We start from the raw sequence: 56,772 nt of genomic DNA on the forward strand, positions 1-56,772 counted from the left end.
CTGAGCCGCCGCGGGTCCCGGAGCGACCCACCGCGCGCAGGGCGAGGATGCCCAGGACGATCGCGGCGATCGCGGCCAGCATCGGCAGGTAGAGCCAGAAGAAGACGAGGCTGACCCCGCCGCAGATCAGCGAAGCCAGTCCGAGCCCCCAGCCGGCCGGGCGTCCACCGACGGAGCCCGGCACCCCATAGGAGGCCCCGTACGGGGCGTAGGCGGCGGGGTATCCGGAGGATGAGGATTCGCCGTAGCCCTGCGGGGCGGAGGTCGCGCCGACGCCGGGACCGGTCTGGGAGGGCTGCCCGTAGCCGTACGGGGCGTAGGAGGACTGGCCGTCGTTCTGTCCGTAGCCGTTCGAGGCGTAGCCGTTCTGCCCATAGCTGTTCTGCCCGTAGCCGCTCTGGCCGTAGGAAGGCTGACCAGAGGAGGGCTGCTGCCCGTAGCCGTACGGGGCGTAGGGCGGCTGGCCGCCGCCGGCTTGTCCGGAGGGGCCCTGTCCGTAGGGAGTCTGGCCGGAGCTCGCCTGCTCCTCGCCGGTGCGCTCGGAGGCGGCCTGGCCGTATCGGGGTGGGGTCGAGGCGCTCTCGCCGGGGGTCCCGGCGGCGTCGTTCTGGGAATCGCGGGGGTTCTCGGTCATGGCTCCTCCTGGAAGGTGGTCGCGGGATGGTGTGGGTACGGGGCGAAAGGGTGCCTTAACGACCGTGAGGCGCGGCATCGATCCCTCACGGGAACGACGCCGCGCCTCACGGCGACGGGGTGGAGATGCGGGGAATCGAACCCCGGTCCGATGCAGGATTGGCAGGGTTTCTCCGGGCGCAGTGTGCGTCACGGTGTTCTCGGCTCCGGCACTCCCGCACACGGGTTGCCGCCGAACCTATCCGCATGAGTGTTCCCCAGCCCCCTGCGGAGAGGGACTGGAGCAGTGGCTTCCTCAGCTGATGCTAGGAACCGGGGCGGAAGCGACCCCGGGCTAGCAGACTGCTCAGGCTACTTACGCAGCGAGAGCGAAGTCAGTGCGCTTTTCAGATTTGGCACTTATTGGTGTGCAGAGGACATTAACGAGATGACTCTGCGTTCTCGGCCCGCTTCACCTGCCGCAGCTGGCATCGTCGAAACCGATCATCCCCGTATGCGATTCTCAATCAGCATCCGCACCGCGACGGGACCGGAGGGCCCGTCGGTGATGCGGTTCCTCCTACTCTACCGCCTCGACGCGCGGAGGGGAAGGGGCTCAGCCGAGGTTCCGGTAGCGCATCGCCCGCTGGGCCTCACGCTTGTCCTGCGCCTCGCGCAGGGCGTGGCGCTTGTCGTACTCCCGCTTGCCCTGGGCCAGGGCGATCTCCACCTTGGCCCGCCCGTCCCGGAAGTACAGCTGCAGCGGGATGATCGTGTAGCCGGTCTCCTTGCCCTTCTGCTCCAGGCGCCGCAGCTCGGTGCGGTGCAGCAGCAGCTTGCGGCGGCGTCGGGCGGCGTGATTGGTCCAGGAGCCGTGCCCGTACTCGGCGATGTGGATGTTCTCCAGCCACAGCTCGCCACCGGTGAACTGGCAGAAGCCGTCCACGATGGAGGCCCCGCCGTCGCGCAGGGACTTCACCTCGGTGCCCAGCAGGACGACGCCGGCCTCGTAGGTGTCGATGAGGTTGTAGTCGTGCCGGGCCCGGCGGTTCGTCGCGATGACCTGGCGCCCGTCGGCCGTCTCGCGCAGGCCCTTCTTCTTCTTGGTCGCTGCCATTCCTCGGTCTCAGTCGTTCTGTTCGTGGCGGGTCCCGGCCCGCCAGCGGATCCCGGCGTCGATGAAGTCCTCGATGTTCCCGTCGAACACGGCCGCCGGGTTGCCCTGCTCGTGATTGGTCCGCAGGTCCTTGACCATCTGGTACGGATTGAGCACGTAGGAGCGCATCTGATCCCCCCAGGAGGCCTTGACGTCCCCGGCCAGCTCCTTCTTCTTGGCGTTCTCCTCCTCCCGCCGCTGCAGCAGCAGGCGGGACTGGAGCACGCGCAGGGCGGCGGCGCGGTTCTGGATCTGGGACTTCTCGTTCTGCATGGACACCACGATGCCGGTGGGGATGTGGGTCATGCGCACCGCGGAGTCCGTGGTGTTCACGGACTGCCCGCCGGGCCCGGAGGAGCGGAACACATCCACCTTGATCTCGTTCTCCGGGATCTCGATGGAGTCGGTCTGCTCGATCAGCGGGATGACCTCCACCGCGGCGAAGGAGGTCTGGCGCCGGCCCTGGTTGTCGAAGGGGCTGATGCGCACCAGCCGGTGCGTGCCGGCCTCCACGGACAGCCGCCCGAAGGAGTAGGGGGCCTTGACCTCGAAGGTCGCGGACTTCAGCCCGGCCTCCTCGGCGTAGGAGGTGTCCAGGACCTTGGTGGGGTACCCGTTCTTCTCCGCCCAGCGCAGGTACATGCGCATGAGCATCTCCGCGAAGTCCGCGGCGTCCACTCCCCCGGCCCCGGCGCGGATGGTCACCACGGCCTCACGGGGGTCGTACTCCCCGGAGAGCAGGGTGACGACCTCCAGGTCCGTCAGCGCCTTGGAGATCGAGGCCAGCTCGGTCTCGGCCTCGGCGAGCATCTCCGGGGCGTCCTCCTCCGCGGCCAGCTCCACCATGGTCTCCAGGTCCTCGATGCGCCCGCCCAGTCGGGTCAGCCGCTCCAGTTCGGACTGCTTGTGCGAGAGCTGGGAGGTGACCGCCTGGGCGGCGTCGGGATCATCCCAGAGATCCGGGGCCGCGGCGGCTTCCGAGAGCCGGGCGATGTCCTCGCGCAGGGCCGGGACGTCGCTGACCTGCTCGATCTGGGAGTACGTGTCCCGCAGCTGCTGGATCTCGGCGGTGAAGTCGGTGGAAGCCATAGGGCCCCATTCTAGCCGATGCCGACTGGGCGGGCCCCGAAGACTCCGGGGTCTCGTGGGCGGCCGAGGCGATCAGCACGCTCGTCGAGTCCCCGGCGGGGATCTTTCCGAAGGCGTCATTCACCACCGCCCGTCACCGTCACTGCGAACCGGGATCTGGCGTCGGCGCGCCGGGACGAGCTCACCCGATCCGCTCAGCTGGCCCCTTGCTCCGGAACGACGACTCAGCGGGTGAGCACCACTCGGGCGCTGCTCTCGGCCCGGATCCGCACCCCGTCGGGCACGACCCACCCGACCAGCGGCGGGTGGGCTCGCGCCGTGAGCTCGACCCTCGCGGTGCTCGCGTCCACGGCCCCGGTGCCCGGGGCGATGGCCACGGCATCCACCCCGTGGCCGACTCCTCCGATCACCTCCTGCGTGGCCGTGGTCACCTGTCCCGGATCCAGCATGACCCCGGATTGAGCTCCGTCCGCATCGAAGCCGGCGACCCGAGTGGTGGCGGCGTCCGCGCACTGGTCCGCCAGCAGCTGCAGCTTGCGCTGCTCGATGTACACGGAGCTGACGGCCATGACGGTGACGCTGAGCAGCAGCAGAATCACGCACAGCCCGAGGGCCAGGACCCCGACGGCTCCGCGCTCCGCCTCCTCGCCCCGGGTGCCGGCCCGCCGCCGACTCACCGTGCCTGGCGCCCGCGGTGCTCCGGCACGGCGGCCTCCGGCGGGCGTCATGCGGTCGGTGATGCTCATTCGTACTTCCCTCCCCAGGAGGCCAGCTCCGAGGTCATGGTCATGACACCGCGATCCGAGACCCAGCCGAGCAGCGGGGCATCCACCCCGACGCTGACCCGGACCCGGATGCTGCGCTGGCCCGAGCAGTCTCCGACGCAGGACAGCTCGGCGCTCACCTGCTGCGGGTCCACGCCGTAGTCGCGGGCCGCGAAGCGGGCGGCCTCCTGCGCCGCGGCACCGGAGACCTCCGAGCGATCCCCGGCCTCGATGACCTGCAGGGACTGCTGGGCCGCGGCGACCGCCGCGTAGGCCCCCGACTGGGCGTGGGAGATGGCCAGCAGGGCGTAGACCGTCGGGATCATCAGCATGACGGCGAGGAAGACGAACTCGATGATCGCGTTGCCCCGCTCGGCCGCGTGCCGGCCCCGCGGCTCAGGGGAGGATCGCATGGCCGCTGACCTCGATCCCCTCCGCCGGTCCCCACGGTCCCAGGACGGGCAGGGGCGTGGCGACCGTGATCTGCAGGACGCGCTGCGCGCCGTCGGAGGTCACCGAGGCCCGCACATCCTGGGCGTATCGCTGCGGCAGGGAGGCGCTCAGGATCTCCCGGGTCCGCTCCGCGCCGTCCTGGGGAGTCCGGTCGCGCAGGGCCCCATAGCGCGCGCCCGTCGAGCTGGCGTCCTGCACTGTGTTGCGCACGTGCAGGGCGAAGCCGATCTGCAGGCAGGCCATGAACAGCAGCATCAGCACGGCGCTGACCATGACGAACTCGGCCACGGCCGAGCCGCGCTGCGGGTCACCCTCCGCATCCGCCCCCGGCCCTCCCACACCGCGGCCTGCACGGGGCCGCTGCCCGACGCCGCGGATCCCGCGGGAGGCGGCGCCGGGGCCGCCGCGGACCATGCTCAGCCCACCTTGCTCATGGCGTTGTTGAACATGCCGGTCAGCGCGGGGATGGCGATGGCCAGCAGGGCGGCGACGAGCAGGGCGCTCATCATCGTGATCATCACCCAGCCCGGCACGTCCCCGCGGTCCCGGGATTCCCCGGGCTGGGGACGCAGCCGCAGGCTCAGCGCGTGCACGGCGGCCAGCAGGGTCAGGGTGAGGGTGCGGAGGGTTCTCATGATGTCGTCCTTTCCGGGACAGTCGGGTAATGGATGGGGAAGCTCTGAAGGGGTCTCACAGGCCGATGTCGATCGCTGCGAGACCGGGGAAGACGGCGAAGACCACGGTCAGCGGGAGGATGAGGAAGACGACGGGGGCCATCATCGCGATCTCCTTCTTGCCGGCGACCTCCATGAGGTCGCGCTTGGCCTGATCGCGGACGTCCTGGGCCTGGGAGCGCAGCACATCGGCCAGGGGCGTGCCGCGTTCGATCGCGACGGTGATCCCGTCGACGAAGCGGGACAGGGAGGGCAGGTCGATGCGCTGGGCGAAGGCCTGCATCGCCTCGACCACACCGACCCCCGCCCGGGCGTCGGCCAGCACGCTGCGGAACTCCTCGCTGAGCTCGCCGTCCGAGCTGCGGCAGATCCGCTCCAGGGCCGCCAGCGCGGACTCCCCCGCCGTGACGGACAGGGCCATCAGCTCCGCGATGACCGGGAACTCCCCGAGCATCCGCTTCTCGCGGGCGGTGATCCGGCGGGAGAGCAAGTAATCGCGGATCATGAACCCGCACACCGCGCACACCCCGACCAGGACGAGACCGGGCAGCGCGCCGATCACGTGGTTCGCCCACCCCAGGGCCACCAGGAGCAGCCCGACCCCCGCTGCGGCCGCGGCGCACATCAGCTGCTCTCCGCGGAACTCGACCGGGGAGATCCGAGCCCCGGCCTTGATCAGCCGCCGCTGCAGCGCTCGGGTCTCGGCCGGTCCTCCGCGCAGCAGCCGGCCCGCCGCCAGCCGCTGCACCAGGGGTCGCAGCACCCGGACGAAGGCGTTTCCCAGATCGGAGGCGTCGGGAGCCTCGCTGAGCAGGGAGGAGCGCAGGCCCGCGGAGCGCAGCTGCGGAGCGACGCGCTCCGCGAAGGTGATCCGGCGCCGCTGCGGCAGCCCGGCCCAGATCAGCCCCAGCCCCAGGGCCAGCATCAGCCCCAGCAGGATCAGCGCGGACAGCGGTGTGCTCGTCATCGCAGCACCCTCCGATCCGGGGGCAGCGCTCCGATGCGGAGCATGAGGCGGTAGGCCAGCACGGAGATCCCAGCCCCGCCGAGCATCACCACGTACCCGGTCAGGGAGTTGTAGGCCTGCAGGGCGGCCGGCTGCGTGGTCATGAGCAGCAGCACGATCCAGGGGGCGGCGATGGCCAGTCGGGCGGCGTTGACCGTCCACGATTGGCGGGCCTCCAGCTCGGCCCGGGTGCGGCTGTTCTCCCGCAGGAAACCCGCCAGCGTGCCCAGGAGTCTGCCCAGATCGGTGCCGCCGACCTCGCGGGTGACGCGCAGGGCCTCGACGATGTTATCCGCGATGGGATCCGACATCCGCTCCTTGAAGCGGTTGATGCACCCGTTGAAGTCCCCCGTCGCCCGGTAATCCGTGGCGAAGGCCGCGAACGCCGGCTTCAGCTGCTCCGGACCGCGGTACTGCAGCTGGATCATCGCCTCCGGCAGCGACAGCCCGGCCCGGATCGCGGAGCGCAGATGATCCACCACATCCGGCCAGAGCCGGCGCACCCGGGCATCGCGCTGCCGCGCCTGCCAGGCCACCAGCCCCCACGGGGCCCATGCCCCCAGCACCGCCGCGCAGGCACCCAGGGCATAGATCTGGGTCAGCGCCAGCGCGCCCAGCCCACACACCAGACAGCTTGCGGCGCACAGCCCCAGGAAGCCGCGCACCGAGACCCGATCCACCCCCGCGTGGCGCAGGGCCACGAGGATCCGGGAGGTGCGCACCGGGCGGATCCGCGTCGTCGTCGGGCGCGTCCAGCAGGCGCTCCACACCAGCAGCAGCCCGATGCCCAGCAGCAGGCCGACGGCGGCGCTCATCGGGCCGCCTCCTCGGACAGATCCGCCGCGGGTAGCAGACCCTCCGTGCCGATCCCGCGGGTCTCGAACTTCAGGGAGCTGGGCACCTCGGCGGCGGTGCACACCAGCTCCGCGGCCATCCCGCCGATCCTGCGGAACATCGGCGAGGTCTCGATGACGCCGTTCTCCACCCGCTGCCCGATCGCCAGGATCTCCTGGACCCGTCGGGTCCCACCCGGTTCCCGCCCGCAGTGCACGACGAGATCGAAGCAGGAGGCGACGGTGGGCACCACGAACTGGCTACTGATGTTCTCCCCGGCCAGCAGGGGCAGGGTGCAGATCTTGGTCACCGCGTCCCGGGCGGAGTTCGCGTGGATCGTGCACAGCCCCGGCAGCCCCGAGTTCAAGGCGATGAGCATGTCCAGGGCCTCCGCCTCGCGCACCTCCCCCACGATCAGCCGGTCCGGGCGCATCCGCAGCGCCTCCTTGACCAGACGCCGCAGGGGGATCTCCCCGTGGCCCTCCAGATTGGGCTGGCGACACTGCATGTTCACGACGTCGCGCAGCGGGACCTTCAGCTCGAAGATCTCCTCCACCGTGACCACCCGCTCCCGGGCGCCGATGCTGGCCGTGAGGCAGTTGAGCATGGTCGTCTTCCCGGCCTGAGTCGCCCCGGAGACCAGGATGTTCAGCCCCGCCCGCACCGCCGCGTCCAGGAAGCGGGCGGCCTCCGGAGACAGGGAGCCCAGGCCCACCAGATCCTGCAGCCGGCGGGCGCGGGCCACGAACTTGCGGATGTTCACGGACCAGTGCGTGCGGGTGATGTCCGGGATGGCCACGTGCAGCCGGGAGCCGTCCGGCAGGGAGGCGTCCACGAAGGGGCTGGACAGGTCCAGGCGCCGTCCCGAGCTGTTGAGCATCCGCTCCACCAGGTGCCGGATGCCCTCCGGGCTCAGCTGCATCCCGGTCAGCTGCGAATCCCCACCCCGGGAGACGAAGACCGAATCCGGCGCGTTGATCCAGATCTCCTCGACCGTCGGGTCATCCAGGTAGGGCTGCAGCGGCCCGAACCCCGTGATCGCGTCGTTGAGCCGGCGCTGGGCCTCCTCCGCCTCGCCCAGCGGCGGCAAGGTGCTCATCGCCGCCTTCTCCTCGTACTCGCGCACGGCCGTGCGGATCAGCTCCCGCACCCGCTCGGCGTCGCCGAGGGGATCCAGCCCCTGACGGCGCACCATCTCCCGGACATCGGCCTCGACGAGGCCCAGGGCCTCACCCGAGCCCCGGCTCTGAGCTCTGACGGCGGCAGCGACCATGACCTCCCCCTTGTGTCGCCTGGATCACTTGTAGAGAGAAGATACAGGAGATCCGCCGACATTCAAGGGGCCGGTCTCATACCTGTGGACAGTGATCCGGGCTCGACCTCCCCCGTGAGACGGCATCGGGCCCGGCCCCTCCAGCGGGAAGGGGCCGGGCCCGAGAGGCCGTGGCGGCAGCGAAAGGCGCGGGAGGATCAGCCGCGCAGGTGCTTCACCGCCTCCTCGATGGCGCCGTCCTTGACCACGTGGCCTTTCTCCAGGACCACGCCGCGCTCGCACAGCCGGGAGACCATGTCCAGGTCGTGGGAGACCACCACCAGCGTCTTCCCCCGCTCGGAGAGCTCCTTGATCTTGCGGATGCACTTCTTCTGGAAGGGCTCATCGCCCACCGCGAGGATCTCATCCACCAGGAAGATCTCCGGATCCGTGTGCACCGCGACCGCGAAGGCCAGACGCAGGTACATGCCGGAGGAGTAGAACTTCACCTCGGTGTCGATGAAGTCCGCGATCTCGGAGAACTCCACGATCGAGTCGAAGTTCGCGTCGATCTCCTCCTTGGTCATCCCGAGGATCGCCCCGTTCAGGTACACGTTGTCCCGCCCGGTCAGGTCCGGATGGAATCCGGCGCCTACCTCGATCAGCCCCGCGATGCGCCCGCGGGTGCGGATGTCCCCCTCATCGGGATGCATGACCCCGGAGATCAGCTTCAGCAGGGTGGATTTCCCGGAGCCGTTCAGGCCCAGCAGCGCGACCCGCTCCCCCTGGTGGATCTCCAGGGAGACCCCGTCCAGGGCGCGGAACTTCTCCGAGAGGTCCCCCTTGCGGCCCTTGATCAGCCACACGAAGGCCTCCTTCATCGACCGGGTGTGGCGCAGCACGAACTTCTTGACCACGTGCTCGATGCGGATGACCACCGGCTCGGTGGAGGGGGAATAGGGCTCCCGGGGCGCGGACAGCTCCGGGTCGTCGTCGATCCAAGACACAGCGAATCAGAGCTCCTGGGCGAAGTTGCCCTCGAAGGCCCGGAAGAGCAGGTCCCCCAGGAACACGAAGGCGAAGGCGATCACGAAGGCCACCGGCGTCCAGACGCTGAGCAGGTGCGGATACACGTACCACGACGCCGGGTCCGGCCCGTGCAGGGTCGCGCTCCAGAAGGCGTAGTGGAACAGCTCCACCGAGATCGTGATCGGATTGATCATGTACAGGTGCAGCAGCCAGGCGCTGGCCTTCTCCTGGACCATCGTCCAGGAGTACATGATCGGCGAGAGCCAGGTCAGCATCATCACCAGCAGATCCACGATGTTCTCCGAATCCCGGAAGAACACGTTGGCCACCCCGAAGATCAGCCCCAGCCCGTAGGAGAACACCGAGATCAGCACGATGCCGGCCAGCGCCGCGCCGATCTGCTTGGGGCCCGGGTGCCAGCCCACCGCGAAGCAGGCGATGAGCAGGACCAGCAGCTGCGGGACGAAGTGGATCAGCCCCACCCAGATGGTGGAGACCGAGAACAGCTCCCGCGGCAGGTAGATCTTCTTGATCAGCGCCCCGTTGCCCACGAAGCAGCGCGCCCCGTTGCCGAAGGCCTCGCCGAAGAAGTTGATGAGGATGATCCCGGAGAACAGGTAGACGGCGTAGTTCTCCAGTCCCTTGTTCAGGCCCAGGAACACCCCCAGCGCCAGGTAGAACACCAGGAACTGGACCCCGGGCTTGATGTAGGACCACACGATCCCCAGCACCGAGCCTCGGTAGCGGACCTGGATCTCCTTATCCACCAGGAGCTTGAGCAGGAATCTGTTCTTGAACACGTCCATGAGCCCCCGGCCGCGGCCGGGGGTCTGGAACTCGCGTGCGCTGATGTCGGTCATCGGGTGATCTCGGAGTCCGTATGCTCGTCGAAGGTCTTCTTCCACGCCTCGAAGGAGGTGATCCGGGGCGCGGCCTCGCGGTACTGCTCGCGCAGCCGGGGCCACTGGCGCAGGATCTGGGCGTGCAGGCGGGTGGCCTCGGTCAGCTTGGTGCGCAGCTGCTCCGGCCGACGCCGATACCAGGACACGGCGGTGCCCTCCGCGTTGGAGACCAGCGCGGAGTCGTACTGGGACATCCGCCACCAGCGGTTGTCCTGGTGGGCCACGTGCGCCTGCGGGTGCTCCCGGGTCTCCGGGTCCACCGGCTTGATCAGCTGCTTGGCCACGGTCTTGAGTGCCCACGGCACCAGCGTCTTGTAGGACGGCGCGGAGAAGCCGCGGCCGTTGCGCGGGGGCTTGGCCATGCGCGGCTCGGGGAAGGAATCGATGTCCTCGCTGAACTGCGCGTCCGAATACTCCTTCATCACCGCGCGGATCTGCGGCAGCCGCTGCGGCTGGATCTCGTGCAGCCGATCCGGTCCGGCCAGCACGTCGCGCAGGGCCATGATGCGGCCCTCCTCCGTGAAGTACTGCATGGAGATCAGGTGCTTGACGTCCTGATAGGAAGACTCGCGCAGCAGGCGTCCGCCCCGCTCGTAGGGCGAGTGCAGCAGCGCCGCGATGATGCGGTTGCGGATGTGGAAGTACGCCTGCCAGCCGACGAGGTCGTCCTTGTCGATCCAGGACACGTGCCACACCGCGGCACCCGGCAGGGAGACCGTGTGGTAGCCGGCCTCCTTGGCGCGCACGCCGTATTCGGCGTCGTCCCACTTGATGAACACCGGCAGGGACAACCCGATCTCCCGGATCACCTGGGTGGGGATCAGGTCCATCCACCAGCCGTTGTAGTCCACGTCCACCCGCCGGTGCAGCCACGGCGTCGAGCGCAGGTTCGCGTGCAGGAAGTCATGGCCCAGGACCTGCTCGGCCACCGGCTGATCCGGCTGGAACCGGTACTTGTTCACGATCTCGCCGAAGGTGTGCAGCACCGTGCGGTTGTACAGGTCGAACATGTGCCCACCCACGATGGTGGGCTTGCGGCACAGGTCGGCGAAGGTCAGCATCCGGATGATCGACTCGGGCTCCACCACGACGTCGTCATCCAGCAGCAGCGCGTAGTCCGAGCCGTTCTCCACGGCTTCGTACATGCCGCGGGCGAACCCGCCGGAGCCGCCCAGGTTGGCCTGGTTGATGATGCGCAGCTTCCCCTGCAGGGCGGCCGCGACCTCTTCGAACTCCGCCTGGTCCTGCACCTTGCGGGTGCCCTGATCCACGATGAGGATCTCCTGCAGGTGCTCCAGGATCTGGGGGTTGCTCCCCAGCGAGCGCAGGTTGTTCAGGCAGTAGTCGGGTTTGTTCAGGGTCGTGATCTCCAGGGTGATCCGCCCCGGTGCGCGCCCGATGCTCTGCGCCGTCTGCCATTCCGCCCCGCGCAGGGTCAGCGGCTGCGCCCCGGCCGCGAGGTCGAACCAGTACCAGCCGCCGTCGCCGAAGGGCTTCAGCGGCAGGTCGAAGGTGGACGACGCCGTGCCGGAGACCCGCCGTGAGGCGACCCGCTGCAGCGAGCCGCGGGCGTTGGACTTGTACACGATGATGGTGCCCTGGCCCTCCGTCTCCACGGCCAGGCGCACGTCGGTGACCGTGGTCCACCGCTTCCAGTAGGAGGCGGGGAAGGCGTTGAAGTACGTGGCGAAGGACAGCCGGGTACCCGGTCGCACCAGGGTGGAGCGGCGGTCGATGAAGTCCTCGGCGTGGGCATCCGAGCCCGACCCGGCGGCGGGTGCCGACCCGGAGGACGCCGGAGCCTGCTTGCCGGCGGACTCCGTGCTGCCGAGAGAACCGTTCATCGTGGACAGCTGCACGCCGGCGGTCTGCCCGGAATCCACGTACAGGGCGACGGTGTCCATCTGCTCCGGAGCGGGGAAGATGACCCGCTGCAGAGTCGTCATCGGCTGTGCTGCGCGGCGCTTGTGAGCCGCGCCGGACGTGGTTGACTCGCTCATGCCTCGATCCCTCCGCTGACCAGCTTCTGCCCGCCCGAGAAGTGCGGGCGGATCTTGTTGTCGAACATGGACAGGGCCGAGCCGATGGCCATGTGCATGTCCAGGTACTTGTAGGTGCCCAGCCGCCCACCGAACAGCACGTCGGACTCGCCGGCGGCCAGATCCCGGTACTTCAGGAGCTTCTGCCGGTCCACCGAGGTGTTGATCGGGTAGTACGGCTCATCGCCCTTCTCGGCGAAGCGGGAGAACTCCCGCATGATCACCGTGGCGTCCTTGGTGTAATCCCGCTCCGGGTGGAAGTGGCGGAACTCGTGGATGCGGGTGAAGGGCACGTCCGGGTCCGGGTAGTTCATGACGGCGCAGCCCTGGAAGTCCTGCATCTCCAGGACCTCCTCCTCCAGGTCGATGGTCCGCCAGGACAGGTCGCCTTCGGCGTAGTCGAAGTACCGGTCCACCGGGCCGGTGTAGACCACGGGCACCTGGCCGAGCACCTTGGTCCGGGAGAACTCGTGGTCCTCATCGAAGAAGTCGGTGTCCAGGCGCACCTCGATGTTCGGGTGGCTGGCCATGCGCTCCAGCCACGCGGTGTACCCGTCCACGGGCAGGCCCTCGTGGGTGTCGTTGAAGTAGCGGTTGTCGTAGGTGTAGCGCACCGGCAGCCGCGAGATGATCGAGGCCGGCAGATCCTTGGGGTCGGTCTGCCACTGCTTGCCGGTGTAGTGCTTGATGAAGGCCTCGTACAGGGGGCGCCCGATCAGCTGGATGCCCTTGTCGTTGAGGTTCTGCGGGTCCGTGCCCGCCAGCTCCCCGGCCTGCTCCTGGATCAGGGCGCGTGCCTCGGCGGGCCCGTAGGCCGCGCGGAAGAACTGGTTGATGGTGCCCAGGTTGATGGGCATCGGGAAGACCTCATCGTTGTGGCGGGTGTAGACCCGGTGCACGTAGTCGGTGAACTTGGTGAAGCGGTTGACGTACTCCCAGACCCGCTCGTTGGAGGTGTGGAACAGGTGCGCGCCGTAGCGGTGCACCTCGATGCCGGTGCGCTCCTCCTTCTCGCTGTAGGCGTTGCCCCCGATGTGGGAGCGGCGGTCGAGGATGACCACCTTCAGCCCCAGTTCGGAGGCGGCCTGCTCGGCGATGGTCAGGCCGAACAGGCCGGACCCCACGACCACTAGATCTGCGTTCACGCGAAACTCCTGTCGCTCTGGCTGCTCCGGGCACGTCCCCCGCCCGCGAAGAGGTGGGAACCCGCCGGAGGCCGGTGTCTTCCGTCCCTGTCCCGTCCGACCGCGCACCGGGGCGTGGAGCAGGACAGCACTCCTACACGACTCTAATGGACCGGGCCGCGTGGGTCTTCCCGGGCGCCTGCGCCCCGCAGTTATCTCCCATCCCGGATGCCGGGCGTCATCGCAGCCGGTGGAGGAGGACACCTGTCAGCACGGGTCATCCACACCGGGCCCGGGCGCCCACCGACAGCCTGCCTCTCGGGGCCGCGCGGTGTGCTCCCCTGGTCCCATGCAGCTGCATCTGACGACCTTCGATCCCGTCTCCGCCCGCTCGGTGCGCCTGCGGGTGCAGGCCCCGCCCGCCTGCTCGGGCGCCGCGCTGGCCGAGGCCCTCGACGCCCATTTCGGCACGACCGGGGACTGGTCGGCCGACGGACGGATGCTGCGGCACCTGCAGGTGGGGACGGAGCCGCTGGTGGACGGGGCCGTGGTGACCCGCGGCCCGGCCGAGACCCTCCCGGGGGACGGACTGCTGGCGGTGGTCACGGAGGGCCCGGCCACGGGGGCCCACGCGACGCTGAGCCGCGGCGTCCTGGAGATCGGCAAGGACGCCGCCCGGCTGTGCCTCGAGGACCCCTCGCTGCGTCCCGTGGAGGGCAGGCTGCGGGTGGATCCGGACGGTGTGGCCTGGGAGGACGCCGACGGCCGACGCCGCGTCCTGACCCCGAAGGACTCCTGCCCGATCGGCCGCTCCCGCCTCACGCTGACGGATCCCCGCGCGCCCGCTCCCCAGCGCACCCGCCGGGGCCCGATGCCGGTGCGCCCGGTCGAGCTACACCCGCCCGGCTCCGGGTGGCGCACCCTCGCCGTGACGATGGCCCTCCCCCTGCTGATCGGGGGTCTCATGGCGTGGCTGCTGGACCTGTGGATGATCCTGATCTTCTGCGCCATGAGCTCGGCGATGGCGGCGGCGCACTGGCTCAGCCGCGGCAACTCGACGGCGAAGAACCGGCGCCTGCTGGAGCGGGCGTGCGCGCGGGACCTCGCCGACTGCGCCGCGGCCGCCCCGCCCTGGGGCGCCCGCCTGCTGCCCGGCGTCCCGGCACAGCCGCCCGAGGAAGGGCCTCCCTGGGTGCGCTGGGGTCGCGGGCGCCGCGCCGCCCACCTGCGTCCCGAGGGGCAGCGCCATCAGCAGGTACCGCTGATGGATGCCGTGCCCATCCTCTCCCGCCTGGACCGACCTCACGTGCTGCTGGGCCCGCCGGCGGTGCAGGACGCCCTGATCGCGCAGATCCTGCTGGCCGGCTGGGAGATCCAGATCCGCACGCGCCACCCGATGCCCTCCTCCCACCCGCTGCTGCGGTGGAGCGCGCACCCCGGCGTCGCGGTGGTCCACGCCGAGGCCCCCGAGCCGTCGAGCCCCCGGACGGTCCTGGTCCTCCTGGAGGCGGCCCCGGCCCCGAGCACGGCGCTGCCGCGCGTGCGCATCGCCGACCCGGCCCGCGGGGTCAGGCTGCCTCCGGAGCCCGAGGCCATCACCGTGCGCCAGGAGGAGGCCGGGCTGCGACTGAGCGGACCCGAGGCCGCGGCGGAGAGCCTGCCCGGGCTGCTCGGGGAGCACCCCGTCCTGTGTACCCGCCCCGATGGCCTGGCCCGCAGCGCCCGAGCCGAGCTGATCCGGCGAGCCCGCGGGCGAGGACTGGCGGGATCCGAAGGCTCGGCGCTGCTGTCCGCGCGGGAGGACCTGTGCCTGGAGGCCACCGCCGACCGGTGGCAGAGGAACCTGGACAGCTGGGCACTGGTGGCCGAGCTGGGCCGACGCACCGATGCGGCGCCCGGGGATGATCCTGCCCTGCGGGTGGATCTGAACGAGCACGGCCCGCACTGCGTGATCGCCGGCACCACCGGCTCCGGGAAATCCGAGTTCTTCCGGGCCCTGCTGGCCGGTCTCGCCCTGCGCTACAGCCCCGAGCGGCTGAGCATGGTCCTCATCGACTTCAAGGGCGGGGCCAGCTTCGGGGAGCTGGCCCGCCTGCCCCACGTGCACGGCCTGCTGACCGATCTGGAGGAGGCCACCGTGACCCGGGACCTGACCTACCTGCGCGCGGAGCTGCGCCGCCGCGAGCAGCTGTTCCGGGAACTCGGGGTCGGGTCCTGGATGGAGTTCGTGCGCGGTCCCGCGCACCGGGATCTGAGCGAGCCGCTGCCGGAGCTGCTGATCTGCGTGGACGAGTTCCGCATGCTCGTGGAATCCCTGCCGGAGGCGATGCAGCAGCTGCTGCGCATCGCGACCGTGGGTCGCTCCCTGGGGGTGCATCTGGTCATGTCCACCCAGCGCCCGCAGGGGGCGATCTCCGCGGACATCCGGGCCAACGTCGGCATCGACGTGTGCCTGCGCGTGGCCTCGGAGGCGGATTCGATGAACGTCATCGGCTCCGGGGAGGCCGCGCGCATCCCGAGCACCCGGCCGGGTGCCGGATTCCTGCGCGCCGACGGCGCGCTCTCCGCCTTCACCAGCCTGTTCGTCGATGCCTTCCCGCGGCGCCGTCTGGACACCGGCCTGCGGATCCTGCCCGAGCAGATCCTCGAGCCGGCGCAGCCGGAGTCCCCGGGCCGCGGAGAGCCGGGGACGGGTCTGCGCGAGGACATCCGGCGGCTGCGCCGGCTGCATCCCGGCACACCCCCGGTGGTGCCTCCCGCGCTGGGCGAGATCCAGCTACCCCCGGATCCCGACGGCGGGCTGGCCCTGGGCCCGGCCGAGGTGCCCTCCCTCGGGTGGCAGGGCCATCTGTCCTGGCGGCCCGAGCGCCACGGACCGATCGACGTGCGCGCCGGCCTGCCGGAGCAGCGTCGGTGGATCCAGCACCTCGTGGATGAGGCGCGGGCCAGCGGCCTCCCGGTCTACGCGCTGGTCGCGGATCGCTCGGCGCTCGAGGATCTCGTGCGGGCTCAAGCGCAGGGCCTGGATCTGCGCGGGCTGGCCGGTGCCCCGCATCGGGAGTTCAGCGCCGAGCTGATCACCGGGCTGCTGGCCGTGCTGCGTCGGAACCAGCAGGAGGCCGGGCCCCTGCCCCCGGCCCTGCTGATCGTGCAGGGCACGGAGAAGATCGTCGAGGACCTGGCCCGCTCGGGGGCGGCCCCGGAGGCGGCGGTGGAGGAGCTGCTGGCCCTGGCGGGTCGGTCCTGGCACCTCTGCCTGCTCGGCGCCAAGGCTCCTCCGCGCACCCTGCAGGGGCTGTGCCCCAATCGGGTACACCTGGGCGACGGTCCCCGCGCCGAGTTCCTGCTGTCCCATCCCCGTCAGGCCAGAGACCTGGTCGGCGGACTGGCGATCGTGGAGGGCCCGCTGGCCCCGGGCAGCGAACCCGCCGGACTGCTGCCCCCGGGAGTCGGCCCCGATCGATCGACGTCGGACCTTCCGCGACCGGGCTCGGCTCTGCCCTCCCCAGGAGCCGCACGGCGCCGGCGCCCGGTCGACGGCCTGCCGCGATTCGTCGATCTGCCGTCACGGCTGCAGTGGCCGGTCGGCGAGGCCGCGGATGGGCATCAGCGCCAGATCCGGCCCTCGCGCCACGTGCTGACCCGGCGCGACCGCTGGTTCGCGGTGCTGGGCGTGCAGGCCCCCTCGGGGGCCGAGGCTGGACTCGAGATGCGCCCGGGCGACGTCGTGGGGATCTCCTCGCGCTCCGCGGCCGAGTCCGAGGCGGCGCTGGCCGCCCTGCTCTCCTTCAACCCCCACCTGGGCTTCCGTGTGCACCGGCCCCCGGGCCCGGGTGATCCGACGGCAGCGCCCCGCGGCCCACGCTCCCGCCCATCGGCCTCCCCCGACCCGCACAGGCCGGAGATCGCCGTCGTGTGCGATGCCCACCTGTGGCCGAGCTCGCTGTGGCCGGCGCTGGAGGAGACGGTGGACGCGGCCGACGCCGCGGTGCTGCTGTTCGATCCGGGGCGCTTCTCGGCCTCGCGCACCCCGTGGGCTGCCCGGCTGCGGGCGGCGCCCTGCGGCGTCGTGCTCGGCCCGCGCAGCGGCTTGGAGGCGGACTTCCGCGCCGAGGTCTGTCCGCCGCACCCTGGCACACCCCCGGCGCTGACGGGGCTGCTGCTGCGACCCGACGGGGTCGTGCGCCTGCGCCTGGCCCAGCCGGTGCCCGCGGAGCGGGAGCCCGCGGGGGCAGGATCAGTCGCGCTCGGCCTCGGCGTCGCCGCCGATGCCGGCCAGCAGGTGGCGCTGGACCGGTGAGGAGAACAGCAGCATGAGGATCACCGCCCCCAGCACCCCGAGGAGCACCGCCAGGAGGCGGGAGGACGGGAAGATCAGCTGGATGGACACGAGGATCAGGAAGACCTGGGTGAGCAGGATCAGCGCGCGGGACCACAGCCTGCCGGCCCGCAGGCCGCGCGCGGCCGCCATCAGCCACACCCCGTAGCCCAGGTAGAGCAGCCCCATCAGCACGATGGCCCCGGCGGGCATCACGTGCGGGGAGAGGAAGGCCTGCACCGCCTGGATCAGGCCGACGACGATCAGCGCCGCCGCCTCCAGGGCCACCAGCGCGCACAGCAGCAGCACGGTCCGCGGCGGTCGGACTCGGGGGGCGTCGGCGGCTGAGGGGGTCGGGGGCGAGGTGTTCATGGATCCAGCCTAATCAGCCCGCCCCGACCGCCGACGACCCCCCGCTCCGACGAGCCTCGGCGCCGCTTTGCTTGTGCTGTCAAGGAAAAACCGATGTGAGATAAAACATCCGAGCGCATCGCCCGACCCTGGGCACACCCCTTGTTCACGCACTGTTTACGTGCGAACCTGTAACGAGTCACCGCACGAGGCCCCCGACCTGGCTTGGGGGCACTTCTGTCTGCCCTCCCGCCGCGCATCGCCTCCGTCGGGACGGCGTCTTCACACAAGGAGCGTTCATATGGATTGGCGCAGTCGCGCAGCCTGCCTCGACAAGGATCCCGAGCTGTTCTTCCCGGTGGGCAACACCGGACCCGCCCTCCTGCAGATCGAAGAGGCCAAGACCGTCTGCCGCAGCTGCACCGTCATGGACACCTGCCTGCAGTGGGCTCTGGAGACCGGCCAGGACTCCGGGGTGTGGGGTGGGATGAGCGAAGACGAGCGCCGCGCCCTCAAGCGCCGCGCAGCCCGCGCCCGCCGCGCCTCCTGAGATCCGCCCACCTGCATCGGGCAGTCTGAGGGCCGCCGACGGTCACCGCAACCGTCGGCGGCCCTTCGCGTCCGTCCGGGCCCTGCCCGGGCGGCTCAGGTCCCAGCCTCCCCCGGCACCTGCGCCGTGATGGTCACCGTCGTGCCGCCCCCGGGACGCGGCTGCCAGCGGATCGACCCGCGCAGCTCGCTGGCCACCAGGGTGCGCACGATCTGCATCCCCAGCCCCTCCCCGCGCTGCGGCGGGCGGTAGGCCGAGACCCCGGATTCCTCGATGGGCGCCTCGCCCATTCCCACGCCGTCGTCGCTGACGGTCACCACCAGCTCGGCCTCCTCCCCGGGGAGCTCCCGACGTCGGCCGTTCAGGGTGACGGTGCCGGACTCCCCGTCCAGACCGTGCTCCACCGCATTGGCCACGATCTCGTTGATGATCAGCGCCAACGGCGTCGCCAGCTCGCTGGGCAGCTGGCCGAAGCGGCCCTCCTTGCGCGTCGTCACGCTCTGCCCCGGGGAGGCCACCTCCGCGGCCAGGCGGAACTGTCGGGCGATCAGTTCGTCGAAGTCCACATCCTGGCTCAGCCCCTGGGAGAGCACCTCGTGCACCATGGCGATCGTGGCGACCCGCCGCATGGCCTGCTCGAGGCCCTCCCGGGCTTCCGTGGAGGTCATCCGCCGCGCCTGCAGGCGCAGCAGCGCGGAGACCGTCTGCAGATTGTTCTTGACCCGGTGGTGGATCTCGCGGATCGTCGCGTCCTTGGTCATCAGCTCCAGCTCGCGACGCCGGATCTCCGTGACGTCCCGGCACAGCAGCAGCGCTCCGAAGCGCTCCTCCCCGCGGCGGGTCTGCCTTTTCAGCGGGATCGAGCGGAAGGTGATGCTGACCTTGGCCGTGGCCAGCTCGCTGCGCCACGGCATCCGCCCGGTCAGCACCAGAGGCATGACCTCATCGGCTTTGTCGGTCTCCGGCAGCAGCCCCCGGGTCATCTCCGCCAGCGCGGCCCCGATCAGCGGGCCGGAGTATCCCAAGCGGCGGTACACGGACACGGCGTTGGGGCTGGCGAAGGTCACCCGCCCCTCGGCGTCCAGGCGGATGACGCCGTCGGAGACCCGCGGGTTGCCGTGCGTGGCGCCCACGGGCGCTGCGAATTCTGGCCAGGCTCCGCGCGAGACCATGCTCAGCAGCTCCCGCGCGGTCTCCCGGAACACCGAATCCAGCCGTCCGTACATGCGGGAGGCGAAATCTCCGCTGTGCAGGGTCAGCACGGCGATCGTGCGCCCGTGGCGCACCAGCGGATACACCACGACCTTCTGCAGGAACTCCCCGCCCCATTGGATCTCCTCCAGGGACTGCACGGTCTGGTCGAACCAGCACCGCAGCGCCGCCTCGCCGATCTGCGGGTCCATGGGTCGGCCCACCATGTCCCGGTCGAAGACGGTCTGGGCGCTGGAGGGCCGCACGTGGGCCAAGCCCTGGAATCCGCTCAACGGAGCCGGCCCGCCCTGGGCATGACCCGACAGGTCCACCGAGACGAAGTCCTCCGGGAACCACAGCACCAGGTCCCCGCGTGCCAGATCGGCCACCAGCTGCCAGTCCCCGACCAGCAGATGCAGCCACTCGGAGTCCCCGGGGCCGAATTCGCCGGTCTTCAGAAGCGGTTCTGCAAGCGTCATGGGAGCCTCGCTGACGGTGGTCTCGTGGCGATGGGGTGGGCCCTCCCATCGTAGGCACGGCCGGTGCGCTCAGCGCCGATGCCGCCGCGGCCTGCGTTGCCCGGCGCCGCGACGACCCCCGGAAGCCCTCGACTGCTCGGCGGCCTCGGATGGGGTCTGGCCACCGGTACCCTCCGGCAGCGGGCGGACCAGGGCCGCCAGATCGCGCAGGTCCGCCGTCAGCGGCGAGCGCGGGGCCTCCTCCGTGAGGGTCCTGCCGCGCATCAGGGCCCGGTCACAGGCCGGAGGGTCCCACCGCAGGAACGCAGCGATCGGCTCCCCCGGTCCGAAGCGCGCCCAGGCCCGGCCGATCTCCTCCGCGGCGCGCTCCTCCGCGGCACCGGCGGCCTCGGCGCGCAGCTTGTTGACCACGACGGTCGGGGACGGCATGCTCGGCTCGAGCTCACGCAGCCGCTGCAGGTCCTCGACGCCGCGCACCAGCCGGGGCAGGCCGATCGGATCCGCCTGCCCGACGGCCAGGATGCGATCCGCATCGGCCAAAGCAGTCAGCGTCGCGGTGCTGCGCTGCGGCGCCCCGGGGTCCAGGACCCAGGACTCCTCCTGCTCCAGGCTGTAGCCGACGTCGACGATCACCGCGTCGTACTCCTGCCGGGCCAGGCGCAGCACCTTCAGCAGGGGTGCCCGGCGCACCTCGATCCAGCGTTCGGGCCGGGTGATCCCGGTGAGCACCTCCAGCCGACGTCGGCCGATCCGCACGACGTCGACGCATTCGGTCAGGCTCCCCGCGTCCAGCACGTCGCGTTCGGCGGCCCGGCAGGCCCGGGAGAGTCCGGAGCTCTCCTCGAGCAGGCCGAGGAAGGCCGCGATGCCGGCGCCGAAGGTGTCCGCGTCCACGAGCAGGGTGCGGTGCCCGGCCGCGGCCAGCTCGGCCGCGATCCCGACGGCCGCCGTCGTCGTGCCCGGGGCCCCGAGCGGCCCCCACACCACGGTGCTCTCGCCCCGGGCAGGGCTCTCCCGCTCCGCCGCGGGCATCTCGGTCGAGGAGCTCGCCGCGGCCGGCTCGGACGGGAGCAGATCCTCGGAGCCGAGGTCCTCGGGCACCGCGGGCTCGGCCGTGGCCGAGGCGATCTCCGGCACCGGGGTCTCCAGGGCTTGGCGGATCACTTCGGCGGAGGCGGAGGCGGGGATCGTGACCAGCCCCCAGTCCCCTTCCCCGGCGTCGGCTCCCATGAGCACGACGGCGGCCCCGGCAGAGCGCAGGGTCTGGACCAGGGAGAGGGTCAGATCCGGGGTGGGGCCCACGATCAGCACGGCATCGGCCAGGCCGCCGGAGACCGTGGCCAGGACCTCCGAGAGCTCGAAGCAGCTGCGCACCACGGTCAGCCCGGAGCGGCTGTCCTCGATGCGCGCGAGCACCTCGCCCTCGTCGTCACCGAGCAGGACCACCGACCATCGGGCGCTCACGGCAGGCTCCGGTACGTGGGCACGAGGGTCACCCGGGCATCCGAGGCGGAGGCCCGGATCAGCGAGGGCAGGTCCTCCTCCTCGACCAGGACCTGCACGGTGACCTGGTCGGATCCGCCGATCGCGGTGTCATCTCGGGTGATGCGCGCGATCTCCGATCCGGTGACCGCCCGGGCGGGATCGGGGGTGTCCTGGCCGGCCTGCGCCTGATCGGTCACCCACACATCCACGCTCTGCCCGACCTCCAGACCGCCGGTCTGGTCCCGGGGCAGCGTCAGGGACATGGGTTTGCGGTGCAGGGCGTCGGCGGCACCGATGCTGCTGCGCGGGATGAGCTGGCCGGTGAAGATCGGCTGCGTGGCCACCGCCCCCTCGGCCAGCTGGGCATCCCGGGGCAGATAGCCCTCGCCGGCGTCGGCGAGGCTGACGTCCACGGTGCGCAGATCCTCCGGTTTGACGGTCTCACCGACCCGGATGTCGTGCGCGGCGGCCAGATAGGCTTCGGTCCGATCCCCGGCCCGCACGATGCCGACGACCGCGATGACGGAGACGAGCACGAGCAGGATGCCCACGAGGAGGCGGGGATCCCGCCAGGTGGGTCGCTGCAGGCGCGGGGAGAGGGCGGCGGTGGGAGTCGGGTGATCGGGCACGGGATGGTCCTTCGCTCGGTCGGTGCCGGACAGGGGCGCCCGGACTCACCCGGGCGGCGCGGGGTGTGTCCCCTTGCCCGGCATCCTAGCGGGTATGTGAGACCGGACACCGTTTTCGTCCACAGGCTGGGTCGGTCCGCTCCTGGCGCCTCCGGTCCTTCCGGTCCGGCCCAGTCCAGCGCCCGGGCTGTGGATGGACGGCGACTAGACTGGGGAGCCGTGCGATGATGGGGCCCAACCCGGGCCCGACCGGAGACCGGTGAGAAAGGACTGCCAGCCGTGAGCGCTCCTCGCTTCCTGACGCTGACCGACGTCGCGGAGACCCTGAACATCTCGATGTCCCAGGCCCGCGCGATGGTGCGCTCCGGAGAGCTGCCCGCGATCCAGGTGGGCGGGCGCGGTCAGTGGCGGGTGGAGAAGTCCGTGCTGGAGGATTACATCGAGCAGGCCTACCGTCGCACCGCGGCGAGCATCCGCGAACACCAGGACACGCAGGGCTGACGCGGCAGACGACGCCGCCGGCTCGGCATCTCCTCTGCCGGGCTCAGCGCCCATCGGCCTCGGTGCCGCGAGCGGGCACCGCGAGCGCAGCGATCGCGCGGAAGGGATAGACCCGCCGACCCCGATCTGACCGGGTCGCGCCAGCGTGCTCGGCGCTGAGCCTGAGGATCAGGTGATCGGCGCCGACCCGCTCGATCACGCCCTCGCATTCGACCTCCTCGGCCCCGCGCAGGCTCAGCAGCCGCACCGGCTCCCGGTGCGCGGCCAGCGCCCGCAACGCCGTCGTGAAGCGCAGCGTGCCACCCGAGGCGCCGCGCCGGGGCGGTGAGGCGGGCTCCCACCAGGTGATCGCGCGGATCGGGACCAGATGCTCCTCCCCGCGCTGCAGGACCAGCACCCAGTCCGCCCCGACGCTCTCCAGCGCCCCCGCGACCGTGCGGCCGGAGGCAGTCATGAGCCGCAGCGCCGCACCCTGATGGGCGCCCAGCAGCTCCGTCATGGTGCTGCGCGCGGCGATGAGCCGGGATTCCTCCGCCGCATCCTCCTCGATGCCGCGCTGGCGCTGCGCGGCCCATCGGCTCTCGAAGTCCTCGAACAGGCGCTGCCATCTCATGCACCGATCCTAGGGCCCTCCGCCCCGTCCGGGCCGCCTCGAGACCCGACGACGGAATCGGGACAGCCGACCCCTTGACAGCCTCTCGACCCCGGGAGAGACTTCCAAACATCACCAAACGTCATCAAATGGAAGCATCGGTGATCATCATGGAACGACTTCAGGGTTCTGGGCCCCGTGGGTTCTGGCGCGTCGGGACGCTGCTGTGCCTGTTCGGGGCCATAGCAGTCGCGTCCTCGGCCGGGCTGGTGAGCCTGCTGGGAAGCCTCTCCTGGGCCGAGCTGACCTCCCCCGCCGCGGATCCGGAGCGCCTTCTGGTGCGATTCCTGCTCCTGGCGGCGCTGGGCCTGGTGCTGTGGTGGTCCTGCGGCGCTGCGGTCCTGGCGGTGCGCAGCCTGCTCGCCCGGGATCCGGGAAGCCCGCGGCTGCGCCCGGCCCACCACCGCCTCCCGCGCCCCGTCGCCCTGCCGGGGCCGGTGTACCGGGTCGTGCTGCTAGCCCTGGGGATCAACGCCGCGCTGCTGCCGGCGGCCCACGCCCAGCAGAACGAGGCGAGCCCCTCACCGACCCCGCAGCCCTCCGGGGCCGCGGAGACCTCCGCGTCGGCGGACCCGGTCGAGACCCCCGACGGCGAGACCTCCGCTCCGAGCACCTCCGCCGATGCCGCCGCGCAGACCGCCGCGGATGCGCCCGCCTCGACCCCGTCCGAGGGCCCGGAGACGCAGCTGAGCCCGCTGTTCCCGGCCACCGCCGCGATCCTGCCGGCGGCTCAGGCCGAACGGCTCGCGGCCCCGAGCACGGCCTCCCCCGTCGCCGTACGCGAGGCCGCCGAGCTCACGCCCCTATTCGGCGCCGCCCGCGCCGATACACAGTCCAGCAGCACCGACGTCGAATCCCCTGCGGACCAGGCGCCCCCGAGCTCACCGGACCGGACGGCGGCCGAAGCCGCCGACGAGGCTCTTACAGTCTCCGACTCCTCGGTCTCCGGTGACGCGTCCACGTGGGTGGTGCTGCGCGGACACACGCTCTGGCAGATCGCCGCGACCTGCACCGGAGACCAGGACGATGCCCGCACGGCCCGCGCCGTGCAGCGGATCTACGCCGCCAACGAGCACATCCTCCGGGACGGACCCGACTTCCTGCTGCCCGGCCTGGTCCTCACGATTCCACCGGAGGTCGCCGGCTGAACCGCCGAACGCCCCCGCCTCCCCGCTCCCGACCGAATGCTCAGCGGAGCCGACCGCCGCCGTGACGGATCCGGTCGGGCTCCCCACCCCGACGACGACCACCCATCGAAAGGACTCCCGCCATGTCCGCCACCCAGCTGCCCGCCCCGACCATCAGCCCGCGCACCACCGCCCCGATGCCGGGGGTGCCGCGCACCGGCACGGTCCTGTCCATCCGCTCCGTGCCCGGGACTCCCGGGGCACATCCTGCCGGGCCGCCCCCGTACTACCAGTGGCGGCGTCGGACCGTGGATCCCGAGGAGGAGCTGCGTCGCGTGCACGCGATCGCCGGCGCGGTCGGGGCCGCCATCGCGGAGGTCGTCGCCGGGCGGCGCCAGCTGCACCAGCTCTCCCGCTGGGTGCATCCCATGATCATGCATCGGATCAGGGAACGGCGCGACCTGGAGGCTGGGACCCCGGTGGCCCCCAGCCCCACGATCGTGGCGCTGGAGCAGGCCCCGCGCGGGTCCCGCTTCGCCTCCCCCGCCCGTCCCCAGCGGGTCCGGGCGGTGTGCGCGGCCCCCGACGAGTACGAGGCCGCCGTGGTCGTGCGGGTGGAGGATCGCTGCCGGGCCCTGGCCCTGCGCATCCACCGAGTCCGCGGTCAGTGGCAGATCGTGGCCGCGGAGATCGGCTGAGGCGCGGGGCCTCCGGCACTCACCGGCGTCGTGTGGAGCGTGCCGAACCGCGGCGGGCCCGGCGGGCCGCGCGGTTGCCGGTCGGCTGGCCCTCGCTGGCCTCCCCGTCGGCGGATCCGGCAGACCCGGAGGCATCCGCCCCGGCACCGGCGCCCTCCGACGCGGCGCGGTCGGCACCCGCAGCCTTGCCCGCCTGCTCCTCGGCAGAGCTCTCGCCGGTCGCCTCGACGCGGCTGAGCTGCTCCCCGGACTCCCCCGGGGCGGTGAAGCGCAGGAACTTCGGCTGCTGCGGCACCTCCAAGGCCTGGGAGGACATGCGCGTGCGCTGCTTGGACAGGTCCAGCTTGAACAGGTAGACGACGGTCTCCTCGCGGATCGCGCCCATCATCTCCTGGAACATCGCGTAGCCCTCGCGCTGGTACTCCACCAGGGGGTCGCGCTGGGCCATCGCCCGCAGCCCGATGCCCTCCTTGAGGTAGTCCATCTCGTACAGGTGCTCGGGCCAGTGCCGCCCGATCACCGAGAGCACGACGCGCCGCTCGATGGTGCGCATCGCCTCCGAGCCGACCTGCTCCTCGCGCTGCTCGTAGATCACGCGGGCATCGGAGAGCACCTCGTCGATGATCATCTGCTGGGTGATCTTCCCGCGCCCACCGGCGGCCTCCTCGAGGTCCGCGACGGTGATGCTGATCGGGTAGATCCCGGCCAGCAGCTCCCACAGCTGCTCCAGATCCCAGTCCTCGGCGTGGCCATGGGAGGTCTTGTCCTCGATCGCGGAGGTCAGCACCTCGGTGACGAACTTCTGGATGTTCTCCGCGATGTCGTCGTCCTCGAGGATCCGGGCCCGATCGGCGTACATGGCCTCGCGCTGGCGGTTCAGGACGTCGTCGTACTTGAGGATGTTCTTGCGCTGTTCGGCGTTGCGCGCCTCCACCTGGTTCTGCGCCGATGCGATCACCCGGGAGACGATCCGGTGCTCCAGGGCGGTGTCGTCCGGGGCACCCGCCATCAGTCGGGCCGCCGCCGCGCCGTTGAACAGGCGCATCAGGTCATCCGAGAGGGACAGGTAGAACCGGGATTCCCCCGGGTCCCCCTGGCGCCCGGAGCGTCCGCGCAGCTGGTTGTCGATGCGCCGGGACTCGTGCCGCTCCGTGCCCAGCACGTACAGCCCCCCGAGCTCCTTGACCTCCTCGTGCTCCTTCTTCGTGGCCTCCTCGCAGGCGGCCAGGACCTCGGGCCACTTCGCCTCGTACTCCTCGGGCTTCTCGGCCGGATCCAGACCGAGCTCGGCCATCTTCTCCACGGCGTCGAACTCGGCGTTGCCGCCGAGCATGATGTCGGTGCCGCGCCCGGCCATGTTGGTCGCCACGGTCACCGCGCCCTTGCGCCCGGCCTGGGCGACGATGGCGGCCTCCCGGGCGTGGTTCTTGGCGTTGAGCACCTCGTGGCGCACGCCCTGCTTGGCCAGCAGCTTGGAGAGGTACTCGGACTTCTCCACGGAGGTGGTGCCCACCAGCACGGGCTGGCCCTTCTCGTGGCGCTTCGCGATGTCCTTGACCACTGCGGCGAACTTGGCGACCTCGTTCTTGTAGACCAGGTCCGGCTGGTCGATCCGCTGCAGCGGCTTGTTCGGGTCGATCACGGCGATGCCGAGGTCGTAGGTGTTCACGAACTCGGCCGCCTCGGTCTCGGCGGTGCCGGTCATCCCGGAGAGCTTGTCGTAGAGGCGGAAGTAGTTCTGCAGGGTCACGGTGGCCATGGTCTGGTTCTCCGCCTTGACCTCCACCTTCTCCTTGGCCTCGATGGACTGATGCACGCCCTCGTTGTAGCGGCGCCCGGGCAGGATGCGCCCGGTGTGCTCGTCGACGATGAGCACCTCGCCCTTGAGCACCACGTAGTCCTTGTTGTTCGCGAACAGCTCCTTGGCCTTGATCGCGTTGTTGAGGAACCCGATCAGGGGGGTGTTCTCCGACTCGTAGAGGTTGTCGATGCCGAGGTGGTCCTCGACCTTCTCGATGCCGGGCTCCAGCACGCCCACGGTCTTCTTCTTCTCATCGACCTCGTAGTCGCGGTCGCGCACCAGGTCGCGGGCGACCCGGGCGAACTCCCCGTACCAGCGGTTGGCCTCCCCCGCGGCAGGACCGGAGATGATCAGCGGGGTCCGGGCCTCATCGATGAGGATCGAGTCGACCTCGTCGACGATGGCGAAGTGGTGTCCGCGCTGCACCCGCTCGTCCACGGACCAGGCCATGTTGTCGCGCAGGTAGTCGAAGCCGAACTCGTTGTTGGTGCCGTAGGTGATGTCCGCGGCGTACTGCTTGCGTCGCTGCTCGGGGGTCTGCTGGGAGAGGATGACCCCCGGCTCCATGCCCAGGAAGCGGTACACCCGCCCCATCAGGTTGGCCTGGTATTCGGCGAGGTAGTCGTTGACGGTGACCACGTGCACGCCCTTGCCGGTCAGGGCGTTGAGATAGGCCGGCAACGTGGCCACCAGGGTCTTGCCCTCGCCGGTCTTCATCTCGGCGATGTTGCCCAGGTGCAGGGCGGCCCCGCCCATCAGCTGCACGTCGTAGTGGCGCTGGCCGAGGGTGCGGGCGGAGGCCTCGCGCACCGCGGCGAAGGCCTCGGGCAGCAGTCGATCCAGCTGCTCGCCGTCCTCCAGACGGGCCTTGAACGCGTCGGTCTCGGCACGCAGCTCGGCGTCCGTGTAGGCCTTGAAATCCTCTTCGAGGGAGTTGATCGCCTCGGCGTAGACCCGCAGCTTCTTGAGCAGCCGCTTGTCTCCGGTGCGAAGGATCTTTTCCAGGAAGGATGCCACGAGCGATGAACTCCTAGTCACGACGGCGGATGAGGGCGCCGGGAGGCACCCGTGCGGCGGGCGCTCGCCCGCGGTCCAGGGTCCGTGCGCGGCGTCGGCCGCCGCGGGGCGGGTGTGCCGGGCGGACCCATCAGCGCAGTCTACGCGATGCGCCGCACCGCGTCCGGTTCTCGCGCATGGGAATCCGCTGGGAGCGCGCGAACGGGGCCCGGGGAGGCGCCAGCCGCACCCCGGGCCCCGCGAACACGGTGACGGGTCCTCAGGAGGCCTGGTAGACCCGAGTCTCGGTGGTGCCCTCCTCGGGCGCGTCCTCCCCGAGGGTGATGACCCCGTAGGTCCAGCCCTTGCGACGGTAGACGGCGGCCGGGCGGCCCAGCTCCTCGTCGATGAACAGGTAGAAGTCGTGGCCGACCAGCTCCATCCGGTCCACGGCCTGGTCCACGCTCAGCTGCTCCGCCGGGAAGGTCTTGCGCCGGATCTGCACCGGGGAGATCTCCGCGGTCAGCGGGTAGTCCTGGTCGAAGGCCGCCTCCTCCACGGGGACCTCCTCGGCGGAAGCCTCCTCCGCGGGCAACTCGATGCGGGCCTGCTGCTGCCCCGCCTCGATCACGGGCAGGGCGCCGGTGGCCTCGGAGACCGACTGGGGGCGGGCATGCCCACGGCGGATCTTGCGCCGGTCACGGGCGCGGCGCAGGCGCTCCAGCAGCTTGCCGTAGGCGTCGTCGAACACGGCGAACTTGTCCGCGCCGGTGGCCTCGGCCCGCAGCACCGGGCCGGGCCCGTGCACGGTGATCTCGACGGTGATGGACTGGGGCCCGCTGCCGACCTTCGCGACCTTCACGTCGATGGATTCCACCCGGTCGTTGAGCTTCTCGAACTTCTCGACCTTCTCCTCGACGTATTCGCGCATGCGCTCGGGGACCTTGACGTTGCGGCCGTAGACGGTGAGTTCCACGATGACCTCCCTGAGGGAAGAGGCGGGGTGCGGTCGGCCTGCCAGGGGCCGTCACGCCGGACCCGACAAGGGCCGCCGCACGAGGAGCGGATCTGACCGACTCCCTGTCCCCACCCTACCCGGGCGACGTCGGGCAGGTCACACCATGACGCCGCGCGATCCACCGCCCCGAGCCGCAGGAGGCGCCTCAATCGGGCAGACGGACCGCCGCGACCACGGCCGCCCCGAGCACCACGCCCCCGGCCTCGAGGATCGCCCGGCGGGCTTCCTCCAGGCTGGCCCCGGTGGTCAGCACGTCGTCGACCAGCACGCAGCGGGCACCGTCCAGCCGCACCGAGAAGCCGCACCAGGACCACGGCGGGCTGACGGCGGCGACCATGGAGTGATGGACCCGGGCCCGACGCTGCCCGGCCCCCAGACCCTTCTGCCCGCCGCGGGCGGCACCCCATGCGAGCTTCCCCGGGGGCCGCCCCCGACGGCGCAGGCACGGGACCAGTCGCAGGCGCACCCCGTCGGGACCGCCGCCGCGCCGCAGCTCGGCCAGCGCACCCCGCGCGAGGGCCTGTGCCGGGACGAAGCCGCGGCGGCGGAACGCCGCGGCGGAGGAGGGCACGGGCACGATCAGGACCTCGCGCGTTCCCGGCGCATCCGCCAGGGCCTCGGCCAGGGTCGCGGCCAGCGCGCGGGCCAGGGCCCGGGCGAGCACCGGCTGGGCGTCCGTGCGCCCGCCGTTCTTCCACGCCAGCAGCAGCCGTGCGGCCTCGTGGCGGTAGGCCCCGGCGGCCGCACAGGGCAGCGCATCCGGCCACCGCGGGGCCCAGGCCGCGGCATCGCACGGACGGGCCGTGAACCGGTGGAACAGCGCCGAGCACACCGGACACAGTCCCCGGATCCCCACGCCGCAGCAGGCGCAGGAGCGGGGCAGCAGCGCCTCCAGCGTCTGCTCGACCCAGTCCCCCGCCCGCAGGGCCCAGGCATCCAGGCGGCGCGAGACCGCAGCGTCATCGTCCATGCGCCGAGACTGTGCCGCATCGACGCACCCCGGACAAGCCCTGCCGGCTCGCCTGTGGATAACCCCGCGGATCCCACCGGGGGGCGGGCTCAGCCGGGGTAGGCCAGGTCTCGCACCGCCGTCTCGACGCGGGACCACGAGGCGCCGGAGAGACGATAGACGTCGGAGGAGGTCTGGGCGTAGACGCTCTGCACCCCGTCCCCGCCGCTGATCGCCTCGATCCCGGACAGCCCGTCCAGCTGATCCGAGCGGCCGGTCAGGTGCATGACCTCCACCCCGTCTCCGGCTGTGTCGGCGATGACCGCGGCCGAATCCGAGATCCACCGGGCTTGGGCGGGGTGCACCGTCGTGGAGACCCGCAGCGGATCGAGCAGGCGGGTGGGCGCCCCATTCTCCTCCCGCACCACACCTGCCACCCACAGCCGGGCGGCAGAACCCTCCCCTGTGACCACCAGGGCCCGGGTGCCGTCCCGGGAGATCCGCAGGGAGGAGACGCTCTGACCCCGCAGCCAGTCGGCGGTGACGGTGCGCGGCTGCTGCCCATCCCGATCCCCCAGCACCGCGTGCACGGTGCCGTCGGCGGAGGCGGTCCAGACCCACCGTCGGAAGTCGATGCTGGGGCGGGTCAGCCGCCCCGGCAGGTCCAGGTCCAGGGCAGTGCCGTTCTTGGCGCGCACCCCGAGGTGGCCGCGGTCCTCATCCAGGTAGGCGTAGACCGAGCGGCTCGGATCCGTCCCCGGCTGGCGCGGTGCGCTCAGCGGCGCCTGCAGGTCGGAGATGGCGCGGACCTGGTCCGGCGCGTAGGAGACCAGCTCGTCCTCGCGCACCCCCACCTGCTGCTCGCCGACCTGGGGATCCTTCTGGGGCTCGCGGTAGTCGGAGACCTGGCCGACGTCGATCTTCTTGTCGTCGATGCTGATCGCCGCGTCCGAGATCGCCGTGATCCCGGAGAGGGTCTGGCGCAGCTGGGAGTGCATCCGCTCCAGGGTCAGCTGCCCGGCCTTCGAGATCTCACCTCCGGTCAGCCCCACCTGGGCCACACCCCCATCGACCGGCACCGAGGCTCGCTGCAGGGAGGTCCCCGCCGGGATCGGGGAGACCACGGCCCCGGTCAGGTAGGGGGCGGGACCCTGCAGCAGAACCCGCACCAGGGAGGTCGCCACGGTGGGCCGGCTGACGAACCAGCGGATGTCGGGCACCGCGTAGGTGTAGGTGGGGTCGTAGAAGTAGAGGGAGAAGGAGCGGAACAGCCGCTCGAACTGCGTGCGCGTCAGGGCCGTGCCGTTCGGGATGCTGCTGATCCGCCACTGCCCGTCCACCCGGGTGAAGCCCACGTGCAGGGTGCGGGTGTCCGGCTCGTCATAGGAGGTCGCGATGCCGCGGTCGTCCACGTGGGTGGCCACCGGGATCTCGGCGCGGAGCCGGTCCTGGCCGCCGTCGCCCTCCGCGGTGATCCCGTCCCGGTACACCCAGGTCTCATCCTCCGGGGACCAGCTGGCCGCCAGGTCCCGGGTCAGGAAGGAGCGTGCTACGGCGTAGTCGTCCTCCACGCCGGTGCCTGCTTCGAAGAAGCCGCGCAGGATCTGCTCCGGATCGTCTCCCTCTCGGGGCCCGGCGGGACTGTAGGCCGGGGTCGGGGTGGCGCTGGAGGTCTCGCCTTCCGCGTAGTGGTAGACCTGCCCGTCCGTGGGGATGCGGCCGCAGGCGGTCAGTCCCAGGATCAGGGCCAGCAGGGCCAGCAGGATTCTCCGGACACGCGGACGGCGTCCTGTCGGGATCGGGCGGGCGGTGATCATGCTCGGTCCTCCGTTCCGGGGTCGACGGGGCTGGAGTCGACGGGGCTGGGATCGTGAGCGGCCCCGCTCGCGGCGTCGGCCTGCGCATCTGCTGGGTCCGCCGTAGCCGACGGCGCAGGGTCCGGGATCCCATCCGGGGGCAGGCCCAGCGGGGAGTCGCCGGCCGTCTCGCCCTGGTGCAGCGGCAGGGTGAGGCGGAAGCAGGCGCCCTGACCCGGCTCTCCCCAGGCTTCCAGTCGGCCGCCGTGCAGGCGCACGTCCTCGGCCGCGATGGACAGCCCCAGTCCGGTGCCGCCCAGCGTGCGCTTGCGCGAGGGGTCGGCCCGCCAGAAGCGGTCGAAGACCCGCTGGGACTGCTCCGCGGTCATTCCGATGCCGTGGTCGCGCACCGCCACGGCGGCGTCGTGGGTCCCGGCGGCCAGCCAGATGTCCAGGGGCCGGCCCTCGGAGTGCTCGATCGCGTTGACCAGGAGGTTGCGCAGCACCCGCTCGATCCGCCGGGGATCCATCTGCACCGCGCAGCGCAGCTGCTCCCCGTGCAGGCGCACCGTCAGACCGGCGCGGTCCAGGTGCGGGCGCACGGACTCGATGGTGTCCTCCACGAGATCGGCCAGGTCCACCGTGGACACGTCCAGGGTCGCGGAGCCGGCGTCGAAGCGGGAGATCTCCAGCAGATCCGCCAGGAGGGATTCGAAGCGGTCCACCTGGTGGTACATCAGCTCGGTAGAGCGCTGGAAGGACGGCTCCATCCGCTCGCGCCCGTCGTAGAGCAGCTCCGCGGCCATCTTCACGGTCGTCAGCGGGGTGCGCAGCTCGTGGGAGACGTCGGAGACGAAGCGCTGCTGCATCTTGGACAGGGTCTCCAGCTGCTCGATCTGGTGCTGGATGGAGTCGGCCATCTCGTTGAACGACGCGCCGAGCACGGCCGCCTCGTTCTCCCCGCGGATGACGACGCGATCGTCCAGGTCCCCGTCGGCCAGACGCTCGGCGGCCGCCGCGGTCTGGGAGATGGGGCGGATCACGGAGCGGGTCACCCACCAGACGATCGTGGCGACGAAGACCAGCAGGATCGCGAAGCCCACGGTGATGACGAACTGGATGTAGTCCAGGGTCTGCTGGGAGGAGGAGAGGTCGTAGACCAGGTACAGCGCATACCGATCCCCCTGGTTCAGGTGCACCGTGGACCCGACGATCAGCACCGGCACCGGGGTGCCGTGCTCATCCACCGGCAGCGAGGCGGACTTCCAGAACACCCCGTCGCCTCCGGTGACCTCCTCCTGCAGGTCCTGCGGCACGCTGGAGGGGCTCATCCACCGGTTCTGCGCCTGGGCGCCCACACCGGCCTGATCCGAGCCTGCGCCGACGGGGATGAGGATCCACTGGCGCTTGGCGTCGGCCCCGTGGGTCTCGAGGATGGTCAGGGAGCTCTGGATGAGCTTCTGGATCTCGGCCTGGCTGGAAGCGTCCGAGCTGTTGAGGATGCCCTGCACATCGGAGAAGCCCTTGGAGGACTCCTCCAGCGCCTGGCTCTGGGACTCCCGGAACAGGCTGCTGGCGATCTGCGTGGACAGGAAGGAGCCGGCGAACAGGAAGGCGAGCAGGGACAGGGAGGTGGCCACCACGACCGCGGAGAACTGCAGGGAGGTGCGCCAGCGCTGGCGCAGGGCGCGCCAGAGCGCGGGCACGACGCCGAGGACGCGGCGCAGCGGGCGGCTGAGGTGACGGGCCATGGGCGGGTGAGGGCTAGCGGCGGACCTGGTGGGCGTTGGCCTTGTAGCCCACCCCGCGCACGGTCTGGATCAGCTCCGGATTCTCCGGGTCCTTCTCGATCTTGGCGCGCAGACGCTGGATGTGGACATTGACCAGGCGGCGGTCGGCATCGGAGTCCATGCCCCAGATCCGATCCAGGAGCGTGTCCCGGGAGAGCACCTGCCCGGGCTCCTGGGCGAGGTTGACCAGCAGGTCGAACTCCAGGGGGGTCAGGCGCACGGTCTGCCCGTCCCGGGTCACGGCGCGCCCGGCCAGGTCCACGTGCAGGTCCCCGATCTCCAGGCGGTCCGCGGAGCGGGTCTCCCCGATGCGCAGGCGGGTGCGGATGCGGGCCAGCAGCTCGGCCGGCTTGAAGGGCTTGGCGATGTAGTCATCGGCGCCTGCCTCCAGCCCCCGCACCACGTCCTCGGTGTCGGACTTGGCGGTGAGCATGATGATCGGCACATCCGAGGTCTCCCGGATCTTCTCGCACACCTGGATCCCGGTCATCCCGGGCAGCATGAGATCCAGCAGGATCAGGTCCGGGTCGTAGCTTTCGAAGGCGGAGACGGCGCGGTCCCCGGTCTCGCAGAAGGTCGGCTCGAAGCCCTCGTTGGACAGCACGATCCCGACCATCTCGGCCAGAGCCTCGTCGTCGTCGACCACCAGAATCCGCGCTTTCACTCGCGCCCCTTTCCCGCTCGATGCCGCTGTCGCCTCCCGGCCGCGGCCTGGCCCGGTTCCGCGGCGCACGGGAGCACTCCAACCCTACGTGATCCGCAGGGCTGACTCGGTACGATGCCGTGCCGAGGCCGCGGCGGCGACGGCGCTCAGATGACGGCATGCGATAGCGACGCGAGAACCGCTGGCTGCGGAGGGCCTACTCCGCGTCCTCGGCGGCCAGCTCCGCCAGGATCTGCGCGGTGCGCGCCCCCACGCCCAGCAGCGACGCGACCCGTTCCGGGGCCACGGGATCCAGATCCGCCCGCTCCTCCAGCGCGATCCCCCGCAGGTGCTCCTGCCCCAGGCCCAGGCTGCGCCAGGTGCGCCACAGGGCTGCGGCCTCGCGCCCCGGGTCCGGCAGCCGTCCCCGGGTGTCCGGACCGGTGAGCACCCCCAGGCGCAGACCGAGACCGGTATCGTGCGCGGCGGCCGCGGCTTCCCAGTCCCGCGGGTCGGTGCTCGCCGGACGCACGGCCACCGCATCGAATTCCGCCCGCAGGTCCGGATCGGGTACGGGCCCGCCCTGATCGAGGATCGTGCCCAGGCCCAGCGACCGGGCCGCCAGGGCCAGCTCGCTCAGGGCCGCGCGGGCCTCCCCGCGGGGCACGGCGCGCAGGGTGCGCAGACCGGAGGCGGTGGGCACCCGGCCCGCCAGCACCTCCTCGGCCCGGGGTTCGCGCACCCGCAGGAAAAGCTCCTCCCCGTCCAGCGCGGTGCGCAGGGCGCGCACCAGGTCGGCCAGGCCGGCCCGCTGGGCCTCGCGCAGATCCCGGCGGGCCCCGTGATCGGCCACCACGGCGCGGCCCTCCCCGAGGTGCAGCTCGGCAGCCAGGCTCAGCGGGCCGATCAGGTCCACCACGGTGGTGCCGCGGTGCCCGGAGGATTCCGCGCCGATCGCGTCGGCCAGTGCCTGCACATCCGAGCTCAGCCGCGCAGCGGCGGTGCGGGCCTCCCGGCCCGGGCTCTCCCGCAGCCGCCACCCGGCAGCCTGCAGGTCAGCGGACAGGCCGCCCAGGGTGGCCACCGTGCGCGCCAGGCGGGTTCCGGCCCAGCCGGTCTCCGGCAGCACGGGCAGCGCCCCCTGGTGCGGGTCACCCAGCTCCCCGCGCAGCATCCGCAGGGACTCGGGCATGTCGGTGCCCGGCAGGGATCCCCGGGTGCCCGCGCTCAGCCGCGCCGCGCCCAGCCGAGGCAGCGGGTCGGTCTCGGTCGGACCGGGTTCAGTCATTCCGGGCGCGCTCCTTCTCGTGCTGCTCCGCGATGCGCTCGTGGTGGCGGATCACCTCGCTGACGATGAAGCTCAGGAACTTCTCGGCGAAGGCCGGGTCCAGGTGGGAGTCCTCGGCCAGGGCCCGCAGGCGCCGGATCTGGGCGGCCTCCCGGTCCGGGTCCCCCGGGGGCAGGCGATGCTCGGCCTTCAGATGCCCCACCCGCTGGGTCGCGCGGAAGCGCTCGGCGAGCAGGTGGATCAGGGCGGCGTCGATGTTGTCGATCGTGCCGCGCATGGCCAGCAGCTCCTCGAAGACCTCGGGATCGATGTCGCTCAGGGAGCTGGCCCGCTCGTCGAAGGCGGGGGCGGCGGGGGTCTCGTCCTCGGTGTGGTGGGCGTTCATGCAGGGCAGTCTACGGGGCCGGAACCACGTCGGGCCGGTCCAGGGAGTAGGCGCGGTGGATCGTCGCCTGACCCAGCACCCGGGTGCCCTGGTAGATCACCAGGGTCTGCCCGGGGGCCACCCCGCGCAGCGGGCCGCGCAGGCGCACCACCAGCTGCACGGCCGTGCGCCCGTCCACCTCGGCCTCGCGCAGCCGGGCCGTGGCCGGCACCGGATCCGCGTGGGCGCGCACCTGCGCCATGACCTCGAAGGCCTCGGAGGCCTCCGGGGCCTCCCCGCGCGCACGGGCCTGCAGGAAGGCCTGCGCCTCGGGCACCGGGCGCCCGGCCCAGCTCTGCCGGATCCCGAGGATCTCCTCCACGGCCAGCATCTCCTTCGGCCCGACGACGACCTCGTTGGTCTTCGGGTGGATCTCCAGGACGAAGCGGGGCTTCCCATCCGGGGCGGGCCGCCCGATCGCCAGGCCCTTGCGCTGGCCCACGGTGAAGGCCCGCGCCCCGCGGTGAGTGCCCAGCACCTGCCCGGAGGTGTCCTTGATCGGCCCCTCCTGCAGGTCGATGCGCTCCTCGAGCCAGCCGCGGGTGTCCCCGTCGGGGATGAAGCAGATGTCGTGGGAATCGGCCTTCTTCGCGATCGCGAAGCCGCGCTCGGCGGCCTCGGCGCGCACCTCGGCCTTGGTGGGGGTCTCGGCCAGGGGGAACATCGCGTGCTCCAGCTGGGCCTCGGTGAGCACGCCGAGCACGTAGGACTGGTCCTTGGCCCAGTCCGCGGCCCGGTGCAGCTCGGGGCTCCCGTCGGGATCGCGCGCGATCCTGGCGTAGTGCCCGGTGCACACGGCGTCGAATCCCAGGGCGAGAGCCTTCTCCAGCAGGGCCGCGAACTTGATCTTCTCGTTGCAGCGCATGCAGGGGTTGGGGGTGCGTCCGGCGGCGTACTCGCCGATGAAGTCATCCACCACGTCCTGCTTGAACCGCTCGGAGAAGTCCCAGACATAGAAGGGGATGCCGAGCTTGTCGCAGATGCGCCGGGCGTCCATCGAGTCCTCGATGGTGCAGCACCCGCGCGAGCCGGTGCGCAAGGTCCCGGGCATCCGGGACAGGGCCAGGTGCACCCCGACGACGTCGTGCCCGGCATCCACCGCGCGCGCGGCCGCCACCGCGGAGTCCACTCCCCCGCTCATCGCCGCCAGGACCCTCATGCTGTGCTCCTCCTCGTGTTCGTCCGTCCGTTCCTCTGCCCGCCGACCCGGCCGCGCCGTCGGCCGGACGCCGTCCGGGTACGGCCCGCGCTCACCAGGCGCCACCCGGGACATGATCGGCCATGCCGGCGGCCGCGGCCTGCCGATAGGCCTGGGGCAGGGCCTCCAGGAGGGCCCGCACGTCCTGCTCGGTGCTGGTGCGGCCCAGGGTGAACCGCTGGGCCCCGCGCGCCTCGGCCTCCGTCAGGCCCATGGCCAGCAGGACCTCGGAGGGGCGGGGGACCCCCGCGTTGCACGCGGAGCCCGTGGAGGTGCGCACCCCGGCCATGTCCAGCAGGAACAGCAGGGAGTCTCCCTCGCAGCCGGGGAAGGTGAACAGGGCGTTGCCGGGCAGGCGGGAGGCCGCCCCGAGGTCCGCGGGTCCGCGCAGCACGGCCTGCGGGACGCGCTCGCGCACCCCGGCCACCAGGCGATCGCGCAGGCCGCGGATCCTCGCGGCCTCGGTCTGCAGATCCGCCAGCCCGGCCGCGGCGGCCCCGAAGCCGGCGGCACCGGGGGCGTCCACGGTCCCCGAGCGCACCCCGCGCTCCTGCCCGCCGCCGTGGATCAGTGCCTGCAGGGGGGCGGTGCGCACGGCCACCAGGGCGCCGACGCCGAAGGGCGCGCCGATCTTGTGCCCGGACACCGCCATGGTGGTCGCGCCCACGGCGCGGAAGTCCACGGGCAGGCTGCCGTAGGCCTGCACGGCGTCGGTGTGGAAGGGCACCTGCGCCGCGGCGGCGATCTGCGCGAGCTCGGCGACCGGCTGGATGGTGCCGACCTCGCTGTTGGCCCACATCACCGCGACCAGCGCGTGCTGTCCCGGGTGGGCGGCCAGGGCCTCGCGCAGGGTCTGCGGGTGGACCCGACCCTCGGCGTCGACCTCCAGCCAGTCCAGTGCGGCACCCTGGTGCTCGGCCAGCCATTCCACGGTCTCGCGCACCGCCTGGTGCTCCACCGCGGAGACCGCGATGCGGGTGCGGCGGGGGTCCTGCTCGCGCCGGGCCCAGTACATGCCCTTGACGGCGAGGTTGTCGGCCTCCGTGCCGCCGCCGGTGAGGATGACCTCGGCCGGATCCGCCCCGAGGCTGGCGGCGATCTGCTCCCGCGCGGTTTCCACGGCGGAGCGGGCCGATCGCCCGGCCCCGTGCAGGGCGGAGGCGTTGCCGCCGGCGCGCAGCTGGGCGAGCATGGCCTCCAGGGCGCGCGGATCCACGGGCGTGGTGGCGGCGTGGTCGAGGTAGGCCTCCCGGACCATGGCGGGCTCCTTCCCGGCGGATGCGGCGTGTGCGGCGGGTGCCGTGGATGCGGCTGGTGCGGTGGATGCGACGGATGCTTCGGCGACGCCGGGGGCGCCGCGGCGGACACCCCATGCTACGCGCGCCGTGCGCGTCCCGGGCAAGAGCCCTGCGTCACCGGGCGGGGGCCTAGACTGTGGGACCGTGTTCGACATCCTCTTCCACACCCCGGAGATCCCCGGCAACACCGGCAACGCGATCCGCCTGGCCGCGGTGACCGGGGCGCACCTGCACCTGGTGGAGCCGCTGGGCTTCGACCTCTCGGATGCGCACCTGCGCCGCGCCGGCCTGGACTACCACGACCTCGCGGTGATGACGGTGCACCCGGACCTGGATTCCGCGTGGGCGGTGCTGGCCGGGCGCCGGATCTTCGCCTTCTCCACCACGGCCCGGGTCAGCTACGCGGACATCGCCTATGAGGAGGGGGATGTGCTGATGTTCGGTCGGGAGTCCGTGGGCCTGCCGCGGCAGGTGCAGGAGGATCCGCACGTCACCGAGCGGGTGCGCATCCCCATGCTGCCGGGGCGCCGCTCCCTGAACCTGGCCAACTCCGCGTCCATCGCGGTGTACGAGGCCTGGCGCCAGCACGACTTCGGCGGGGTGCTCTAGCGCACAGTCCCGCGGGCCCGCATCCCTCGGGGTGGCCCCGCAGGGTTCGGCCGCGCACGCGAGACGACGCCGCGCCGGCCCCGGAAGGATCGGGGCCGGCGCGGCGTCGTCGGGTGAGGTCAGCCGCCGGCTCAGCGGCTGGAGGAGGAGCTGTCCGAAGCGCTGCCCAGGGTGACCTCCGCGGTCTTCTCGCTGCCGTTGCGCTGGTACTTCACGGTGACCTTCTGCCCGGCCGCGGCCTCGCGCACGCTGGCGGTCAGGGATTCGGCGTCGGTGATCTGGCGCCCGTCCAGCTCGGTGATGACGTCGCCGGTGGACAGCCCCGCCTGCTGGGCCGGGCCGTCGGAGCTCAGCCGCTTGATGACGGCACCGTCGCTGAAGGTCTGGGACTTGTCCCCATCCGCGGGGCTGGAGGCCACCGAGGCCCCCAGCAGCCCGTGGGTCGCGTGCCCGTCGTCGATGATCTCCTGGGCCACCCGCTTGGCGTAGTCCACGGGGATGGAGAAGCCGACGCCGATGTTGCCGGTGGAGCCGCTGGATTCGGAGCCGCTGCTGGACCCGGCCGAGGCGATCGCGACGTTGATGCCGATGACCTCGCCGTCCTTGTTGACCAGGGCCCCGCCGGAGTTGCCGGGGTTGATCGCGGCGTCGGTCTGCAGCACCGCCAGAGAGATCGTGGAGTTGGACTGGGTCGTCTGGGTGCGCCCGTTCTTATCCGGGAACTGGAACTGGAAGGGCGAGCTCTGGGAGGAGTCCTCGGTGTCCCCGCCCTCAGGGGCCGCGGAGGAGGCCACGGAGATCGTGCGGTTGAGGTTGGAGACGATGCCGTCCGTGACGGTGCCGCTCAGGCCCAGCGGGGAGCCGATGGCCACGGCCGTGTCCCCGACGTTGAGCTTGCTGGAGTCGCCCAGGGTGGCCGGGGTGAGGTCCAGGCCGTTCGCGTCGATCTTCAGCACGGCCAGATCCGAGGTGGGATCCGTGCCCACCACCTGCGCGGAGCGCACGGAGCCGTCGGACAGCTGCACCTCGGCGGTCGCGTTCGCGGTGGCCCCGTCCAGGGTGGCCACGTGGGTGTTGGTGAGGATGTGGCCCTGTTTGTCCAGGATCACCCCGGAGCCGGTGCCGGACTCCCCGCTGCCGGTGACGGCGATGGTCACCACGGAGGGCGAGGCCTTCTGCGCCGCGGCGGTGACCTCGTTGACCGAGCTGTGGTCGTTGACGATGGTCGTGCCGCCGCTGCCGGAGGAGGAGCTCGTGGAGGCGGAGTTCGCCTCGATCAGCCCCGTGGTCCCTGCGGCAGCACCCCCGCCGATCAGCGCGGCCACCGCCATCCCGGCGATCAGGGTGCCGGCGCCGAACCGGCGGCGATCCCGCCGCGGTGAGGCGGGCTGGTAGGTGGGCTGGCCCGCGGTGCCCCAGCCGCCGTCGCCGCCGCCGTATCCGCCCTCGCCGTAGCCGTATCCGTAGGCCGCGGGCTGGGCCGCGGTCTGGGTGGCCTGGGTGGGCTGCTCGGCGGTGGCGGCCGCCTGCTCCTGGGTCCTCGCCCCGGAGGCCTGCCCGGCCCAGGTGGGGTAGGCCGCGGTGCTCTCCTGCGCAGTGCCCTCCTGCCCGGAGCCTGCCGGGCGGGTGCCTTCCTGTGCGGTGCCTGCGGGGCGGGTGCCCTGGATGCGCTGGGCGCCGGCGTCGGCGCCGATCGGGCGGGTGGACGGCTCCTGTTCGGCCCACGGGTGGGGCCGGGTCCGGTCCTCGTGACCGTCGGGCTGGTGGGGGTCCTGGGGCGGGGTGGTCATCCTCGAGCCTTTCATGCCGGGTCCTGCTGATGGGGGGGGCGGTGCGACCGCGCCGGTGCGCACGGCGCCCCGATGCTCGCTTCCACTGTGCTCCGCTCGGCTGTGCCCCCTGTGTGCGGATTCTGGACGTTTCCTGATCGTCACCTTGCCGCGTCGGCCTCGTCTGCGCCGACGGTGGATAACCCGTGATCCCCGCGCCGCCGTGGCCTAGTCTGGTGCCATGGAGCATCCAACCCGCCCCACCGCCGAGAGCCGAGGACGCCACCGGTCCGCCCTGCTGGTGCTGGCCGCCGTCGGCGCGAGCACCGCGCTCGGCGCCGCGCCCGCTCTGGCGCAGGCCCCGATGGATGTCTCCCCCGGACAGCGCGTGGTCGACGAAGCCGGGGTCCTGGGCTCGACCCAGACGCTGGATTCATCGATCGACCGGCTGGCCGAGGACCAGCACCTGACCCTCTACGTCATCACGGTGGATGAGTTCACCGACCCCTCCGGTGCCGATGCCTGGGTGAGCCGCTTCTCCGAGCTGAACGACCTCGGCGCCACCGACGCCGTGCTGGTCATCGCCACCCAGGCCCGCCAGGCCAAGTTCGAGGCCAGCTCCTCGGGCCCGATCACCCAGGAGCAGCAGCAGCGGATCTACCAGGATCGGATCTTCCCGAAGCTGCGCGACACCGACTGGACGGGTGCCGCCGAAGCCGCGGTGGACGGGATGCGCGAAGCCGCGCAGTCCTCGCGCGCCTCCAGCGGCGGGGGCGGCGGCAGCCAGGGACTGATCAGCGGCGGCTGGCTGCTGGCCGCCGGCGGCGCGGGGGCCGTGGGTGTGTGGGCGTGGCGGCGGCGTCGTCGGCGCGCCAACGGAACGAGCGCCGGCACCCCCGGCACGCCGTCTCAGGCCGCGGGTGCCCCCGGTGCCGCCCGGGTCCCGGGCGCTGCCCCCGCGGATCCGCTGGACGCGATGGACCTCGCGCAGCTGCGCGCCGAGGCCGGACCCCTGCTGGTGGCCGCGGACGACGCCGTCGCCCGCAGCGCCGAGGAGCTGGAGTTCGCCCGCGCCCAGTACGGCGACGAGGCTGTGCGACCCTTCGAGACCGCCCTCGCCCAGGCCCGGGAGAGCCTGACCCGCAGCTTCCAGCTGCAGCAGCAGCTGGACGACGACATCCCCGACACAGAGCAGCAGCAGCGCTCCTGGCTCACCGAGATCATCCGCGGGTGCCGCGCCGCCCAGGCGAGCCTGACGGCCAAGCAGGAGGAGTTCGCCCGGCTGCGCCGACTGGAGGACTCCCCCGCCGAGGCGATCTCCGCGGCCGGGAGCGGCGTCGAGCAGGAGCGCGCCCGGCTGGAGCGCACCCGCCCGAGGATCCGCGAGCTGACCGGACGGTTCGCCGTCGGCGCGGTGGAGCCGATCCTGGACTCCCTGGACGAGGCCGAGCGGCGGCTGGAGCTGGCCGCGGAGTCCGTGGGTCAGGCCCGCACCCACCTGGAGGCCGGGGAGGTCTCCGCCGCCGCGCTCGCGGTGCGCGGCGCGGAGGAGGCCACCGGGCAGGTCCGCTCCGTGATCGCCGCGGCCGAGCGCTCGGCCGGCGAGCTGGAGCAGGCCCGGGCCTCCCTGGAGGAGGCGCTGGAGCAGGCCGAGGCCGACGTCGCCGAGGCGCAGGCCCTGCTGGGCCGGGGCGGCTACGCGGATCTGAGCGGGGCGGCGGCCCGCGTGCGCCAGGCGGTCTCCGCGATCCGCGCTGAGCTGGCCGCAGGCCCCGTGGATCCGCAGGCCCAGGCCCGGCGCCTGCGCGAGGCCCGCGTGCAGCTGGATGAGGGCCTGGCCAGCGTGCGCGATGCCCACGCCCGGGATCGCTCGGCCCGCCAGACCCTCGCCCACACCCTGATCTCCGCGCAGACGGCCGTCGCTGCGGCCACCGACTACGTGGCGGCCCGCCGCGGCGGCGTCGGCCAGCAGGCCCGCACCGCCCTGCACGAGGCGCAGCGGCACCTGGCCGAAGCGCAGCGGCTGCGCGACGCCGAACCCACCGCGGCCCTCATCGAGGCCAACCAGGCGCTGCTGCGGGCCCAGCAGGCCCAGTCCGGGGCTGATGCGGACGTGCGCAGCTTCCGCACCGGCCCCGGGGCCGGCGGATCGAACCGGAACTCCGCCCTGCTGGGCGGGCTGCTGCTGGGCACCCTGCTCGGCGGCGGGAACCACGGCGGCTTCGGCGGCGGTGGCTCGGGGGGCTTCGGCGGCGGCAGCTTCGGCGGCGGCGGGGGCGGCTTCGGCTCCGGCGGGGCCGGAGGAAACTTCTGACACCAGCTCCTGAGCCGAGCTCCGGACCCGAAGGGACTCTCGACCGAGGACCCGCCGCGGAAAGCACCGGGGTTCCGCCCCACAGACCAGCACACAGAACACAGCCACCCACCACGACCAGGAGGAACATCCCATGGTGAAGCAGTCCATCTTCGGCCGGATCGCGCAGCTGGCGAAGGCCAACGTGAACGCGATGATCGACGCGGCCGAGGACCCGCAGAAGATGCTGGACCAGATGGTCCGGGACTACCGGAACAACATCGCCGAGGCGGAGCAGGCGGTGGCCCAGACCATCGGCAACCTGCGCCTGCTGGAGGAGGACCACGCCGAGGACCTGAAGGAGGCCCAGGAGTGGGGCCGCAAGGCCCTGGCCGCCTCCCAGACGGCGGACCGGCACCGGGAGCAGGGCGATGCCGCGAGCGCGGACAAGTTCGACGGCCTGGCGAAGATCGCGCTGCAGCGCCAGCTGGCCGCGGAGCAGGAGGCTCAGGCCGCCGAGCCGCAGATCGCCGCGCAGACGGAGGCGGTGGACAAGCTCAAGGACGGGCTGAACCGGATGCGCTCCAAGCTGGATGAGCTGACCCGCAAGAGGGATGAGCTCTCGGCCCGGCAGAAGTCCGCGGCCGCGCAGAACCAGGTCAACGACGCCCTCAAGGCCTTCGACGTCATGGACCCGACCAGCGAGGTCAGCCGCTTCGAGGAGAAGGTGCGCCGGGAGGAGGCCCGGGTGCGCGGGGCGCAGGAGCTGTCCGCTTCCTCCCTGGACGCGCAGTTCGAGTCCCTGGAGGATCTGTCCCGGGAGTCCGAGGTGGAGGCGCGCCTGGCCGCGCTGAAGAAGTCCCAGGGCTGAGCGGCGGGGCCGGCGTCGCGGCCGACGGCCTCCGGCGCGTGCCTCCGGGCGGGTGACGCCGGGATCATGGTCGGCTATGATGTGGATCATGCCTGCCCCCGCCCCTGCCGCCGTCGCCTCCGGTCTGACCAAGGCCTTCGGGCGGTTCACGGCGGTGGACGGCATCGACTTCCGGATCGAGGCCGGGGAGGCCTTCGGGCTGCTGGGCCCCAACGGGGCGGGCAAGTCCACGACCATGAAGATGCTCGGGGCCACCTCCCGGCGCACGGGCGGGCACCTGGAGGTGCTCGGCGCGGACCCGGACGTTCAGGGGCCCAGCATCCGGGCGCGCATCGGCGTCGTCCCGCAGGAGGACCGGCTGGACCTGGACCTGACGGTGGCCAAGAACATGGCCGTGTACGGCCGGTACTTCGGTCTGCCCCGGTGGTACCTGCGGGAGAAGATCCCCGAGCTGCTGGACTTCGCGCAGCTGACCGACAAGCGCGACGTGCGCGCGGATGACCTCTCCGGCGGGATGAAGCGGCGCCTGACCATCGCCCGGGCGCTGGTCAACGAGCCCCGGCTGCTGATGCTGGATGAGCCGACCACGGGCCTGGATCCGCAGGCCCGGCACCTGCTGTGGGAGAAGCTGTTCCGACTGCGCGAGAGCGGGACCACCCTGCTGCTGACCACGCACTACATGGACGAGGCCGAGCAGCTGTGCGATCGGATCGTGGTGATCGACCACGGCCGGATCATGGCCGAAGGCTCCCCCGCCGCCCTGATCCGGGAGCACGTGAGCCGGGAGGTGCTGGAGCTGCGCCTGGATCGAATGGTCCTGGACGAGCAGGCCGCGCTGCTGCGCGAGCGCGGCGGGTTCCGGCGGGTCGAGCGGCTGCCGGACCGGCTGCTGATCCACGCCGAGGACGCCGATGCGGCCCTGACCCGCAGCCACGACCTCGGGGTCCCCGTGCGCTCCAGCCTGGTCCGGCGCGCCTCCCTGGAGGATGTGTTCCTGACCCTGACCGGACGGAGCCTGATCGAATGAAGGACGCCGTCGCGGATCCGCAGCCCACCGCGCAGTCGTACTCCCCGGCGGCCCGACGAGCCGGCCTGGACGATCCGCAGGTCGCGGCCCGACGCCGCCGCACCGCCTTCTGGGGGGTGACCGAGCACATGCTGTGGGTGTACTGGCGCTACCGGCTGACCCTGCTGACCTCCGCGCTGGGTGAGCCGGTCCTGTACCTGCTGGGCATGGGGCTGGGACTGGGCGCCCTGATCAGCCACGGCACGGGGGCGGACACCTACGGGGTGTCCTACGTGGTGTTCGTCGCCCCGGCCTTGCTGGTCTCGGCGGCCGTGATGGTGGGCGTGGAGGAATCCACCTACCAGGTGCTCGGCGGCACGCAGTGGGACGCCAAGACCTACTACACGATCTACCAGGCCGCCGTCTCCCCCGGGCAGCTGACCCTCGGGGTGCTGCTGGCGATCCAGGTGAGGGTCGCCGCGGTGGCGGGGCTGTACTGGATCGCGATGCTCGTCTTCGGGGTGCTCCCGCAGCCGGGCACGGGGCTGGCGATCCCGCTGGTCGCGATGCTCGGGGCCCTGGCCTTCGGGGCGCCGGTGGCCGGGTACTTCGCCGGTCTGGACCGGGAGGGCGGCAGATCCACCATGGTGCGCCGCTTCGTGCTGATGCCGCTGGTGCTGTTCTCCGGGGTGTACTACCCGCTGAGCGTGCTGCCGTGGGGCATCCAGTGGATCGGATGGATCTCCCCCGTGTGGCACGCCGCCGAGCTCTCCCGCGGACTGGCCTTCGGCCATGCCGAGCCGGCGTGGCTGGTGGCCGCGCACCTGCTGGTGCTCCTCGGACTGTCGGTCCTGGGGATCCTGTGGCTGCGCCGGTCCCTGACCCGGAAGCTGGAGGACCGATGAGCCGCCCGCCCGCCCACATCCCCGGCATACGCTCCCGCGCCGGTTCCCGCTCCCACGGTGCGACGTCGGCCCCCGCCCGGCCCGCAGCGGGAGCTCAGACGCTGCTGGCCCACCGGCGCCCGGCGCCCTTCGCCCAGACCGTCTACTCCGGCAACGCCCGCTCGGTCTTCGAGCACGGGCTGGCCACCTCCTACGGGTCCAACTGGCTGATCATGGTCTCCGGCGTGCTCGAGCCGATGCTGTACCTGCTGTCCATGGGCATCGGCGTCGGCGCCCTGGTGGGGGCGGTGCAGTACCAGGGGCAGGACCTGCCGTACCCGGCGTACATCGCCCCGGCCCTGCTGGCCACCTCCGCGATGAACGGGGCGATCTACGACTCCACGTGGAACGTGTTCTTCAAGCTGCGCTTCTCCAAGGTGTACCAGTCCATGCTGGCCACGCCGCTGGGGCCGCTGGACGTGGCCCTGGGCGAGATCTCCTCGGCCCTGTTCCGCGGGATGCTCTACTCCTGCGCCTTCATGGCGCTGATGAGCGTGCTGGGCTACAGCCTGGCCTGGACGGCGGTGCTGGTGATCCCGGCGTGCCTGCTGATCGCCTTCGGCTTCGCGGCCCTGGGCATGGCCGTGACCTCGTACTGTCGCACCTTCGTGCACATGGACTGGATCATGGTGGTGCTGCTGCCGATGTTCCTGCTTTCCGCGACCTTCTTCCCGATCACGGTGTACCCGCCGGCCCTGCAGTGGGTCATCATGGCGTTCCCGCTGTGGCATGCGGTGGAGATGGTGCGGATGCTCAGCACCGGGCTGCTCACCCCGGTCTTCGCGGTGCACGTCGGCTACTTCGCGGTGCTGGCCGGCGTCGGCATCGTGCTGGTGACCCGGCGGCTGAGTGCCCTGTTCCTGCGCTGACCCGGCCCGTCCCTCGGCCGCGGCCAGCCGCGGCACGGCCGGCTTTGGGAGGGGTTTCGGTGTGTGGGTGTGTCTTCGGGGCTCCCAAACGCCGAAACCCCTCCCAAACCGGCCGGGGGCGGGGCGAGGCCGCACATGCGACGAGGCCCGGTTCCTGGTGATCCAGGAACCGGGCCTCGTGCTTCTCGTTGCGGGGGCAAGATTTGAACTTGCGACCTCCGGGTTATGAGCCCGGCGAGCTACCGAACTGCTCCACCCCGCGGCGACCTGTTCAACTATACGGACCCGCCCCACCCTGCGCAACTCCGATCGGGCATCTGTGGCGCAGAACATAGAATGACGCCGCGGCCGCCCCTCCGCGAGGGAGGGTGCGTCCGCGGCGTCGGCCAATCACGCGGCCAGGACGATCAGCGCCCTGGCCGGCTCACCGGTCCGCCGAGGCGCTGGCGGACGGCGACGGGCTGGCCGAAGCCGTCGCGCCCTCGGCTTCCATGGCCTCGTCCAGGGCCTTCTGCAGGCGGTCCTGGGCCTCGCCGTACTTGGCCCAGTCGCCGTCCTTGCGGGCCTGGTCCGCGTCCTTCATGGCCTGGCTGGCCTTCTCCAGCGCGGAGCCCAGATCCCCGGAGGCGCTGCTCCCGGAGCCCTGCTGGCCGCTCTCGCCGTCCTGGGCGTCGGCCTCCTGGGCGTCCACCCCGGCGTCCTGGGTGGTCTGCGCTCCGGAATCGCCGCCGAACACCTGGTTCAGCGCCTCGTCGAGGGTCGGGGCGTAGCCGACCTTCTCGCCGAAGCCCACGAGCACGCGGCGCAGGGTCGGGTAGGCGGAATCCCCGCTGGACTGCACGTAGACGGGCTGGACGTAGAGGATGCCGTCACCGACGGGCAGGGTCAGCAGGTTGCCCTTGACCACCCGGGAGCCGCCCTGGCTGAGCAGGTTCAGCTCGGAGGAGACCTCGGTGTCCGAGTTGAAGTTGTTCTGCGCCTGACCGGGACCGGGCACCACGGAGGAGCGCGGCAGCTCCAGCAGCCGCAGCTTCCCGTAGTCCGGAGAGCGCTCCCCGTCCTTGCCGGTGCCGGCATCCCCGTTGGCCGCCAGATACCCGTACATCACGTTGCGGGTCGAGCTGTCCGACTGCTGCGGGATGAAGGAGCTGGTCAGGGAGAAGGAGGCCTTGTCCTCCCCCGGCATCTGCAGGGAGAGGTAGTACGGGGGCAGCTCCGTGTCCGAATCCGTCGTGGGGTCGTTCGGGACCTTCCAGACGTCGTCCCCGGCGTAGAAGCTGTTGGCATCCGTCACGTGGTAGCGGTTCAGCAGCTCCCGCTGCACCTTGAACAGGTCCTCCGGGTAGCGCACGTGCGCCATCAGGGCCGCGGACATGTCCTTGTAGGACTCCACGGTGTTCGGGAAGACCTTCTGCCAGGACTTCAGCACCGGGTCGTCCTCGTCCCACGCGTACAGCTGCACCGAGCCGTCGTAGGCGTTCACGGTGGCCTTGACCGAGTTGCGGATGTAGTTGACCTTCTCATCCGGCAGGGCCTGGGCCTGCCCGTTCTGGGTGCGCGAGTCCTGCGTGGCGCTGCCCAGGGAGGTGGGCGCGGAGTACGGGTAGGAGGACGACGTCGTGTACGCGTCCACGATCCACTGCACCTTGCCGTCGATGATCGCCGGGTACGGGTTGCCGTCCACCGTCAGGTACGGGGCGACCTTGCGCACCCGCTCGGCCGGGTCCCGGTCGTAGAGGATCTGGGACTCCGGGCGCACCCCGTCGGAGAGCAGCAGGTCGGAGGACTGGTACTTGATGGAGTAGGCCAGGCGGTTGAACCAGTTGCCGACGTTGGGCCCGCCGTTCCCGCTGAAGGTGGTCTTGGCGTCGTTGGAGTCGGAGTCGTCCGTGGTCTGCGGGCGGTCCAGCTCCAGGTGCTCGTCGCCTTCCGAGCCGCCGACGATCGAGTACTCGGGGGAGGACTGGCCGAAGTAGATCCGCGGCTCGTAGTTCTCCGAGATCTCGCCGGTGGCGTTGATGCCGGACTGCATGAACTTGGGCTTGCCGTCGGCCTCCACCTGGTTGCCGTAGGCGGCGACGACGCCGTAGCCGTGGGTGTAGACCACGTGCTGGTTGTACCAGCCCTGGTCCTGGTTCTGCCCCGGGTTCAGCTCGCGCGCGGAGATCACGGTGTCCTGGGTGGTGCCGTCGATGTCGTAGCGGTCCACGGACAGGGTCTTGCCGAACTGGTAGTAGGGACGGAACTGCTGCAGCTGGGCGAAGGCGGAGGAGACCACGTTCGGGTCTAGCAGGCGGATGTTGGAGATGGACTGCGAGTCGTTGCGCAGCGCGCCCTTCGCGGAGTCCACCGTGGCGTCGTAGTTGGTGGATTCCAGGTCCGAGAGCCCGTAGGCGTCCCGGGTCATGTCGATGTTGCGCTGGATGTACGGGTTCTCCATGGACTGCTCGGTGGGCTGGACCTGGAACCGCTGCACGATCCACGGGTACAGCCCGCCGGCCACGAGGGAGACCACCAGCAGCATCGCGGTGCCGATCATCGGCAGGCGCCACCGGCCCACCACCGCGCCTACGATGCACATCACCGCGACCAGCACGGCCGCGATGGCCAGGATCGCCTTGGTGGGGATCACGGCGTTGACGTCGGTGTACATCGCTCCGGTCCAGTCCCCGGAGTCGTTCTGCAGCGTCGCGTAGCGGCCCAGCCAGAAGTTCGCGCCCACGACCAGGAGGATCGCGGCGGCTGTGATGCCCATCTGCACGGTGAAGGCGCGCGAGACCCGCAGGCCCCGCTCCCCCACCGAGATCCCGCCGTACAGGTAGTGCACGACCAGCGCGGCCAGGCCCGCGAAGATCAGGGTGGTCAGCACGAAGCCGGTGACCAGGCGCAGGAACGGCAGGGTGAACATGAAGAAGGACAGATCCAGGCCGAACTGCGGATCGGTGCGCCCGGCGGGCTCCTGGGCGAAGAACAGCACGACGGTGTCCCAGCGGGTGAGGAACGTGGCCGCGCCGAACAGCCCGATGACCAGGGGCACCGCGATCAGCAGCACCCGGCGCATCGGCTCCAGGGCCTGCTGGTAGCGGGCCATGTTCTGTTCGAAGGCCGCGCGCAGATCCGCCATCGGATCCTGTCCGGCCCCCTCCCGGCGGGCCTGCTCCCGGGCGGCGTCGCGCCCGGCCCGCGAGCGCCCGGCGGCCGGACGCGCGGGACGGTGGCGCCAGGCCAGGCGCATGCTCAGCCACACGACGAAGGCCATGAGCACCGCGGCGGCGAGGAAGACCCCGACCTTGATGCCGTTCTCCCGCAGGAACACGGTGAGGTAGCCGACCTGGTCGTACCAGAGCACCTCGGTGTACACCTGGGTCGCGGCCACGAAGGCGATGATCAGGGCGATGACGATGATCGCGGTGATGATCAGGGGACGACGCCGCGAGGAGGCGGGGCCGCGCGCGGCACGGTCGGGGCGGGAGGATCCTCCCGCATCGGGCTGGTGGGGTCCTTGGCTCACGGATGTCCTCGAGGTCGCAGGCGGTGGATGCGGGCCCCGCGCCGCCCCGGGGTCGCTCGCCCGCGCTGCCGAGGCGGCTGCGCGGGTGCTCCCGGTGCGGGTCAGGGGCCGTGGACGCCGCGCGAGCAAGCCCGGCCCGGCGTCGTGCCTCCCATTGTGCCCGGAAAGGGGTGCCGCGGACCATTCCGGTCAGGGATGCGAAGCGCCTGAGGCCCCCGGACCCGGAGACCTCAGGAGCCGCACTGCGGGTAGGAGGCGGGGTCCTTGCCCTCGCCGACACCGCGCACGGCCTCCACGGCCTCGTCCAGCGTGGAGACCTTGACCACCGACAGCCCGTCGGGGATGTGCCCGGTGACCTCGTCGCAGTTGTCCGCCGGGGCCAGGAAGAGGGTGGCCCCGGCCTGCCGGGCCCCGATCATCTTCTGCCGGATCCCGCCGATGGCCCCGACCTTCCCCTGGGCGTCGATCGTGCCGGTGCCGGCCACGTGCCTGCCGCCGGTTAGGGAGCCGGGGGTCAGCTCGTCGATGATCCCCAGGGCGAACATCGTGCCCGCGCTCGGCCCGCCGACGTCCTGCAGCCCGTAGTCCACGGTGAACGGGAAGTGGTAGTCCGGCTTCAGGTACAGCCCCAGCACCCACCGACCCGAGGCGTCGTCGCGCCGCGGGGTCAGCCGCACGGTGCGCTGCTCCTCCTTGCCCCCGGGGCGGTAGACGACGTCGACGGCCTTGCCCTCGGTGCGCTGCAGGGCGTCGGTGAGGTCCTGGTAGGTCTTCAGCCGGGTGCCGCCCACGGCCACCAGCACGTCGCCCTCCGCCAGGGGACCGGCCGCGCTCTGCGGGGCCCGCCCGGCGACCCGCAGGGTCACGGAGTAGTCGATGCCCAGGTGCTCGGCGGCTGCGGCCTGGGCGGCGGACTGGGAGTCGGTCATGTCCGCGCTGTTGCGCGCGGCGACCTGCGCCGAGCTGGTGCCGGGGGCGTAGAGGGCGTCCGCGGGCAGCGCCGTGCGCCCGGGGTCCAGGAACGCGCCGAGCACGGCCAGCGGGTTGGTCTGGGAGTTGGGTCCGCCTGCGACGGAGACGGTGGTCATGTCCAGGCTGCCGCTGACGGGATAGGTCTTCGCGCCGTCGATGCGGATCAGCTGGTGCCCGTTCCACTCGCCGATCGTGTTGAAGGTGGGGCCGGGCGCCTCGGTGACGAACGGCGGGGCCAGCAGCGCCCCGGCGGCCAGGATCCCGACGGTGGCCGCACCGCACAGGCCGGTCAGGCGGGCCCGACGCCGCTGGGCGCGGCGAGGCCGCAGCGTGAGGGTGCGCGGGGCGGACCCGGTCTGCCCCGCGGAGTCGGGGTCGTGCTGCTGCGGGGTCTCGGGCATCCTGGGGCTTCCTGCTCGGGCGTGGCCCGCGCGGGGCTGCTGGCGACGCGCGGGGGCGGGGGCAGCCGGGCCGGGACGGCTCACGGGCGTGGCCCATCCTAGCCCACAGCGGCCTGGGCGGATCCGGCGCTGATCCGGCGTCGGTCCGGCGTCGGCCCGGCGGGTGGGACTGTGCCAGGAGCGGACACGGGCTGACGGGCGGGCCTGGGCTGGCCTTTAATGGGGGCTGAGCCCGCGCGGCGGATCGCACCGTCGCCTCCGACCGACCCTTCGAGGTGCCATGAACTCCCAGAACCCCGACGACCGCGAGTCCCACGGCGAGGGGGACGGCAACCCCTTCGAGGAGCTGTTCCGCCGCCTGTCCTCCGGGCAGGGGCTGAACCCCGAGGACCTGCGGGGGATGTCCGTGCCCATGGACCCGGCGATGATGTCCGGGCTGTTCTCCCAGATCCAGGCCATGATGTCCGGGATGAGCCGGGACGGCTCCGTGAACTGGGAGGCGGCCCGGGATCACGCCCGCCAGCTGGCCGCCGCCGAATCCGACCCCTCCCTGACCGGCAGCCGCAAGGCCGCCGTGCGCGATGCGATGCAGCTGGCCGGGCTGTGGCTGGACGCGCAGACCCAGTTCTCCCGTCCGGCCGTGCCGGAGGATGCCTGGGTGCGCGTGGAGTGGGTGGACCACTGCTTCGACACGTTCCGCCAGATCGCCGAGCCCGTGGCGGCGTCGGTCTCGGAGGCCATGGGCCAGGCGATGACCCAGCAGATCCCGCAGGAGCTGCAGGCCATCCTGGGGCAGGGCGCGTCCATGCTCAGCGGGATCAGCGGGATGATGTTCGCGATGCAGCTGGGTCAGGCCGTCGGGCAGCTGTCCCGCGAGGCCGTCTCCTCCACGGACATCGGCATCCCCCTGGCCCCGGAGCGCTGCGCCCTGGTACCCACCAACATCGCCGCCTTCGGTGAGGGCCTGGACCTGCCGGAGCAGGAGATCATGCTGTTCCTGGCCCTGCGCGAGGCCGCCCACCAGCGGCTGTTCCACGCCACCCCGTGGCTGCGTCAGGACATCCTGGAGCTGATCCGCCGCTACTCCCGCGGCATCCACGTGGACATGGACCGGATCGAGGAGGCCACCCGCAGCCTGGATCCCACCGACCCCGAGTCGATGCGCACCATTCTGTCCGGGGATCTGTTCACCCCGCAGCTGACGGAGGACCAGGAGGTCACCCTGCGGCGCCTGGAGACCCTGCTGGCCCTGGTGGAGGGCTGGGTGGACGACGTCTGCGCACGGGCCGCCGGCAACCTGCCTTCCGCACCCGCGCTGACCGAGACCCTGCGGCGTCGTCGCGCCGCGGGCGGACCTGCGGAGAAGACCTTCGGGTCGCTGATCGGCCTGGAGCTGCGGCCGCGGCGCCTGCGCGAGGCCTCCGAGTTCTGGCGCGCCTACGGCGAGCAGCACGGGGCCGAGGCCAGGGACGCCCTGTGGGAGGCCCCGGAGAACCTGCCCACGGACGAGGACCTGGATCACCCGGAGCAGTTCGAGTCCACCCACGACCTGCTCCACGCCACGGATGAGGAGATGGACGCCGCCCTGGAGAAGCTGCTCTCCGGCGGCTACGAGGACAGGGCGGACTCGGAGGATCCGTCCTCCGGGGAGGACGGGGAGGATTCCTCCGGGGAGTCCTCGAACGGCTCCTCCGGGTCCTGACCCCTGCCGTGGGCGTACCCGGCCAGGTACGCCCGGGCCGTCTCGGCGTGGGGGTAGCGGGCCTCCAGGCGCCGGAAGCGGGGGCCGTGGGAGGCCTCGATGAGGTGGCACAGCTCGTGATGGATCACGTAGTCCAGCACGTAGTCCGGCACCTCCCACAGCTGGTGTGAGATCCGCACGCTGCCGCGGGCGGGGGTGGTGGATCCCCAGCGGGTGCGCTGGTTGGTGACCCAGCGGATCGAGACGGGCCGCACCCGGTCCCCCAGCAGCCCCCGGGCCAGGCGTCGGGCCCGCTCGGCGAGGAACCCATCCGAGCGGCGCCGGGAGGTCGGGTCCCCCTCCCCCGCCCCCTGGCGGGCCCGGGCCCGCAGCAGGCGCGGCAGGAGCTCCTCGGCGTGGCGCAGCGCCCGATCCGTGCCCATGCTCGCCGGGATCTGCAGCAGCACCCGGTCCCCGTCCCAGCGGGCGGAGACGGTCTTGCGGCGACGCGCCGAGCGGCGGATCACCAGCGCGGGCCGATCCCCCTCGACGCGCAGATGCTCATCGGGGAAGGACGGGGCGGGGCCGGGACGGGGCATGAGAGGATCCTAGCCCGACGACGCCGCGCCGGGGCGCCTGCCCGCCGCACGAACCAGCGCGCCGCACGATCCTCCCCGCCGTCGCTCGCGTCGAGGACCTGCCTGCACCGTCCGGGACGAGGGGCCTGTGGATGAGCGGGGATCCGCGCCCACGCATCTGCCAGGGTGGGTGGCATGGACCACTCCTCCGCCGTCGCCCCGCCCATCGTCTCCGTCGAGCACGTGCTCGCCGGCATCCCCCGCGGCGCCCGGGTGCTGTGCCTGGGGCTGGCCGGTCCCGCCGCCCTGATCTGCCGCGGGCTGACCGAGCGGACCGGGGACGAGCTGCCGTGGCTGCTGGACCGGCACCCGGTGACCTCCCGGGATGTCGAGCAGCGGGGGTACCGGAAGCAGGACGTCGGCCTGGCCCGGGATCGGGCCCTGTGCGCGGACATCGCCCGACGCACCGGGCGCGCGCTGCCGCTGGGGCAGGGCAGCCACCCGGAGTCGGAGCTGGTGCACCGGGTGTGCCGTGAGCGGCGGCGCCGGGAGCAGGTGATCACCGAGCTGCTCGGCCGGGACGGGCAGCCGTTCTGGCCCGGTCAGGTTCCGGCGGAGCTGGACCCGACGACGACGCCGGGCGCCCCGCGGCGCACCGCCCGGGACCCCGGGTGGCTTTCCGGCCTCGTGGCCCGCTTCGACCGGGTGGTGCAGACCGTGGACGCACACGAGGAGGAGCACTGGGAGCCTCCGCTGGCCCCCGGGACCCCGGTGCTGCAGCTGGTCCTGGATGTCGCCGGGGACCTGCGCGCGGTGGAGGGGGCGGAGAGGACCGTGCCGTGGTGGGCGCGGCGGTGCCGGGACTGCCAGCTGGCGGCGATCCGCGTCGAGGCTGACCCGGACTGCCTGTGCCGCCTCGCCCTGCACCCGGAGATCCGCGAGATCCGCGCCGGCTGAGACCGGACGCGGCGGGCGCAAGCCCGAGCTGCGGGACCCTCAGGACGCTCCACGCCCGCGGGGACGGCGAGTTCCGCGGGGCCGGGCGGTGGCGACGTCGGGGGCTCGGCTCAGGGCTCAGCCCAGGTGCGCCGAGCGCGGGGCGAGCCCCTCGAGGAAGCGGGAGCGGCGCCGGTGGGCCCGCCCGCCCGGGGTGCGGGCCAGGGACCAGGACAGGAACAGCCGCTGCCGGGCCCGGGTGATCCCCACGTACAACAGGCGCCGCTCCTCGTCCAGCTCATCCCCGGTCTCGGCGAAGCCGATGGGCATCAGCCCCTCGGACAATCCGCACAGGAACACCGCGTCCCATTCCAGGCCCTTCGCCGAGTGCAGCGAGGCCAGGGTGACCCCGGACATGACCGGCGCGTCCTGATGGGCGACCCGGCGGGCCAGCTCCTCCACCAGATCCGGCAGGGTCAGCTCCCCCTGCTCCTCGGTCCGCGCCGCGGCCAGCCGATCCGTGAGCGAGACCAGGGCCGCCAGGGACTCCCACGTCGCGCGCACCGCCCCGGTGGAGGCCGGGGGCCGGTCACGGTAGCCGAGGGAGGAGAGCAGGTCCCGCACCAGGCGCGGGGCCGGGGTCTCGGCGTCGGCGCGGGCGGCCGCGCGGATCTGGGCGATGGCGTTCTTGACCTCGGGGCGGTTGAAGAACTGCTCCGTCCCGCGCAGCCGGTACCCGATCCCGGCATCGGCCAGCGCCTGCTCGATGACCTGGGACTGTCCGTTGGTGCGGAACAGCACGGCGATCTGCGCGGGGTCCATCCCGTCCTTGTCGATCAGGTCCCGGATGTCCTCGGCGATGCCGGCGGCCTCCTGCTCGTCATCGGCGTACTCGAACCACTCCGGCTCGGGTCCCTTGGGTCGCTGGGCGCGCAGCTCCAGGGGTGTGGCCCAGGCCCCGGGGGTGGAGTCCTTGGCGGGGCGGCGGGCGGCCAGCAGGCGGTTGGCCAGGGCCACCACCTGCGGGGTGGAGCGGTAGTCGCGCACCAGCCGCACGACCTTGCCCTGCGGGTGACGGGAGGGGAACTCCAGCAGGTGCCGGGAGGTCGCCCCGGTGAAGGAGTAGATGGTCTGGGAGGCGTCGCCCACCACGCACAGCTCCTCGCGTCCACCCAGCCAGTTGTCCAGGAGGCGCTGCTGCAACGGGGAGACGTCCTGGTACTCGTCCACCACGAAGTGCCGGTACTGCTGGCGCACGGCCGCGGCGACGGCGTCGTCCTCCTCCAGGATGGCGACGGTGGCCAGCAGCACGTCCTCGAAGTCGATGGCGTTGCGCTCGGTCTTCAGGTCCTCGTAGGCCCGGGCCACCCGCGCTAAGCCCTGGGGAGTGAATCCGGTGGGCAGCTCCTTGTTCCCCAGGTTCTCCTCGAGGGTGTCCGGGGTGAGCATGGAGACCTTGGACCACTCGATGATCGCGGCCAGGTCCCGCAGGATCGCCCGGTCCGTGGTGAAGCGCAGCCGGGAGGCGGCCTCGGCGAGGTACTGGGCCTTCCCCGACAGCAGCTGCGGCGGGGTCCCGCCGACGGCCTGGGGCCAGAAGTACTGCAGCTGGCGCAGGGCCGCGGCGTGGAAGGTGCGGGTCTGCACCCCGGCCGCGCCGAGCCCGTGCAGGCGGGCGCGCATCTCGTTGGCCGCGCGCGCGGTGAAGGTCAGGGCCAGCACCTGCTGGGGCACGTAGACCCCCGCGGCGATGCCGTAGGCGATGCGGTGGGTGATCGCGCGGGTCTTGCCCGTCCCCGCCCCGGCCAGCACGCACACGGGCCCTGTCAGGCTCGTGGCGACCTCCCGCTGCTCGGGGTCCAGGCCCTCCAGGATCCGGTCCGGGCTCGGGGCGGGCTCCTGCGGGCGCGCTGCTTCGGCGGCGGATCCGCTCCGGGCGGGGGTCATCGTGTGCTCTCGTCCTCCGGGTTCTGGGGCAGGGTCTCGGGTGCCTTCTCGGGCGGGTTCTGGGGCGCCTTCTCGGGCAGGGTGCCACCGTACCAGTCGGCGATCAGGTGGTGGGCGATCGAGACCGGTCCGGGCAGGCGCACCCGTCCGGCGCGGACCTCCCCGGCCAGCTCTCGACGGGTGAACCAGCGGACCCGGGCGATCTCCGTGCCGTCCGGGCGGGCCGCGCCCGGTTCGGCGACGACGGCGCGGAAGCCGAGCATCAGCGA

48 protein-coding genes, 1 tRNA gene and 1 other RNA gene (2 of these 50 cut by a window edge) are annotated in these 56,772 nt (G+C 72.0%); 13 read left to right on the forward strand and 37 right to left on the reverse strand.

What is annotated here, in order from left to right:
- The 15 genes from I6G21_RS00245 to glf all read right to left on the reverse strand — a co-directional run.
- Nucleotides 1–634 carry the 5' portion of a DUF4190 domain-containing protein gene (locus tag I6G21_RS00245; protein WP_100463041.1) on the reverse strand. Its footprint begins 167 nt before the window's first position, so 634 of the gene's 801 nt are visible here — the first part of the coding sequence; the start codon lies at nt 632–634; the stop codon falls past the left edge of the window.
- A 117-nt stretch (nt 635–751) separates the two neighbouring features.
- Nucleotides 752–1,124: a transfer-messenger RNA gene (gene ssrA, locus I6G21_RS00250) on the reverse strand.
- 104 nt (nt 1,125–1,228) lie between these two features.
- Complete coding sequence (gene smpB / locus I6G21_RS00255) at nt 1,229–1,729, reverse strand: SsrA-binding protein SmpB (protein ID WP_058731279.1); 501 nt, start codon at nt 1,727–1,729, stop codon at nt 1,229–1,231.
- A 9-nt stretch (nt 1,730–1,738) separates the two neighbouring features.
- Nucleotides 1,739–2,857 (reverse strand): peptide chain release factor 2, encoded by a 1,119-nt coding sequence (gene prfB / locus I6G21_RS00260; RefSeq protein WP_058731278.1) that lies wholly within the window; start codon nt 2,855–2,857, stop codon nt 1,739–1,741.
- A gap of 224 nt (nt 2,858–3,081) precedes the next feature.
- Entirely contained in the window at nt 3,082–3,603 is a 522-nt protein-coding gene (locus I6G21_RS00265) for a pilus assembly protein TadG-related protein (RefSeq protein WP_058743449.1), read from the reverse strand.
- On the reverse strand, nt 3,600–4,034 hold the full coding sequence (locus I6G21_RS00270) for a hypothetical protein (RefSeq protein ID WP_058731276.1): 435 nt from the start codon (nt 4,032–4,034) through the stop codon (nt 3,600–3,602). The genes I6G21_RS00265 and I6G21_RS00270 overlap by 4 nt, the downstream gene beginning before the upstream one ends.
- Nucleotides 4,018–4,488: a TadE family protein gene (locus I6G21_RS00275; protein WP_081046092.1), complete on the reverse strand. Its 471-nt coding sequence runs from the start codon at nt 4,486–4,488 to the stop codon at nt 4,018–4,020. The genes I6G21_RS00270 and I6G21_RS00275 overlap by 17 nt, the downstream gene beginning before the upstream one ends.
- A gap of 2 nt (nt 4,489–4,490) precedes the next feature.
- Complete coding sequence (locus I6G21_RS00280; RefSeq protein WP_231377069.1) at nt 4,491–4,709, reverse strand: hypothetical protein; 219 nt, start codon at nt 4,707–4,709, stop codon at nt 4,491–4,493.
- Between the two features lie 55 nt (nt 4,710–4,764).
- Nucleotides 4,765–5,715, reverse strand: coding sequence for a type II secretion system F family protein (locus tag I6G21_RS00285; RefSeq protein ID WP_174520359.1), 951 nt, complete (start codon nt 5,713–5,715; stop codon nt 4,765–4,767).
- On the reverse strand, nt 5,712–6,569 hold the full coding sequence (locus I6G21_RS00290; RefSeq protein WP_058731274.1) for a type II secretion system F family protein: 858 nt from the start codon (nt 6,567–6,569) through the stop codon (nt 5,712–5,714). Before I6G21_RS00290 ends, I6G21_RS00285 begins: the two co-directional genes overlap by 4 nt.
- Nucleotides 6,566–7,861 (reverse strand): CpaF family protein, encoded by a 1,296-nt coding sequence (locus I6G21_RS00295; protein ID WP_058731273.1) that lies wholly within the window; start codon nt 7,859–7,861, stop codon nt 6,566–6,568. Before I6G21_RS00295 ends, I6G21_RS00290 begins: the two co-directional genes overlap by 4 nt.
- 197 nt (nt 7,862–8,058) lie before the next feature.
- Nucleotides 8,059–8,838 (reverse strand): ABC transporter ATP-binding protein, encoded by a 780-nt coding sequence (locus I6G21_RS00300; RefSeq protein WP_375542932.1) that lies wholly within the window; start codon nt 8,836–8,838, stop codon nt 8,059–8,061.
- Between the two features lie 15 nt (nt 8,839–8,853).
- A complete protein-coding gene (locus I6G21_RS00305) occupies nt 8,854–9,729 on the reverse strand; it encodes an ABC transporter permease (protein WP_058731272.1) in 876 nt (291 codons plus the stop codon).
- Nucleotides 9,726–11,771, reverse strand: a complete 2,046-nt coding sequence (locus tag I6G21_RS00310; protein ID WP_058731271.1) for a glycosyltransferase — start codon at nt 11,769–11,771, stop codon at nt 9,726–9,728. Before I6G21_RS00310 ends, I6G21_RS00305 begins: the two co-directional genes overlap by 4 nt.
- Nucleotides 11,768–12,955, reverse strand: a complete 1,188-nt coding sequence (gene glf, locus I6G21_RS00315) for a UDP-galactopyranose mutase (protein ID WP_058731270.1) — start codon at nt 12,953–12,955, stop codon at nt 11,768–11,770. Before glf ends, I6G21_RS00310 begins: the two co-directional genes overlap by 4 nt.
- A gap of 328 nt (nt 12,956–13,283) precedes the next feature.
- On the opposite strand from glf, the gene I6G21_RS00320 reads away from it, so the two are divergent.
- On the forward strand, nt 13,284–17,234 hold the full coding sequence (locus I6G21_RS00320) for an FtsK/SpoIIIE domain-containing protein (protein ID WP_058731269.1): 3,951 nt from the start codon (nt 13,284–13,286) through the stop codon (nt 17,232–17,234).
- Here I6G21_RS00320 and I6G21_RS00325 read toward each other — a convergent pair.
- Nucleotides 17,172–17,624: a hypothetical protein gene (locus tag I6G21_RS00325; protein WP_058731268.1), complete on the reverse strand. Its 453-nt coding sequence runs from the start codon at nt 17,622–17,624 to the stop codon at nt 17,172–17,174. The genes I6G21_RS00320 and I6G21_RS00325 overlap by 63 nt on opposite strands.
- 280 nt (nt 17,625–17,904) lie before the next feature.
- Here I6G21_RS00325 and I6G21_RS00330 point away from each other — a divergent pair, with 280 nt between their 5' ends.
- Nucleotides 17,905–18,153: a WhiB family transcriptional regulator gene (locus I6G21_RS00330; RefSeq protein ID WP_058731267.1), complete on the forward strand. Its 249-nt coding sequence runs from the start codon at nt 17,905–17,907 to the stop codon at nt 18,151–18,153.
- Between the two features lie 95 nt (nt 18,154–18,248).
- On the opposite strand, the gene I6G21_RS00335 is transcribed toward I6G21_RS00330, so the two are convergent.
- The 3 genes from I6G21_RS00335 to I6G21_RS00345 form a co-directional block, all read right to left on the reverse strand.
- Complete coding sequence (locus I6G21_RS00335; protein ID WP_058731266.1) at nt 18,249–19,823, reverse strand: sensor histidine kinase; 1,575 nt, start codon at nt 19,821–19,823, stop codon at nt 18,249–18,251.
- A 69-nt stretch (nt 19,824–19,892) separates the two neighbouring features.
- Nucleotides 19,893–21,287 carry an AAA family ATPase gene (locus I6G21_RS00340; protein WP_061225032.1) on the reverse strand — a complete coding sequence of 465 codons (1,395 nt, stop codon included), beginning with the start codon at nt 21,285–21,287 and terminating at the stop codon, nt 19,893–19,895.
- Nucleotides 21,284–21,937, reverse strand: coding sequence for an SAF domain-containing protein (locus I6G21_RS00345; protein WP_058731264.1), 654 nt, complete (start codon nt 21,935–21,937; stop codon nt 21,284–21,286). The genes I6G21_RS00340 and I6G21_RS00345 overlap by 4 nt, the downstream gene beginning before the upstream one ends.
- A 279-nt stretch (nt 21,938–22,216) precedes the next feature.
- On the opposite strand from I6G21_RS00345, the gene I6G21_RS00350 reads away from it, so the two are divergent.
- Nucleotides 22,217–22,438: a helix-turn-helix domain-containing protein gene (locus I6G21_RS00350; protein WP_058731263.1), complete on the forward strand. Its 222-nt coding sequence runs from the start codon at nt 22,217–22,219 to the stop codon at nt 22,436–22,438.
- A 43-nt stretch (nt 22,439–22,481) separates the two neighbouring features.
- Here the strand turns inward: I6G21_RS00350 and I6G21_RS00355 are convergent, their stop codons facing one another.
- Nucleotides 22,482–23,051 (reverse strand): histidine kinase, encoded by a 570-nt coding sequence (locus I6G21_RS00355; protein ID WP_129357437.1) that lies wholly within the window; start codon nt 23,049–23,051, stop codon nt 22,482–22,484.
- Nucleotides 23,052–23,191: 140 nt separating this feature from the next.
- Between I6G21_RS00355 and I6G21_RS00360 the strand changes: the two genes are divergently transcribed.
- Both I6G21_RS00360 and I6G21_RS00365 read left to right on the forward strand, forming a co-directional pair.
- The gene (locus I6G21_RS00360; protein WP_064725198.1) at nt 23,192–24,238 is read left to right on the forward strand and encodes a hypothetical protein; all 1,047 of its coding nucleotides are present in this window, start codon (nt 23,192–23,194) and stop codon (nt 24,236–24,238) included.
- Nucleotides 24,239–24,360: 122 nt separating this feature from the next.
- Complete coding sequence (locus I6G21_RS00365; protein ID WP_058743630.1) at nt 24,361–24,915, forward strand: Rv3235 family protein; 555 nt, start codon at nt 24,361–24,363, stop codon at nt 24,913–24,915.
- A gap of 19 nt (nt 24,916–24,934) precedes the next feature.
- Here the strand turns inward: I6G21_RS00365 and secA are convergent, their stop codons facing one another.
- The 10 genes from secA to I6G21_RS00415 form a co-directional block, all read right to left on the reverse strand.
- A complete protein-coding gene (secA, locus tag I6G21_RS00370) occupies nt 24,935–27,733 on the reverse strand; it encodes a preprotein translocase subunit SecA (RefSeq protein WP_129357436.1) in 2,799 nt (932 codons plus the stop codon).
- Between the two features lie 259 nt (nt 27,734–27,992).
- A complete protein-coding gene (hpf, locus tag I6G21_RS00375; RefSeq protein ID WP_058731373.1) occupies nt 27,993–28,688 on the reverse strand; it encodes a ribosome hibernation-promoting factor, HPF/YfiA family in 696 nt (231 codons plus the stop codon).
- A gap of 187 nt (nt 28,689–28,875) precedes the next feature.
- Nucleotides 28,876–29,700 (reverse strand): ComF family protein, encoded by an 825-nt coding sequence (locus I6G21_RS00380; RefSeq protein ID WP_129357435.1) that lies wholly within the window; start codon nt 29,698–29,700, stop codon nt 28,876–28,878.
- 89 nt (nt 29,701–29,789) lie between these two features.
- A complete protein-coding gene (locus tag I6G21_RS00385) occupies nt 29,790–31,496 on the reverse strand; it encodes an LpqB family beta-propeller domain-containing protein (RefSeq protein WP_129357434.1) in 1,707 nt (568 codons plus the stop codon).
- Nucleotides 31,493–33,226 carry an MtrAB system histidine kinase MtrB gene (gene mtrB / locus I6G21_RS00390; RefSeq protein WP_061225039.1) on the reverse strand — a complete coding sequence of 578 codons (1,734 nt, stop codon included), beginning with the start codon at nt 33,224–33,226 and terminating at the stop codon, nt 31,493–31,495. Before mtrB ends, I6G21_RS00385 begins: the two co-directional genes overlap by 4 nt.
- Nucleotides 33,227–33,239: 13 nt before the next feature.
- Entirely contained in the window at nt 33,240–33,929 is a 690-nt protein-coding gene (gene mtrA, locus I6G21_RS00395) for an MtrAB system response regulator MtrA (RefSeq protein ID WP_129357433.1), read from the reverse strand.
- 196 nt (nt 33,930–34,125) lie between these two features.
- Nucleotides 34,126–35,196: a hypothetical protein gene (locus I6G21_RS00400; protein ID WP_129357432.1), complete on the reverse strand. Its 1,071-nt coding sequence runs from the start codon at nt 35,194–35,196 to the stop codon at nt 34,126–34,128.
- Entirely contained in the window at nt 35,189–35,581 is a 393-nt protein-coding gene (locus I6G21_RS00405) for a chorismate mutase (RefSeq protein WP_058731379.1), read from the reverse strand. The genes I6G21_RS00400 and I6G21_RS00405 overlap by 8 nt, the downstream gene beginning before the upstream one ends.
- A gap of 10 nt (nt 35,582–35,591) precedes the next feature.
- On the reverse strand, nt 35,592–36,779 hold the full coding sequence (gene mnmA, locus I6G21_RS00410) for a tRNA 2-thiouridine(34) synthase MnmA (protein ID WP_129357431.1): 1,188 nt from the start codon (nt 36,777–36,779) through the stop codon (nt 35,592–35,594).
- A gap of 91 nt (nt 36,780–36,870) precedes the next feature.
- Nucleotides 36,871–38,076: a cysteine desulfurase family protein gene (locus I6G21_RS00415; protein ID WP_129357430.1), complete on the reverse strand. Its 1,206-nt coding sequence runs from the start codon at nt 38,074–38,076 to the stop codon at nt 36,871–36,873.
- Between the two features lie 184 nt (nt 38,077–38,260).
- Here I6G21_RS00415 and I6G21_RS00420 point away from each other — a divergent pair, with 184 nt between their 5' ends.
- Nucleotides 38,261–38,725 carry a tRNA (cytidine(34)-2'-O)-methyltransferase gene (locus I6G21_RS00420; protein ID WP_129357429.1) on the forward strand — a complete coding sequence of 155 codons (465 nt, stop codon included), beginning with the start codon at nt 38,261–38,263 and terminating at the stop codon, nt 38,723–38,725.
- A 131-nt stretch (nt 38,726–38,856) separates the two neighbouring features.
- Here I6G21_RS00420 and I6G21_RS00425 read toward each other — a convergent pair whose 3' ends face one another.
- The gene (locus tag I6G21_RS00425) at nt 38,857–40,515 is read right to left on the reverse strand and encodes a S1C family serine protease (RefSeq protein WP_232238455.1); all 1,659 of its coding nucleotides are present in this window, start codon (nt 40,513–40,515) and stop codon (nt 38,857–38,859) included.
- Between the two features lie 220 nt (nt 40,516–40,735).
- Here I6G21_RS00425 and I6G21_RS10765 point away from each other — a divergent pair, with 220 nt between their 5' ends.
- The 5 genes from I6G21_RS10765 to I6G21_RS00450 all read left to right on the forward strand — a co-directional run bounded on the left by I6G21_RS10765 (nt 40,736) and on the right by I6G21_RS00450 (nt 46,477).
- Entirely contained in the window at nt 40,736–42,808 is a 2,073-nt protein-coding gene (locus tag I6G21_RS10765; protein WP_129357428.1) for a TPM domain-containing protein, read from the forward strand.
- Nucleotides 42,809–42,941: 133 nt separating this feature from the next.
- Nucleotides 42,942–43,658 carry a PspA/IM30 family protein gene (locus I6G21_RS00435; RefSeq protein WP_058731570.1) on the forward strand — a complete coding sequence of 239 codons (717 nt, stop codon included), beginning with the start codon at nt 42,942–42,944 and terminating at the stop codon, nt 43,656–43,658.
- A gap of 79 nt (nt 43,659–43,737) precedes the next feature.
- Nucleotides 43,738–44,685, forward strand: a complete 948-nt coding sequence (locus I6G21_RS00440) for an ABC transporter ATP-binding protein (protein ID WP_129357601.1) — start codon at nt 43,738–43,740, stop codon at nt 44,683–44,685.
- Nucleotides 44,682–45,569: an ABC transporter permease gene (locus tag I6G21_RS00445; RefSeq protein WP_058731569.1), complete on the forward strand. Its 888-nt coding sequence runs from the start codon at nt 44,682–44,684 to the stop codon at nt 45,567–45,569. The genes I6G21_RS00440 and I6G21_RS00445 overlap by 4 nt, the downstream gene beginning before the upstream one ends.
- Nucleotides 45,566–46,477: an ABC transporter permease gene (locus I6G21_RS00450; RefSeq protein WP_129357427.1), complete on the forward strand. Its 912-nt coding sequence runs from the start codon at nt 45,566–45,568 to the stop codon at nt 46,475–46,477. The genes I6G21_RS00445 and I6G21_RS00450 overlap by 4 nt, the downstream gene beginning before the upstream one ends.
- A 188-nt stretch (nt 46,478–46,665) precedes the next feature.
- On the opposite strand, the gene I6G21_RS00455 is transcribed toward I6G21_RS00450, so the two are convergent.
- The 3 genes from I6G21_RS00455 to I6G21_RS00465 all read right to left on the reverse strand — a co-directional run bounded on the left by I6G21_RS00455 (nt 46,666) and on the right by I6G21_RS00465 (nt 51,361).
- A tRNA-Met gene (locus I6G21_RS00455) sits at nt 46,666–46,739 on the reverse strand.
- 162 nt (nt 46,740–46,901) lie between these two features.
- Complete coding sequence (locus I6G21_RS00460) at nt 46,902–49,988, reverse strand: UPF0182 family membrane protein (RefSeq protein ID WP_269148334.1); 3,087 nt, start codon at nt 49,986–49,988, stop codon at nt 46,902–46,904.
- A gap of 230 nt (nt 49,989–50,218) precedes the next feature.
- Nucleotides 50,219–51,361: a YlbL family protein gene (locus I6G21_RS00465; RefSeq protein ID WP_129357426.1), complete on the reverse strand. Its 1,143-nt coding sequence runs from the start codon at nt 51,359–51,361 to the stop codon at nt 50,219–50,221.
- Nucleotides 51,362–51,641: 280 nt separating this feature from the next.
- Between I6G21_RS00465 and I6G21_RS00470 the strand changes: the two genes are divergently transcribed.
- Entirely contained in the window at nt 51,642–53,063 is a 1,422-nt protein-coding gene (locus tag I6G21_RS00470) for a zinc-dependent metalloprotease (RefSeq protein WP_129357425.1), read from the forward strand.
- Here I6G21_RS00470 and I6G21_RS00475 read toward each other — a convergent pair.
- On the reverse strand, nt 52,970–53,641 hold the full coding sequence (locus tag I6G21_RS00475; protein WP_129357424.1) for a M48 metallopeptidase family protein: 672 nt from the start codon (nt 53,639–53,641) through the stop codon (nt 52,970–52,972). The genes I6G21_RS00470 and I6G21_RS00475 overlap by 94 nt on opposite strands.
- A 174-nt stretch (nt 53,642–53,815) precedes the next feature.
- On the opposite strand from I6G21_RS00475, the gene I6G21_RS00480 reads away from it, so the two are divergent.
- Nucleotides 53,816–54,577, forward strand: a complete 762-nt coding sequence (locus I6G21_RS00480) for a hypothetical protein (protein WP_058731686.1) — start codon at nt 53,816–53,818, stop codon at nt 54,575–54,577.
- A 117-nt stretch (nt 54,578–54,694) separates the two neighbouring features.
- Here I6G21_RS00480 and I6G21_RS00485 read toward each other — a convergent pair whose 3' ends face one another.
- Entirely contained in the window at nt 54,695–56,503 is a 1,809-nt protein-coding gene (locus I6G21_RS00485; RefSeq protein ID WP_081275438.1) for an ATP-dependent helicase, read from the reverse strand.
- Nucleotides 56,500–56,772, reverse strand: partial view of an NAD(+) diphosphatase gene (gene nudC / locus I6G21_RS00490; RefSeq protein WP_129357423.1) — the final stretch only. 849 nt of this gene lie beyond the right edge of the window; the window shows 273 of its 1,122 coding nt (coding positions 850–1,122); the start codon falls outside the window, past its right edge; the stop codon is at nt 56,500–56,502. The genes I6G21_RS00485 and nudC overlap by 4 nt, the downstream gene beginning before the upstream one ends.

It is taken from the genome of Rothia kristinae, from assembly GCF_016028855.1.
Lineage (GTDB): Bacteria > Actinomycetota > Actinomycetes > Actinomycetales > Micrococcaceae > Rothia > Rothia kristinae.

Coding starts and splice junctions, on each gene's coding strand:
- prfB (WP_058731278.1), bottom strand. CDS start 2,857: ATGGCTTCCACCGACTTCACCGCCGAGATCCAGCAGCTGCGGGACACG.
- I6G21_RS00415 (WP_129357430.1), bottom strand. CDS start 38,076: ATGGTCCGGGAGGCCTACCTCGACCACGCCGCCACCACGCCCGTGGAT.
- I6G21_RS00465 (WP_129357426.1), bottom strand. CDS start 51,361: ATGCCCGAGACCCCGCAGCAGCACGACCCCGACTCCGCGGGGCAGACC.
- I6G21_RS00425 (WP_232238455.1), bottom strand. CDS start 40,515: ATGACCACCCCGCCCCAGGACCCCCACCAGCCCGACGGTCACGAGGAC.
- smpB (WP_058731279.1), bottom strand. CDS start 1,729: ATGGCAGCGACCAAGAAGAAGAAGGGCCTGCGCGAGACGGCCGACGGG.
- I6G21_RS00310 (WP_058731271.1), bottom strand. CDS start 11,771: ATGAGCGAGTCAACCACGTCCGGCGCGGCTCACAAGCGCCGCGCAGCA.
- I6G21_RS00485 (WP_081275438.1), bottom strand. CDS start 56,503: ATGACCCCCGCCCGGAGCGGATCCGCCGCCGAAGCAGCGCGCCCGCAG.
- I6G21_RS00480 (WP_058731686.1), top strand. CDS start 53,816: ATGGACCACTCCTCCGCCGTCGCCCCGCCCATCGTCTCCGTCGAGCAC.
- mtrB (WP_061225039.1), bottom strand. CDS start 33,226: ATGGCCCGTCACCTCAGCCGCCCGCTGCGCCGCGTCCTCGGCGTCGTG.
- I6G21_RS00405 (WP_058731379.1), bottom strand. CDS start 35,581: ATGAACGCCCACCACACCGAGGACGAGACCCCCGCCGCCCCCGCCTTC.
- I6G21_RS00290 (WP_058731274.1), bottom strand. CDS start 6,569: ATGAGCGCCGCCGTCGGCCTGCTGCTGGGCATCGGGCTGCTGCTGGTG.
- I6G21_RS00280 (WP_231377069.1), bottom strand. CDS start 4,709: ATGAGAACCCTCCGCACCCTCACCCTGACCCTGCTGGCCGCCGTGCAC.
- I6G21_RS00305 (WP_058731272.1), bottom strand. CDS start 9,729: ATGACCGACATCAGCGCACGCGAGTTCCAGACCCCCGGCCGCGGCCGG.
- I6G21_RS00330 (WP_058731267.1), top strand. CDS start 17,905: ATGGATTGGCGCAGTCGCGCAGCCTGCCTCGACAAGGATCCCGAGCTG.
- I6G21_RS00295 (WP_058731273.1), bottom strand. CDS start 7,861: ATGGTCGCTGCCGCCGTCAGAGCTCAGAGCCGGGGCTCGGGTGAGGCC.
- I6G21_RS00285 (WP_174520359.1), bottom strand. CDS start 5,715: ATGACGAGCACACCGCTGTCCGCGCTGATCCTGCTGGGGCTGATGCTG.
- I6G21_RS00475 (WP_129357424.1), bottom strand. CDS start 53,641: ATGCCCCGTCCCGGCCCCGCCCCGTCCTTCCCCGATGAGCATCTGCGC.
- I6G21_RS00470 (WP_129357425.1), top strand. CDS start 51,642: ATGAACTCCCAGAACCCCGACGACCGCGAGTCCCACGGCGAGGGGGAC.
- I6G21_RS00320 (WP_058731269.1), top strand. CDS start 13,284: ATGCAGCTGCATCTGACGACCTTCGATCCCGTCTCCGCCCGCTCGGTG.
- I6G21_RS00450 (WP_129357427.1), top strand. CDS start 45,566: ATGAGCCGCCCGCCCGCCCACATCCCCGGCATACGCTCCCGCGCCGGT.
- I6G21_RS00385 (WP_129357434.1), bottom strand. CDS start 31,496: ATGATCACCGCCCGCCCGATCCCGACAGGACGCCGTCCGCGTGTCCGG.
- I6G21_RS00380 (WP_129357435.1), bottom strand. CDS start 29,700: ATGGACGATGACGCTGCGGTCTCGCGCCGCCTGGATGCCTGGGCCCTG.
- I6G21_RS00270 (WP_058731276.1), bottom strand. CDS start 4,034: ATGCGATCCTCCCCTGAGCCGCGGGGCCGGCACGCGGCCGAGCGGGGC.
- I6G21_RS00440 (WP_129357601.1), top strand. CDS start 43,738: ATGTGGATCATGCCTGCCCCCGCCCCTGCCGCCGTCGCCTCCGGTCTG.
- I6G21_RS00325 (WP_058731268.1), bottom strand. CDS start 17,624: ATGAACACCTCGCCCCCGACCCCCTCAGCCGCCGACGCCCCCCGAGTC.
- I6G21_RS00275 (WP_081046092.1), bottom strand. CDS start 4,488: ATGGTCCGCGGCGGCCCCGGCGCCGCCTCCCGCGGGATCCGCGGCGTC.
- I6G21_RS00365 (WP_058743630.1), top strand. CDS start 24,361: ATGTCCGCCACCCAGCTGCCCGCCCCGACCATCAGCCCGCGCACCACC.
- I6G21_RS00265 (WP_058743449.1), bottom strand. CDS start 3,603: ATGAGCATCACCGACCGCATGACGCCCGCCGGAGGCCGCCGTGCCGGA.
- I6G21_RS00435 (WP_058731570.1), top strand. CDS start 42,942: ATGGTGAAGCAGTCCATCTTCGGCCGGATCGCGCAGCTGGCGAAGGCC.
- I6G21_RS00335 (WP_058731266.1), bottom strand. CDS start 19,823: ATGACGCTTGCAGAACCGCTTCTGAAGACCGGCGAATTCGGCCCCGGG.
- I6G21_RS00355 (WP_129357437.1), bottom strand. CDS start 23,051: ATGAGATGGCAGCGCCTGTTCGAGGACTTCGAGAGCCGATGGGCCGCG.
- mnmA (WP_129357431.1), bottom strand. CDS start 36,779: ATGAGGGTCCTGGCGGCGATGAGCGGGGGAGTGGACTCCGCGGTGGCG.
- I6G21_RS00445 (WP_058731569.1), top strand. CDS start 44,682: ATGAAGGACGCCGTCGCGGATCCGCAGCCCACCGCGCAGTCGTACTCC.
- I6G21_RS00400 (WP_129357432.1), bottom strand. CDS start 35,196: ATGACTGAACCCGGTCCGACCGAGACCGACCCGCTGCCTCGGCTGGGC.
- I6G21_RS10765 (WP_129357428.1), top strand. CDS start 40,736: ATGGAGCATCCAACCCGCCCCACCGCCGAGAGCCGAGGACGCCACCGG.